Annotated in this window: 54 protein-coding genes, 1 tRNA gene and 1 pseudogene (2 of these 56 cut by a window edge); 28 read left to right on the top strand and 28 right to left on the bottom strand. The window is 65.5% G+C overall.

What is annotated here, in order from left to right:
* Positions 1–404, top strand: the final stretch of a protein-coding gene (locus AC5RWA_RS19650; protein ID WP_494058738.1) for an aldo/keto reductase. 532 nt of this gene lie to the left of the window's left edge; 404 of the gene's 936 nt are visible here — the last part of the coding sequence; its start codon lies off the left edge, out of view; it ends in the stop codon at positions 402–404.
* A gap of 10 nt (positions 405–414) precedes the next feature.
* Here AC5RWA_RS19650 and AC5RWA_RS19655 read toward each other — a convergent pair whose 3' ends face one another.
* Positions 415–681, bottom strand: a complete 267-nt coding sequence (locus tag AC5RWA_RS19655) for a hypothetical protein (RefSeq protein WP_079596122.1) — start codon at positions 679–681, stop codon at positions 415–417.
* A 39-nt stretch (positions 682–720) separates the two neighbouring features.
* Here AC5RWA_RS19655 and AC5RWA_RS19660 point away from each other — a divergent pair, with 39 nt between their 5' ends.
* Positions 721–954 carry a DUF5703 family protein gene (locus AC5RWA_RS19660; protein ID WP_013600973.1) on the top strand — a complete coding sequence of 78 codons (234 nt, stop codon included), beginning with the start codon at positions 721–723 and terminating at the stop codon, positions 952–954.
* 77 nt (positions 955–1,031) lie between these two features.
* On the opposite strand, the gene AC5RWA_RS19665 is transcribed toward AC5RWA_RS19660, so the two are convergent.
* Complete coding sequence (locus tag AC5RWA_RS19665; RefSeq protein ID WP_494058739.1) at positions 1,032–2,192, bottom strand: acyl-CoA dehydrogenase family protein; 1,161 nt, start codon at positions 2,190–2,192, stop codon at positions 1,032–1,034.
* Between the two features lie 11 nt (positions 2,193–2,203).
* The gene (locus AC5RWA_RS19670) at positions 2,204–3,508 is read right to left on the bottom strand and encodes a M20/M25/M40 family metallo-hydrolase (protein WP_079596120.1); all 1,305 of its coding nucleotides are present in this window, start codon (positions 3,506–3,508) and stop codon (positions 2,204–2,206) included.
* Positions 3,509–3,678: 170 nt separating this feature from the next.
* On the opposite strand from AC5RWA_RS19670, the gene AC5RWA_RS19675 reads away from it, so the two are divergent.
* Positions 3,679–3,761: transfer RNA gene (locus AC5RWA_RS19675), tRNA-Leu, on the top strand.
* 112 nt (positions 3,762–3,873) lie between these two features.
* Here the strand turns inward: AC5RWA_RS19675 and AC5RWA_RS19680 are convergent.
* The 5 genes from AC5RWA_RS19680 to AC5RWA_RS19700 form a co-directional block, all read right to left on the bottom strand.
* Positions 3,874–4,725: a phosphotransferase family protein gene (locus AC5RWA_RS19680; RefSeq protein WP_494058740.1), complete on the bottom strand. Its 852-nt coding sequence runs from the start codon at positions 4,723–4,725 to the stop codon at positions 3,874–3,876.
* Between the two features lie 128 nt (positions 4,726–4,853).
* A complete protein-coding gene (locus AC5RWA_RS19685; protein ID WP_494058741.1) occupies positions 4,854–5,639 on the bottom strand; it encodes a DNA/RNA non-specific endonuclease in 786 nt (261 codons plus the stop codon).
* 611 nt (positions 5,640–6,250) lie between these two features.
* Positions 6,251–6,481 carry a helix-turn-helix domain-containing protein gene (locus tag AC5RWA_RS19690; protein WP_494058742.1) on the bottom strand — a complete coding sequence of 77 codons (231 nt, stop codon included), beginning with the start codon at positions 6,479–6,481 and terminating at the stop codon, positions 6,251–6,253.
* On the bottom strand, positions 6,481–7,074 hold the full coding sequence (locus tag AC5RWA_RS19695) for a hypothetical protein (RefSeq protein ID WP_494058777.1): 594 nt from the start codon (positions 7,072–7,074) through the stop codon (positions 6,481–6,483). Before AC5RWA_RS19695 ends, AC5RWA_RS19690 begins: the two co-directional genes overlap by 1 nt.
* 182 nt (positions 7,075–7,256) lie before the next feature.
* Positions 7,257–7,754, bottom strand: a complete 498-nt coding sequence (locus tag AC5RWA_RS19700; RefSeq protein WP_181884706.1) for a DUF805 domain-containing protein — start codon at positions 7,752–7,754, stop codon at positions 7,257–7,259.
* A 161-nt stretch (positions 7,755–7,915) separates the two neighbouring features.
* On the opposite strand from AC5RWA_RS19700, the gene AC5RWA_RS19705 reads away from it, so the two are divergent.
* Positions 7,916–8,572: a GDSL-type esterase/lipase family protein gene (locus AC5RWA_RS19705; protein ID WP_494058743.1), complete on the top strand. Its 657-nt coding sequence runs from the start codon at positions 7,916–7,918 to the stop codon at positions 8,570–8,572.
* A gap of 283 nt (positions 8,573–8,855) precedes the next feature.
* Here the strand turns inward: AC5RWA_RS19705 and AC5RWA_RS19710 are convergent, their stop codons facing one another.
* Both AC5RWA_RS19710 and AC5RWA_RS19715 read right to left on the bottom strand, forming a co-directional pair.
* Positions 8,856–9,827, bottom strand: a complete 972-nt coding sequence (locus tag AC5RWA_RS19710) for a glycosyltransferase family 9 protein (protein WP_275728197.1) — start codon at positions 9,825–9,827, stop codon at positions 8,856–8,858.
* Entirely contained in the window at positions 9,824–10,969 is a 1,146-nt protein-coding gene (locus AC5RWA_RS19715) for a glycosyltransferase family 9 protein (RefSeq protein WP_494058744.1), read from the bottom strand. The genes AC5RWA_RS19710 and AC5RWA_RS19715 overlap by 4 nt, the downstream gene beginning before the upstream one ends.
* A gap of 209 nt (positions 10,970–11,178) precedes the next feature.
* On the opposite strand from AC5RWA_RS19715, the gene AC5RWA_RS19720 reads away from it, so the two are divergent.
* The 5 genes from AC5RWA_RS19720 to AC5RWA_RS19740 all read left to right on the top strand — a co-directional run bounded on the left by AC5RWA_RS19720 (position 11,179) and on the right by AC5RWA_RS19740 (position 15,839).
* Positions 11,179–11,481 (top strand): DUF4193 domain-containing protein, encoded by a 303-nt coding sequence (locus tag AC5RWA_RS19720; RefSeq protein WP_066275770.1) that lies wholly within the window; start codon positions 11,179–11,181, stop codon positions 11,479–11,481.
* Positions 11,482–11,644: 163 nt separating this feature from the next.
* A complete protein-coding gene (locus AC5RWA_RS19725) occupies positions 11,645–12,385 on the top strand; it encodes a M50 family metallopeptidase (protein ID WP_494058745.1) in 741 nt (246 codons plus the stop codon).
* A gap of 9 nt (positions 12,386–12,394) precedes the next feature.
* Positions 12,395–13,486 (top strand): glutathione S-transferase family protein, encoded by a 1,092-nt coding sequence (locus AC5RWA_RS19730; protein WP_494058746.1) that lies wholly within the window; start codon positions 12,395–12,397, stop codon positions 13,484–13,486.
* A gap of 30 nt (positions 13,487–13,516) precedes the next feature.
* Entirely contained in the window at positions 13,517–14,641 is a 1,125-nt protein-coding gene (locus AC5RWA_RS19735) for a serine hydrolase domain-containing protein (protein ID WP_494058747.1), read from the top strand.
* Between the two features lie 145 nt (positions 14,642–14,786).
* Positions 14,787–15,839: an FUSC family protein gene (locus AC5RWA_RS19740; protein ID WP_476245396.1), complete on the top strand. Its 1,053-nt coding sequence runs from the start codon at positions 14,787–14,789 to the stop codon at positions 15,837–15,839.
* Here AC5RWA_RS19740 and AC5RWA_RS19745 read toward each other — a convergent pair.
* The 3 genes from AC5RWA_RS19745 to AC5RWA_RS19755 are packed head-to-tail and all read right to left on the bottom strand — an operon-like array spanning position 15,836 to position 19,456.
* Complete coding sequence (locus AC5RWA_RS19745) at positions 15,836–16,747, bottom strand: MaoC family dehydratase (protein WP_494058748.1); 912 nt, start codon at positions 16,745–16,747, stop codon at positions 15,836–15,838. The two genes, AC5RWA_RS19740 and AC5RWA_RS19745, sit on opposite strands and share 4 nt — an antisense overlap.
* Entirely contained in the window at positions 16,744–18,084 is a 1,341-nt protein-coding gene (locus tag AC5RWA_RS19750; RefSeq protein ID WP_494058749.1) for a 3-oxoacyl-ACP reductase, read from the bottom strand. Before AC5RWA_RS19750 ends, AC5RWA_RS19745 begins: the two co-directional genes overlap by 4 nt.
* A gap of 10 nt (positions 18,085–18,094) precedes the next feature.
* Complete coding sequence (locus AC5RWA_RS19755) at positions 18,095–19,456, bottom strand: acetyl-CoA C-acetyltransferase (RefSeq protein WP_079596108.1); 1,362 nt, start codon at positions 19,454–19,456, stop codon at positions 18,095–18,097.
* Positions 19,457–19,517: 61 nt separating this feature from the next.
* Here AC5RWA_RS19755 and AC5RWA_RS19760 point away from each other — a divergent pair, with 61 nt between their 5' ends.
* Complete coding sequence (locus AC5RWA_RS19760) at positions 19,518–20,198, top strand: TetR/AcrR family transcriptional regulator (protein WP_395927802.1); 681 nt, start codon at positions 19,518–19,520, stop codon at positions 20,196–20,198.
* Between the two features lie 48 nt (positions 20,199–20,246).
* Positions 20,247–22,355 carry an acyl-CoA dehydrogenase family protein gene (locus AC5RWA_RS19765; protein ID WP_494058750.1) on the top strand — a complete coding sequence of 703 codons (2,109 nt, stop codon included), beginning with the start codon at positions 20,247–20,249 and terminating at the stop codon, positions 22,353–22,355.
* A 110-nt stretch (positions 22,356–22,465) separates the two neighbouring features.
* On the opposite strand, the gene glgA is transcribed toward AC5RWA_RS19765, so the two are convergent.
* On the bottom strand, positions 22,466–23,671 hold the full coding sequence (gene glgA, locus AC5RWA_RS19770; protein WP_079596106.1) for a glycogen synthase: 1,206 nt from the start codon (positions 23,669–23,671) through the stop codon (positions 22,466–22,468).
* 102 nt (positions 23,672–23,773) lie between these two features.
* Between glgA and glgC the strand changes: the two genes are divergently transcribed.
* The 3 genes from glgC to AC5RWA_RS19785 all read left to right on the top strand — a co-directional run bounded on the left by glgC (position 23,774) and on the right by AC5RWA_RS19785 (position 27,243).
* A complete protein-coding gene (gene glgC / locus AC5RWA_RS19775; RefSeq protein WP_115523457.1) occupies positions 23,774–25,195 on the top strand; it encodes a glucose-1-phosphate adenylyltransferase in 1,422 nt (473 codons plus the stop codon).
* Positions 25,196–25,289: 94 nt separating this feature from the next.
* Positions 25,290–26,741 carry an SDR family NAD(P)-dependent oxidoreductase gene (locus tag AC5RWA_RS19780; protein WP_079596104.1) on the top strand — a complete coding sequence of 484 codons (1,452 nt, stop codon included), beginning with the start codon at positions 25,290–25,292 and terminating at the stop codon, positions 26,739–26,741.
* Positions 26,742–26,757: 16 nt separating this feature from the next.
* Positions 26,758–27,243 (top strand): pyridoxamine 5'-phosphate oxidase family protein, encoded by a 486-nt coding sequence (locus tag AC5RWA_RS19785; protein ID WP_494058751.1) that lies wholly within the window; start codon positions 26,758–26,760, stop codon positions 27,241–27,243.
* Between the two features lie 19 nt (positions 27,244–27,262).
* Here the strand turns inward: AC5RWA_RS19785 and AC5RWA_RS19790 are convergent, their stop codons facing one another.
* From AC5RWA_RS19790 to AC5RWA_RS19800, 3 genes are read right to left on the bottom strand one after another with little or no spacing between them, the layout of a single operon-like run.
* Positions 27,263–28,114, bottom strand: coding sequence for a transglutaminase family protein (locus AC5RWA_RS19790; protein ID WP_079596102.1), 852 nt, complete (start codon positions 28,112–28,114; stop codon positions 27,263–27,265).
* The gene (locus AC5RWA_RS19795) at positions 28,111–29,037 is read right to left on the bottom strand and encodes an alpha-E domain-containing protein (protein WP_079596101.1); all 927 of its coding nucleotides are present in this window, start codon (positions 29,035–29,037) and stop codon (positions 28,111–28,113) included. Before AC5RWA_RS19795 ends, AC5RWA_RS19790 begins: the two co-directional genes overlap by 4 nt.
* Before the next feature lie 60 nt (positions 29,038–29,097).
* Positions 29,098–30,654, bottom strand: coding sequence for a circularly permuted type 2 ATP-grasp protein (locus tag AC5RWA_RS19800; protein WP_079596100.1), 1,557 nt, complete (start codon positions 30,652–30,654; stop codon positions 29,098–29,100).
* Between the two features lie 113 nt (positions 30,655–30,767).
* Between AC5RWA_RS19800 and AC5RWA_RS19805 the strand changes: the two genes are divergently transcribed.
* Together AC5RWA_RS19805 and pepN are read left to right on the top strand one after the other, a co-directional pair.
* Complete coding sequence (locus tag AC5RWA_RS19805; protein WP_494058752.1) at positions 30,768–31,823, top strand: YeiH family protein; 1,056 nt, start codon at positions 30,768–30,770, stop codon at positions 31,821–31,823.
* Between the two features lie 34 nt (positions 31,824–31,857).
* Complete coding sequence (gene pepN / locus AC5RWA_RS19810) at positions 31,858–34,494, top strand: aminopeptidase N (protein WP_494058753.1); 2,637 nt, start codon at positions 31,858–31,860, stop codon at positions 34,492–34,494.
* Positions 34,495–34,503: 9 nt separating this feature from the next.
* On the opposite strand, the gene lplAB is transcribed toward pepN, so the two are convergent.
* The 3 genes from lplAB to AC5RWA_RS19825 all read right to left on the bottom strand — a co-directional run bounded on the left by lplAB (position 34,504) and on the right by AC5RWA_RS19825 (position 36,836).
* Complete coding sequence (gene lplAB, locus AC5RWA_RS19815; protein WP_494058754.1) at positions 34,504–35,601, bottom strand: lipoate-protein ligase LplAB; 1,098 nt, start codon at positions 35,599–35,601, stop codon at positions 34,504–34,506.
* 97 nt (positions 35,602–35,698) lie between these two features.
* The gene (locus AC5RWA_RS19820; protein ID WP_003802336.1) at positions 35,699–35,956 is read right to left on the bottom strand and encodes a type B 50S ribosomal protein L31; all 258 of its coding nucleotides are present in this window, start codon (positions 35,954–35,956) and stop codon (positions 35,699–35,701) included.
* Between the two features lie 145 nt (positions 35,957–36,101).
* The gene (locus AC5RWA_RS19825) at positions 36,102–36,836 is read right to left on the bottom strand and encodes a TetR/AcrR family transcriptional regulator (protein WP_494058755.1); all 735 of its coding nucleotides are present in this window, start codon (positions 36,834–36,836) and stop codon (positions 36,102–36,104) included.
* 113 nt (positions 36,837–36,949) lie between these two features.
* Between AC5RWA_RS19825 and AC5RWA_RS19830 the strand changes: the two genes are divergently transcribed.
* Entirely contained in the window at positions 36,950–37,666 is a 717-nt protein-coding gene (locus AC5RWA_RS19830) for a DUF2306 domain-containing protein (protein WP_079596095.1), read from the top strand.
* On the opposite strand, the gene AC5RWA_RS19835 is transcribed toward AC5RWA_RS19830, so the two are convergent.
* From AC5RWA_RS19835 to AC5RWA_RS19845, 3 genes are read right to left on the bottom strand one after another with little or no spacing between them, the layout of a single operon-like run.
* Positions 37,569–38,420 carry a TrmH family RNA methyltransferase gene (locus AC5RWA_RS19835; RefSeq protein WP_494058756.1) on the bottom strand — a complete coding sequence of 284 codons (852 nt, stop codon included), beginning with the start codon at positions 38,418–38,420 and terminating at the stop codon, positions 37,569–37,571. The two genes, AC5RWA_RS19830 and AC5RWA_RS19835, sit on opposite strands and share 98 nt — an antisense overlap.
* 7 nt (positions 38,421–38,427) lie before the next feature.
* Entirely contained in the window at positions 38,428–39,213 is a 786-nt protein-coding gene (locus tag AC5RWA_RS19840; protein WP_494058757.1) for a sulfite exporter TauE/SafE family protein, read from the bottom strand.
* A 20-nt stretch (positions 39,214–39,233) separates the two neighbouring features.
* On the bottom strand, positions 39,234–40,019 hold the full coding sequence (locus tag AC5RWA_RS19845; RefSeq protein ID WP_494058758.1) for an ABC transporter ATP-binding protein: 786 nt from the start codon (positions 40,017–40,019) through the stop codon (positions 39,234–39,236).
* 363 nt (positions 40,020–40,382) lie between these two features.
* On the opposite strand from AC5RWA_RS19845, the gene serB reads away from it, so the two are divergent.
* Positions 40,383–41,276, top strand: coding sequence for a phosphoserine phosphatase SerB (serB, locus tag AC5RWA_RS19850; RefSeq protein ID WP_494058759.1), 894 nt, complete (start codon positions 40,383–40,385; stop codon positions 41,274–41,276).
* 95 nt (positions 41,277–41,371) lie between these two features.
* Here the strand turns inward: serB and AC5RWA_RS19855 are convergent, their stop codons facing one another.
* Positions 41,372–42,133: an SDR family oxidoreductase gene (locus tag AC5RWA_RS19855; protein ID WP_115523447.1), complete on the bottom strand. Its 762-nt coding sequence runs from the start codon at positions 42,131–42,133 to the stop codon at positions 41,372–41,374.
* A 155-nt stretch (positions 42,134–42,288) separates the two neighbouring features.
* Between AC5RWA_RS19855 and AC5RWA_RS19860 the strand changes: the two genes are divergently transcribed.
* Positions 42,289–42,672, top strand: a complete 384-nt coding sequence (locus tag AC5RWA_RS19860; RefSeq protein ID WP_494058760.1) for a DUF5655 domain-containing protein — start codon at positions 42,289–42,291, stop codon at positions 42,670–42,672.
* 41 nt (positions 42,673–42,713) lie between these two features.
* Here AC5RWA_RS19860 and AC5RWA_RS19865 read toward each other — a convergent pair whose 3' ends face one another.
* Positions 42,714–43,439: a beta-ketoacyl-ACP reductase gene (locus tag AC5RWA_RS19865; RefSeq protein WP_115523445.1), complete on the bottom strand. Its 726-nt coding sequence runs from the start codon at positions 43,437–43,439 to the stop codon at positions 42,714–42,716.
* 153 nt (positions 43,440–43,592) lie between these two features.
* On the opposite strand from AC5RWA_RS19865, the gene AC5RWA_RS19870 reads away from it, so the two are divergent.
* The 4 genes and pseudogenes from AC5RWA_RS19870 to AC5RWA_RS19885 form a co-directional block, all read left to right on the top strand.
* Positions 43,593–44,027, top strand: coding sequence for a DUF3099 domain-containing protein (locus tag AC5RWA_RS19870; RefSeq protein ID WP_494058761.1), 435 nt, complete (start codon positions 43,593–43,595; stop codon positions 44,025–44,027).
* The gene (locus AC5RWA_RS19875; RefSeq protein ID WP_115523443.1) at positions 44,024–44,293 is read left to right on the top strand and encodes a hypothetical protein; all 270 of its coding nucleotides are present in this window, start codon (positions 44,024–44,026) and stop codon (positions 44,291–44,293) included. Before AC5RWA_RS19870 ends, AC5RWA_RS19875 begins: the two co-directional genes overlap by 4 nt.
* The gene (locus AC5RWA_RS19880) at positions 44,294–45,187 is read left to right on the top strand and encodes an SURF1 family cytochrome oxidase biogenesis protein (RefSeq protein ID WP_115523442.1); all 894 of its coding nucleotides are present in this window, start codon (positions 44,294–44,296) and stop codon (positions 45,185–45,187) included.
* A gap of 229 nt (positions 45,188–45,416) precedes the next feature.
* Positions 45,417–45,632, top strand: a pseudogene (locus tag AC5RWA_RS19885) (YbaK/EbsC family protein); the annotation flags it as partial.
* 153 nt (positions 45,633–45,785) lie between these two features.
* Here the strand turns inward: AC5RWA_RS19885 and AC5RWA_RS19890 are convergent.
* Positions 45,786–47,384, bottom strand: coding sequence for an ABC-F family ATP-binding cassette domain-containing protein (locus AC5RWA_RS19890; RefSeq protein ID WP_079596083.1), 1,599 nt, complete (start codon positions 47,382–47,384; stop codon positions 45,786–45,788).
* Between the two features lie 232 nt (positions 47,385–47,616).
* Between AC5RWA_RS19890 and AC5RWA_RS19895 the strand changes: the two genes are divergently transcribed.
* The 4 genes from AC5RWA_RS19895 (at position 47,617) to AC5RWA_RS19910 (ending at position 53,472) form a co-directional block, all read left to right on the top strand.
* Entirely contained in the window at positions 47,617–49,512 is a 1,896-nt protein-coding gene (locus tag AC5RWA_RS19895; RefSeq protein WP_494058762.1) for a bifunctional copper resistance protein CopD/cytochrome c oxidase assembly protein, read from the top strand.
* A gap of 121 nt (positions 49,513–49,633) precedes the next feature.
* On the top strand, positions 49,634–50,368 hold the full coding sequence (locus AC5RWA_RS19900; RefSeq protein ID WP_494058763.1) for a YcnI family copper-binding membrane protein: 735 nt from the start codon (positions 49,634–49,636) through the stop codon (positions 50,366–50,368).
* Positions 50,369–50,446: 78 nt separating this feature from the next.
* Positions 50,447–51,130, top strand: coding sequence for a hypothetical protein (locus AC5RWA_RS19905; RefSeq protein ID WP_494058764.1), 684 nt, complete (start codon positions 50,447–50,449; stop codon positions 51,128–51,130).
* The gene (locus tag AC5RWA_RS19910) at positions 51,127–53,472 is read left to right on the top strand and encodes a multicopper oxidase domain-containing protein (RefSeq protein WP_494058765.1); all 2,346 of its coding nucleotides are present in this window, start codon (positions 51,127–51,129) and stop codon (positions 53,470–53,472) included. Before AC5RWA_RS19905 ends, AC5RWA_RS19910 begins: the two co-directional genes overlap by 4 nt.
* Positions 53,473–53,526: 54 nt before the next feature.
* Here AC5RWA_RS19910 and AC5RWA_RS19915 read toward each other — a convergent pair whose 3' ends face one another.
* Positions 53,527–54,363, bottom strand: coding sequence for a hypothetical protein (locus tag AC5RWA_RS19915; RefSeq protein WP_494058766.1), 837 nt, complete (start codon positions 54,361–54,363; stop codon positions 53,527–53,529).
* 115 nt (positions 54,364–54,478) lie between these two features.
* Here AC5RWA_RS19915 and AC5RWA_RS19920 point away from each other — a divergent pair, with 115 nt between their 5' ends.
* On the top strand, positions 54,479–55,543 hold the full coding sequence (locus tag AC5RWA_RS19920) for a spore photoproduct lyase family protein (protein WP_494058767.1): 1,065 nt from the start codon (positions 54,479–54,481) through the stop codon (positions 55,541–55,543).
* 107 nt (positions 55,544–55,650) lie between these two features.
* Here the strand turns inward: AC5RWA_RS19920 and AC5RWA_RS19925 are convergent, their stop codons facing one another.
* Positions 55,651–55,899: the end of a hypothetical protein gene (locus AC5RWA_RS19925; protein ID WP_115523434.1), read on the bottom strand. The gene runs 288 nt beyond the window's last position; 249 of the gene's 537 nt are visible here — the last part of the coding sequence; its start codon lies off the right edge, out of view; it ends in the stop codon at positions 55,651–55,653.

The following is a 55,899-nucleotide window of genomic DNA, read 5'->3' on the forward strand; positions in this document are numbered from 1 at the left end:
TTCTGCAGCGCAAGCCGGAAGCCGAGCTGATCCCGGCGGTGGAGGATGCCGGCCTGGGCCTGATGGCGTGGGGGCCGTTGGGCCGCGGGGTGCTCACCGGAAAGTACCGCGGCAGCATCCCGGCGGGGTCCCGTGGGGCATCCGCGTCCGGGTCAGCCTACGTGTCGCCCTACCTTGACGAGAAGCCTTCGCGGACGGTCGAAGCAGTCTGCATGGCAGCGAAAGGGCTCGGCCGGACCCCGCAGGACGTCTCGCTCAGCTGGCTGCTGTCCCAGCACGGGGTAGCCACCGTGATTGTGGGTCCGCGGACGCCGGTGCAGCTGAAGGAGATACTCGAAGCCCAGCTGACGCCGTTGCCGCCCGAGATTGCCCGGGCGCTGGAGGATGTGTCAGCACCGCAATAGATTCGCGGTCCTATTCCTGGACGATTTCCAGGTCCTCGTCGTCGTCCACTCCGCTTTCTTCGTCCTCTTCATCCTCGTCATCAAAGACCTGAAGCGGCGTCACCTCGTTGTAGGCCTCATAGAGCGCGTCCTCGTACACTTCGAACGCGTCTGCGACGGCAAAAAACGCTGCCTCCACGGAGGGGTCACCATCTCCGCGGCGGTTGGATGCTGCTATAAGGTGTTCTTCCAAAGCGGTGGTCAGGGACTGAAGCGCGACACGCGGATCGATGCTCATGACTTCACGTTAGCCGGAAAAGGACGAAAATGGAGAGCAATGAAGGAACAATTTCTCACCAGCTCGGTCCAGCGGGAACGGGATTATTTGAGGCAGTACGAGTACCTCGTACTGACGGTAAGCCCTGACGATTCACTGCACGAGGCGCGGCGCCGGCTGGTGGAACACTCCGAGTACGGCAAGTGGGAGCTGGAGCGCAGCAAGCTGTATGTGGGCGGCGGACGGCGTTTCTGGCTCCGCCGACGCGTGATGCAGGTCCAGCGGACCGTCTAGTGGTTGCCTGTCCAGCGGACCGTCTAGTGGTTGCCTGTCCAGCGGACCGTCTAAGGGATCGCGGTCCAGCAGACCGACTAAGGCTCGAGTGGACCCAGCCAGGCGTTCGCCACGGTGTTGTGGGCCGATTCGTCGTCGGACGGGTGGAACATGCCTGCGAGGACGTCCCGGTAGAGCCGTTCCAGTTCGGATCCCCGGAAGTAGCTCGATCCGCCGCTGACCCGGATGGCCAGGTCCACCACCCGCCGCGCCGTTTCGGTGGCGTTGACTTTCAGTCCTACGAGTTTGGGGAACCACTGCGGGCCGTGGTCCGCCAGTGCGTCGACGTCGGACGCGACGGTTTTGAGCTGCGGGTAAAGGTTGTCCATGGCCATGGCAGCCTCGGCAACCTTCCAGCGGATGTCCGGGTCCTGCGCGTAGCTGCGTCCGCCGTTCTTGAACGAGGTGCGGCGCTTGACGGTTTCGACGCCTACGGCGAGGGCGCGCTCCCCCAGGCCGGTATAGACGGCGGCGAGGAGTGTTTCGAAGCAGGCGAAGATGGCGAAAATCAGGGGATCAGGGTTTGGTCCGACGGGGAGCTTGCGGAAGATCCGCTCCGCCGGGACCCGAACGCCTTCGAGGACCGTTGTGGAGGACTGGCTGGCGCGCATGCCCAGGGTGTCCCAGTCATCGAGGATGCGGTAACCGGCCGTGTCCCGGGTGATGAACCCGTGAACCAGTTCCCCGTCACCGTCCCTGGCCTCGGAATCCTTCCCGAAGATCCCGAGACGGGTCCAGGCCGGAGACAGGCTTGTGAAGATTTTGGTGCCGGTGAAGGAGTACCCGCCGTCGGGTGAGGGCGTTGCGGTGGTACGGGAGTCGAAGAGCACAGAGTCGTTGCCCGCTTCGGAGTTGCCGAAGGCGAAGATCTCCCCGTTGGCCGCTTCCTTCAGGACGAAGTCCAGGGACTGGTCCCCGCGGGCGCCGAGAACCTGCGCGACGCCGGTCCACACCAGGTGCACGTTGACGGCGAGGGCGGTGGCCGGGGCAGCCGTTGCCAGCCTCCGCTGGCACTGCGCCGCCGCTTCGAGCCCAAAGCCCATGCCGCCGTCGGACGTGGAAACAAATAACTTCAGGTAGCCGGCGGCAGCCAACTCCCGAAGGTCCTCATGGAAGAAGGTGTTGTCCCTGTCGTAGCCGGCAGCTCGGCCGCGGATCCGCTCCAGGAGGGAATCCGGGAGCAGCTCTTCGGGGGTCATGCCCGCCCCTGTCAGTAGTTGGTAAGCAGGGTGTTCAGCACCCTGGCGCCGAATTTGAGCGAGTCGGCAGGGACGCGCTCATCGACGCCGTGGAACATTCCGGTGAAGTCCAGTTCGTCCGGCAGCATCAGCGGCGCGAATCCGTAGCCGGTGATTCCGAGCCGGCTGAGTGACTTGTTGTCCGTCCCGCCGGAGAGGGTGTAGGGCAGGACTTTGGCGCCCGGGTCCTCGGAATGGAGTGCGTCGATCATGGAGTCCACCAGATTGCCGGCGAACGGCACCTCGAGGGAGACGTCCTGGTGGACGTAGCTGACGTCCACGCCGGTGCCGGCGAGTTCCCTCACGATCTCGAGGACATGTTCCTGCTGCCCGGGAAGAGTGCGGCAGTCGATGAGGGCCTCGGCCGATTCGGGGATGACATTGTGCTTGTAGCCGCCCTTGAGCAGCGTGGGGTTGGTGGTGTTCTGCAGGGTGGCGCCGACGAAACGCGACACCGTGCCCAGCTGGTCCAGCAGGCGGTCCGGATTGTCGGCGTCGAACTCAACGCCCGTGAGTTCCGTCACGCCGTCCAGGAACTGCCGGGTGGTGGGCGTCAGTTCGATGGGCCACTTGTATTCGCCGATGCGGGTCACCGCGGCCGCGAGGCGGGTGACGGCGTTGTCCGTGCTGATCTGGGAACCGTGGCCCGCCCGGCCGTGGGCCACGAGGCGGAGCCAGGAGATCCCCTTTTCGGCGGTTTGCAGCAGATACGTGCGCTGGCCGCCGATGGTGGCCGAGAAGCCTCCCACCTCCGAGATGGCTTCGGTGGCGCCTTCGAACAGTTCGGGGCGCTTGTCGACGGCGTAGCGGGCTCCGTAGGCGCCGCCGGCTTCCTCGTCAGCGAAGAAAGCGAAGATGATGTCCCGCTTGGGCTTCCTGCCCGAGCGGGCGAAGCTCCGCAGGACGGAGAGGATCATGGCGTCCATGTCCTTCATGTCGACGGCGCCGCGGCCCCAGATGAGGCCGTCCTTGAGTTCAGCGCCGAAGGGGTCCACCGACCACTGGTCCCGGAGGGCGGGCACGACGTCCAGGTGGCCGTGCACCACCAGGGCACTGGCGGAAGGATCCTCGCCGGCCATCCGGGTCACAACATTCGCCCGGCCGGGGGCGGATTCGAAGATTTCCGCCTCCATGCCGACTTCCTCAATCAGTCCGGCAGCGTATTCCGCAGCAGCCCGCTCCCCCGGCCCGGAGCCGTCGCCGTAGTTCGAGGTATCGATCCGGATGAGTTCCTGGCAGATCCGGACAACTTCATCCTCGGGCAGGACGTCAGGCATTGGGAGCTCCTCGTTAGGGAATGACTGGTTGGTATGCGCGAATTCGCTGCCCTCAGCCTACCCACTTGGCCCGATTCGTTGTTCCCGGAAAGTCGTGTTAGAGTTTTTCTCGCTGCTTCGGAGAGGCGCGAAACACTGAAAGGTGTGAACGGTTCCCCGAATTACCACCTGCGCGGGTGGCGGAATGGCAGACGCGCTAGCTTGAGGTGCTAGTCCTCGAAAGGGGGTGGGGGTTCAAGTCCCCCTCCGCGCACAAACGGAAGCCCCGGAAAATCAGTGATTTTCCGGGGCTTTTCTGTGTTTTGCCGGCAACTTCCATTGAGACGTTGCTCACAGTGCGCGTCCCCGGCTGCGGGCTACCCGAACTAAAATCGCTGCAGTGCCTGGCCGAGCATTTCGTGACCTTGTGCCTCGAATGCCTCATCCCCTACAAGGTGTGCCCACACGGATGTACCAATCGCTTCCCGCAGCAGGTCGATTCGCCATACGTGGGCGGAACGGGGATCGTCACCATACCCGTTCAGGAACTCCTCCTCGAGCGCCGGCATTTTCTGCCACTGCTGCACCGCCAACCGGCAAAAGTCCGTAGCTGCGGGTCGAAAATCGAAGCGGCCGAAGTCTATTGCCCGAAGCCTGCCCTTGTTGCTGATCCAGTTCCGCGGCTGCCAGTCTCCGTGGGTGGGAACAACGCGAATGGGCATCGGCTGATACTTCCGCAGATGTTCACGGGCCTGCTGTTCCACTGCTGGAGCGATCCGATGCTTGTGCTCCAGCCAGCCCGCCGCCTTCGCTGTTGCCCGCGCCTCATAGTGCTCGTCAACCCGGGTCTCCTGGCTGTGAATCAGCCTCAGCAATTCACCTGCTTGGGCATGGATGCCTGGGGACAGTTCATCCTCCGTACCCTCGACAAGTTCCCCTTCGAGGTACTGGAGCACCAAGAGGTTGGAGCTTCGGCTTGCGTGCAGCATTTCACCCACCCGGCCCCGGGTGAGGAGCGGACGCGTGTAGGAGCCGTGAGCCGTGATCTCCCTGCCGATGTGATGGTTTCCCGGCCCGGCAGGTTTGATAATCACGGTGGTGCCGGACGCCTTGACGTGAAGCACAGTTGTTAAGAGTTGCCTCCAGGACATGTCGGCAATAAGCGCCGGGGCGCCGAGCCATCCTTCTGCGAGCCTGGCCTGTTGCTCCGACAACCGCCCGCCATCCCACCGCGCCATCCCCGGAGTTTATCGCGGACCTCACCAACCGGGACCGGCATCGCGACGGGATCGGGCAGGCCGACGAGCGGCGCCGGAAGAACAACCAGGCTTAGGGCACACCTGCGCCCAGCAGGTCGAAATCCAGGTCAAGGTCCTCCGGCGATGTCAGCAGGCGCCAGGTGGAACCGACGCGGACCTCGCCGAGGCTGGCGGCGATCGGCATACGGTCCGCTTCCACGAGTTGCTCCAGCTCCAGGCCGCGGCACGTCCGGCAGGCCCGCAAGCTCGGGAGACTGGTCCACAACGTACCCGGTGGCTGCGGGATTCCCCTGGTGGACGAATACGGCGACCTTGAAGAAGCGCAGGGGAATCTCAACGCCCCGGTAGACCGGATCGATGTCGCTGAAGATCGGTCCCGTAAACACCACCAGTCGCCGGCGGTGGTCAGCCGCGTGGTCCAAAAGATAGGATTCCATGCCCAGCCACAGCTCCAGCCCCTGGTTGAATTTGGCTGCCTGGGGTGCCGCATTGGTGTAGTGGAATGTGTCCTGGTTCGCCCGGGCAGCCTCAGCCAGGGTATCCCCCCACACCGCGGACGCGCGACGAACCAGGTGCCCGCGGTCAATATCGTTCCGGGCATACACTCTCTCCCCCGTTTGCTGGTCCTCACTCAACCTGGGATCCATGCGCCAAGTGATTCCGGACCTGCCGAGGTCCCTGAGCTTGCTTCCATCGATCCCGAGTCCTGTAACGGCGGCAAGGCGTTTGTCCGGGCGCATCAGCACGGAGAAGTGTGTGTATGGCAGCAGGACCGACTCCACATTTTTCAACCCCGGCATTGGCACCGTCACGCCTAAGAAGTCCGCATCAAAGCCCCGTCGGTCCGAGTAGTCGTTGGCGGTCGCAGACTGGGCTGCCAGAAGTTCATCCATGGCCCGGACCATACCAGCACCATGTGACAGCCAACCGAACAGAGGGCTGCGGTCGATGGAGACCATGTGCTGGCACTCCAGTTGCCCATGCAGCCCTAGACTCAGGTTATGAGGAAGGGGTGGGGGATCCTGGGAATCATCGCGCTGGCCTTGTGCTCCGCGACAACGGGCTGCAGCACGGCATGTCCGGCGATCGGCTACATCAGCACGGTTGAAGTTCACCTGGAAGGGAACGCCGGGGCAGTCAATGAGGTCCAGCTGTGCAACGAACAAGGTTGCTCGCAACCGGAACCGACGGCAGGCCAACCCGTTCCCAGGAGGACAATCACAACGGAGTCGCTGGATCCAAGGGCGTCCCCGGCACCGGCAGTGGGCAGCCCTCCTCCGAATTTAATGTATGGGCGTAGGGCGGAGACAGCCAGGTGGGTTTTCACATTCCCATTTGGCGCGCCCCAGCACGTCACGGTCCGTGCGCTCACGACTGACGGTGGGGTGTTCGCTCAGCAGGACAACGCGTTGATCTGGACAAGGGTCGGCGGCACTCCGCCTTGCCCGGGGCCGATCACCACCCCTCCCATCAAGCTCCTGATGGATGGCAGCTGAGCAGGCAATCACGGGCGCGGATGCGCGGTGGTCAACAGATCACCTACGTTACAGTCGAGCACCTCACAGATGGCCGTGAGGGTTGAGAACCGGATGGCTTTAGCCCGGTCATTCTTCAGGACGGACAAATTCACCAGGTTGACGCCAACCCGCTTACTCAGCTCAGTCAGGGTCATTCCGCGGTCCGCCAGCAGTTCATCGAGCCGGCAGTGGATGTTCGAGAATTCCTCTGCCGGCATCAGACCAGGCCCTCGGTGTCCTTCTGCAGCCGGCCGCCGAACTGGAACACGCCGCCCACAAGCAGCATGGCGGTGCCCAGCAAAAACGGGACCGCGCTGAACTCCATCGAGAAATGGGCAGACTCCCCCGGAATCCGCCCATTGGCTCCGGCCAGGTCCGCAAGCAAGCTCCTGCCCAACCCATCGAGGAACTGGGCAATGGCCCCGACGACGACGAGGACAAAACCGCCGGAACCAATGATCCAGCCCGAACGCGGGGTAAACAGGACCTGGCTGCGCAGCCGGTACGCCAGCAGGAACACGATGGCCAGAATTACCAAGACAACCACCTGGTTTAACGCCCCCGCCCACGCCAGCAGCCCTGCCGGGCCGGAGGGAAGCACGGGGAAGGTTACCTCGAGGGCAGTAGCATGCCCGGTTGCCCCCAGGGACAAGCCATCCGCTACCCGGTTATCGGTCGTAACGGGAAGAGTGACAGTGGCCGCTACGGTAAAGGATCCCAGAATGCTCACTACCGTCCATGTTGTGGTGATGACCGCGGCAACGGCCACAGAAATCATGACCAGCAGCGCGTCAGTCCCGGACACAATCATCTTCCACCTGGCATCTGTCGCCGCAGGCCTGACCAGTTTCATTTTTCCCCCAGAATTATCGACTACCGTTATTACCGGTAATCGATAACCTAGTGCCCGGCATGGGCGGAATCAAGCTTCCCGCAACGCCGGCAAACGAGAGGGAGCCCGCCTCAGGCGAGCTCCCTCTTGCAAGGCCGGCGTCAGTAGCCGGTGGGCTGATCGAACCGTTGTCCCGCCGGGTTCGACGGCAGGATGGCCATCACCAGAAGAGCCAGGGCGCCAAGGATCGGCACCAGGATCACCAGAACGAGCCAGCCGCTCAGGTTGGCGTCGTGCAGCCGGCGGACCAGCAGCGCGATGGACGGAACAATGACCGCCAGGCCCCACACGATCATCAGGATGCTGCCCACGATTGCACCGGGCCCGGGCAGCGCCGTGCCGTTTGCGGCCACCGTAGCGCCGGGGGCTCCGGCCACCGAGGTGATGATGTTGAGGACCACGCCGACAAGGAAAGCGACAAGCGCCCACCACCAGTATTCGCTCCGGCTGGCGCGGCCCGAGAACGTGGCGTACTTCTTGAAGAAGCGGCGCACCGCTACGGGCAGGCTGGCGCCGTAGTGCGGCGCCCATAACGGCGGCTCGCCGGCTGCAGGCTGGTAGGACTGTTGCTGCGGACTGGGGTATTGCGGATAGCTCAAGGATTCCCCCCGGAATGTCAAAGTGATGAGACCAGCCCATCCTAGAGCCAGCAGCCTTAAAAAGTCCTTTCGATGGATAAACTTCATCTGAAATTCTTCCCCACGCGCCACCAGTGGCACCGGATCGAGTGTCCGGGCAGTATGGGTACATGGAGGCACCTTTGGCAGTCGAGCCCGGTCCCGGCCACGTCGTGCTGCTCGGCGATTCCATCTTTGACAACGCCGCCTACGTCGGCGGCGATCCCGACGTCGTCACGCAGCTACGCCAGGAACTCCCAGGGTGGCGGTGCAGCCTGGTGGCGGTCGACGGCGACGTCATGGCGGGCGTGGAGCGGCAGCTGGCTGCCGTGCCCCGGGATGCAACGCATCTGGTAGTCAGCGTTGGCGGAAACGACGCACTCGGGTACGCGCCATTGCTGCAGGAGCCGGCACCATCGGTGGCAGTGGCCCTCGCCATCCTGGCCAACGCCCAAAAGAGGTTCGGGTCAGAATACGACGCCGTAACTGACGCGCTGATGAATACGGGGCTGCCGGTTGCCGTCTGTACGATCTACGACACTCCCCCGTCAGGGCCGGACCAGGCCATCATCAAGGCGGCCCTGTGCCTCTTCAACGATTCCATCACCAGGGCGGCCTTTTCGCGGGGAGCGGGCCTGATCGATCTCCGGCTCGTCTGCACCGAGGATGGTGACTACGCCAACGCGATAGAGCCGTCGTCCCGGGGAGGGCTGAAGATTGCGCGGGCCATCGCTGCATTCGCAGCAGCGGATCACGGCACCCGTCCACCCATCGTGGTGACAGGCGGCCTGCCGCATTAGCGGCGGAATCGGCATCAGTGCGGCCGCAGCCTCCGTCGGGGACGCCTGCCATGTCCCTCGGGGTGTGAGCCGGCCGCGACAGGCCGGTACTCGACCCTTCGCATCCCGGTGCGGTCCTCCCGCTTCTGCTGCCGACGGGCCTTCCTCTCGGAGCGATCAATGGCAGACAGAATGCTCAGCGTTACCGCTACCCACAGCACCGCAGCCAACAACACCAAGGCAATCTCCATATCAGTGCCCATGCCTCTATTTTAGGCTTTGGGCGCCGCGATGCACCGTGCTGCTAGAACAATCCCAGCTCCCGGACTGCTGCCAGGACGTCCGGCACTTGCACCGCCAGCAACGCAGGATCCGGTTGTCCGGAGAACGTATCCCCCAGCCGCAGTTCGGCCTTCGTCAGGACAACATGGGGTCCCGGCGGTGGTCCCCAAATCTCGGGCGGCGCGGGTCCGAACAGCACCACCGACGGCGTACCGTACGCCGAAGCCAGGTGCGCCGCGCCGGTATCAGCCGAGATCACCAGGCGGGCGGCGGCGATGGTGGCCGCGAACTCCCCCAGTGAAAGGTGACCGGCCAGTACCGCTTCCGGCGGCAGCCCGGCACGGCTGCAGACTTCCACCGCGCGCTCCTTTTCCGAATTGCCCCCCGTGAAGACAATGTTGTGGCCGGCGTCAGCCAGCGCGGCGGCAACGGCAGCAAACCGCTCCGCCGGCCAAAGCCGGCTGCCGTACGCCGCCCCCACATGGAGGACCGTGGCGCCCGGAACAGGGCTGGGAACGTGCGGCAGGTTCAGCTGCACATCCAGCGGGTCCGCTTCAATGCCGTGCCACTCCAGGAGCCGGACCCACCGTTCCCGTTCATGGAGTTCACCACGCCAGGGCGGTCCGTCCCGGAACTGGCTCCGATGCCCTATGGTGTGCCGCGCCTGGAGGGCTTCAATCCGCCCCTGGCTCTCGGGACCGCTGCCGTGGAGGTTGACGGCAACGTCCACCACGCCTGGTTCCATGGCGAGCGGCTCGTCGAGGCCGTGGGTGGGCAGCAGTTCATAGCCGCCCACCAGTCCCAGGGCCTCCGATAGCCAACCCTGGGCCGCATACCGGAGCCGGTGCTCCGGGAATGCCCGGCGGAGTGCCTTCAGCGCGGGCACCGCAACCAGCAGATCACCCAGCTTCAGGGCGCGCAGAACCAGGAGCTCGGGCTTCCCGTCGATCATGCTGTTGGTGCCGGCATGCTCCAACCCTTCCCCGCCGCTCATGCATCCTGCTTTGCTGCTCCGGTGGCCACGAGGCTTCGGACGTCCTCGTAAACATCACGCACCTCGATCCCTGCCACGACGGAGTCATCGTGGGGGCAGCGGGGCGCCGTCCAGCCAACCTGGGTGACGTCTATCCCGCAGGTAGGGCAGGCAGTCACCCAGGACGCATGGATCCTGTGCAGGCTACGGCCCAGTGCCCCGGCGTTGATAACATTTCCTGCCCAAAAAATTCCTACGGTGGGCACCCCGAGTGCCTGCGCAAGATGGCGGGGGCCGCTGTCATTGCCCACCACCACGGCCGCATTAGCCAAAAGCGCCACGAGGCCGGACATCTCCAATTTCCCGGCCACGGATTTGACGGCCCCTGATGCCGCAAGGCCGGCAATCCGTTCCGCCAACTCCTGCTCGCTCGTGTCCCCGACAACCATCACCCGGTAGCCGTCCGCGGCGCAGGCGGCGGCAAGTTCAGCAAACCGCTCAGCCGGCCAACGACGGCGGGGATCAGTTGCGCCCGGATGGATCACCACGAGGGGCTGGCTGGCGTCGTTGTCCTTCCCTGCAGGACCGGGCGACAGTCCCTCAACAGGCTCAAGCCGCGCTTCAAGGTCAACGGGGAAAGCCCCCGCAAATCCCGCCACCTCCACCGCCCGCAGGGGCTCGTGCTGGTAGTAGAGGTAGGGAACGGTCCGTTCCAGGCTGGAGGCGTCCGCTGTTCTGGTACCCACAGTGTGGCGCGCGCCCAACCGCAGCAGGAACGGGTTTGAATACCGGCCGCCGCCATGAACCTGGACGGCGAGGTCAAACCTGCGTGCGCGCATGTCCTCGAAGAACGTGTCCAGTTCCACAGGGTCTTCGCTTCCGGGCCGGACACCCTCGGAAAAAGGAAGGACGCACACTTCGTCCACCGGGCTCTTAACGGCCGCGAGCAGTGCCCTATGTATAGGAGTACCCAGGAGTGTGATGTCCGCTCCGGGATAGGCAGCCTTGAGGGCGGCCATCGCCGGGATGGCGAAAATCAGGTCACCGAGCCCGCCGCCGCGCAGCACAACGATCCTGGACACGTCATCGAACTTTTCCAGCACCGGCCCCACACCTGTGCCAACCTGCCCGGCACCGCCGAACTCCGCAGTGAGCTGCTCCACAAACGCCCCTTCGATTCGGGCGGAGACCGCGTCGCTATGCCGCGCCCTCCGCTGCTCGTGCGGCTACAACAGGTTATTCCCCTGAAGGCCGCCTCCTTTGAACCTTTACCCAGACGGCGGCAAATATACTCCGTCTATTGGGGAATACCCGCTTGATGCTGTACGTTTCATACGCGACAGGCGAACCAAAGAAAAGAGAAGCACCCAAAGTGGCAACCGATTACGATGAACTGCGCTCCGACGTCAAGGAATCGCAGGACAACTCACTCGAGCAGCTCCAGTCAGCAAATGCTCCCGACGCGCGCAGCGTTGTCCTTGAGCTGGATGAGGCTGACGGGCTCGACGGCGCGGGCGTTCCCGGAGGCGAATTTGTCGCCGAGGAGCTCGTGGTGCAGGTCATTCCGCAGGCCGAGGACGAGTTTACCTGCTACTCCTGCTTCCTGGTCCGTCACCGGTCCCAGATTGCCCGCCAGAAAGATGGCCACAGCTACTGCACCGAGTGCGAGGGCTAGTAAACACAGCCGCCAATGTGCTGCGGACACGTCCGCGGCACTGCCGGATCGAAAGGCACGCTGCACGCCGGCGTGCCTTTCGGCTTTAAGCCTGCACACAGCCTGCTCCAGTAACGTGGACGTTTATGGCTAAGAGTGGCAACGCGTCTTTCCGGAGGCCCGGATGAACATCCCCGGCGATCTTTGGCAGGCGTTGGCTGAATCATTCCGCCGCACGGACCTTCCTGCCATTTCCTTCACTGAGCTTTTGCTGGCGGTCGTGCTGGCAACCGCTTTGTCCATTCCCAGCCGCTCCTGGAAGTACTTTGGCCTGTTGGCCACGGCTGTCCATGAGCTGGGCCATGCTGTTGCCGCCCTCACGAGCGGGCAGCGGTTGTCCGGAATACGGTTGCGGCTGGACCACTCGGGAACCACCACCTCCTACAGCCGGAGCCGGCTTGCCGCCGCCTGGTCATGTTTCTGGGGGTATCCGGTTCCGGCGATCGTCGGTGCGGCGTTTGTGATGTGCGGCTTCAGCGGCTGGGGGCCAGCGTCCATCGCGGGCAGCGCCGTCGCCCTGGCTGCCTCGCTTCTTTTCATCCGCAACCTGGCAGGCTTCCTCATCACTGCCGTCGCGATTGTTGGCGGGCTGACGATGATCCTCGTGGTGCCGGATGCCTTTGTGGGGCATGTGGCGGTCATCCTGGGCCTGGCACTGCTGGTGGGCGCCGTACGGGACCTGACCAAACTGGCAAACGTCCACGTCCGCAGAAGGGAGCGGCTTTCCACGTCTGATGCATACCTGCTCTACCGGGCTACTGCCGTGCCTTCCGCCATCTGGATCACCCTTTTTGCTGCCCTGGTCGGCGGCTCCTGGTTCGTGGCGTGGCAGCCGATCTCCACGGTCCTGCTCCGGGGCGCATAGGCTTATGCCATGAGCCAGGAAACGGACAGCATCCAGCAGGCCGCCGATGGTAAGACGGCCGAACACAGCACCCGCGGCGCGTATGTGACCGGCGGCGCAGAATTCACCCGGGACACAAACTACATAGAGGACCGCATCACCCGGGACGGCAGGCCGGGCGACAATGGCGAACCGGGCTGGCCGGTTGAAGCGGGGCGTTACCGCCTCATCGCAGCGCGGGCATGCCCGTGGGCCAACAGGGCTGTGATCGTCAGACGGCTGCTGGGCCTGGAGAACGCCATTTCCCTCGGCCAGCCAGGCCCCACCCATGATTCACGTTCGTGGACCTTCGACCTTGATCCCGGCGGCGTGGACCCGGTCCTGGGCATCGAACGCCTGCAGGAGGCCTACTTTAAACGCTTCCCCGGCTATCCCCGGGGGATTACCGTCCCGGCGATAGTGGACGTCCCAACGGGCGCCGTAGTAACCAACAACTTCCCTCAGATCACCCTCGACTTCTCCACCGAGTGGACCGAATTCCACCGGCCCGGCGCGCCGCAGCTGTACCCCGTGCACCTGCGGGAAGAGATCGACCAGGTGAACAAGCGGGTTTTCACCGAGGTAAATAACGGGGTGTACCGCTGCGGTTTCGCAGGTTCACAGGAGGCTTACGACTCCGCGTACGAACGCCTCTGGGCAGCCCTTGACTGGCTGGAAGAACGACTCACCCGCCAGCGCTACCTGGTGAGTGACACCATTACGGAAGCCGATGTGCGGCTTTTCACCACGCTGGCCAGGTTCGATGCGGTCTACCACGGGCACTTCAAATGCAACCGGCAGAAACTGAGCGAGATGCCCGCGTTATGGGCTTACGCGAGGGACCTCTTCCAGACACCCGGCTTTGGTGACACCACGGATTTCGTCCAGATCAAGCAGCACTATTACATCGTCCACGAGGACATTAACCCCACGGGCATTGTTCCAGCCGGACCAGACCTGCGCGGATGGCTGGAGGATCACGGCAGGGAATCCCTGGGCGGCCGGCCGTTTGGGGACGGGACGCCTCCGGGCCCCGTCAGGCAAGGAGAAGAAGTAGCAGCGGGACACGGTCCGCAGACGTAGCGGAAAGCGCTTTCTAGCTAAACTGTCCGGGTGCAGACTTTTCAAGGCTTCGTAGCGCCCGGATTCGACAACGTGCTTGAACTGTTCGAGTCCCTCCTTCTAGACGATCCGAATTACAGCGCACAGCTTGCCGCCTACCATCGTGGAGCGCCCGTGGTTAACCTCACCGGCGGTCCGGATATGACACCGGAGACGGTGACCGGCGCCTATTCCTGCTCCAAGGGTGTCGCGGCGATGGTGATCGCACTGCTGGTCCAGGACGGCCTGCTGGACCTCGACACCACGGTGGCCCACTACTGGCCCGAGTTTGCCGTGCATGGCAAGGACCGGCTCCTGGTGCGCGAGGCACTCTCCCACCAGGCCGGCCTTATGGGACTGGAGGGCGGCTTTGACCTGGACGAATTCACAACTCCTGCCGCAGCGGCGCGGCTGGCGGCGGCCCGCCCCTCATGGCAGCCGGGCCGGCAGTTTGGCTATCACGCCCTGACAATCGGCATCATCATGGAAGAGCTCTGCCGCCGCACAGCAGGGGAATCGCTCCAAAGTGTCTACGAGCGGAGGATCCGCACACCGGAGGGCGTTGATTTTTTCCTGGGCCTTCCCGCGGACCTGGAACCGCGCTACCGGGACGTGATCTACCAGGACGCCGTGGACCAAGACACCGCGGAGGAGCCATGGCTGGATCCGCTCAGCCTCGAGGGCCTGAACAGCAATGCGCCCATCAGCGGCATCATGGAGCTTCCCAACTTCCGGTCCGTCCGTGCTGCGGGAATGTCCGCGGCCGGAGGTGTGGGATCGGCCGAAGGGTTGGCCAGGCTGTATGCCGCCGCAACCACCGGCATCGGAAACCGGCATCCGTTCCTCTCCCCCGAAACCGTCGACGTCATGTCCCGCGAACAGGTCTGGGGCCTGGACCGGTCCTCAGGGCTGGACAATGCCTTCGCCGTCGTCTTCATGAAGCCGCACCCCTCGCGGAACTTCGGCAGCCACCGCGCGTTCGGCCACGAGGGAGCCAACGCCGCCTTGGGCTTCGCTGATCCCGCCTACGCGCTGGCCTTTGGCTACATTCCGCGGCGGCAGGAGGACGGGCGAACGCCCGGGAAGGCCCACCGGCTGGCTGCTGAGCTCCGCCGCTCGGCAGCAAAACTTCCCTAGGTCCCCCGTTCCCCAGGGTTTCTTGACGCCCTGACCAGCCGTGTTGTTATGCAGGAAGCGGCGCCCTAGGGTTGGGCGGATGGTCAAGTCTCAAGCACGCCCCAATATGAGGTGGGCCAGGGGAACCCAAATTCTGAAACAGGCGGTGGCCGGGCTGTCGGCGGCTTTCGCCGCCCAGCGCCTGCAGCTGGCGGCGAAAGCGGCCCTGGCGGCCGGGCTGGCATTCATGATCGCCCCGCTGATGCCGGGGGCTGCCGCCAACTATCCCTACTACGCGCCCCTGGGCGCACTGGTGGTGATGTACCACAACGTGGCTGGCTCCGTGCGGCAGGGGCTTCAGGCACTTACCGGGCTGGCCCTGGGTATCGGGCTCGCCTTTGTGCTCGTCAACTTCACCGATCCATCCCCGCTCACGGTTGCCGTCTTTATGGGCGTAGGCGTCCTGCTGGGCGGGCTCCCGCGCATTGGCTCGGGAAGTGATTGGATCCCGACGGCGGCCCTGCTGGTTCTGCTGGTAGGCGGCAGCAACCCGGACGACTTTTCGTTCGGGTACCTGGTGCAGATGGGCGTGGGCGTAGCGGTGGGAATTGCCGTGAACTTCCTGGTCTTTCCCCCGCTGCACCTGAACGCAGCCGCAGAAAGCCTGGATGAACTTCGGCGTGCGCTCGGGACCCAGCTGACGGACATGGGGGCGGCCCTCAAGGAGGAGTGGCCCCCTGAGCACGAAGAATGGTCGCGCCGTTCAGATGAACTGGCCTCAGCTGCCCGGTCGGTACGGCACCTGGTCAAGGAGGCCGACGCGAGCCGACGGGCAAACCCGCGCCGAAAGCTCCACCCCCGCGACGTCGATCTCGACTACCGCAACCTGCGCGAGCTCGAACGGGTGACGTTCCACATCCAGGACATGACGGACGTCCTGTCGGACGTGATCTGGGAAAGCGACGTTCCCTACCAGGTGCCCGTGCAGGACAGCGGGCCTCTGGCGGACGCCATGACGGCCACCGGGGAACTGCTGCATTCCTACCGCGACACGGATGGGCCTGCACAGCGGGAGCGCTTCGAAACGGCGCGGGCAGCGGTGGAAGCCTGCATGGCCGCCACCGCCGGCAGGGAAGCCGAGCAGGGAACTGTTCCGGCGTCCGAATCGATCCTGCTCAGCCTCCACCGCATCCTGCGCGCCCTTCGGCCCGCCACCTAAAGCGCGGCGACGGAACCACTGAAATGACGGCGGCCTGATCTGGGGTTCCAGGCCACAAAGTCCGAACGCTTCCATGTCCCGGACCCACCCTGGTCGCTGCTGATTCCCAGGGCCACACGGCAGGGAAGAAACACCGGGGCGTCGAAGTCAACGTCCCATGTGAAGGAATCCCCACGGACCGAGCCAACGTCCGCCAGCGCCCGCGACGCCAGATACATGCCGTGGGCGATGGACCGGCGCATGCCCAAGGCCTTGGCTGAGAGCACGCTGAGGTGGATCGGATTGAAGTCGCCGGACACAGCTGCGTAAGCCCGTCCCGCGTCGACGCCCAGCTGCCACACACCGGTGGGGTCCGGTGCCTTGAAGTCTCTTCGGACCGGTGCCGAGGAGGGCTTATCCACCCCGGGCAGGAAGACGCCCTTGGCAAGGTAGGTGGAAATTCCCCGCCAATAGACGTCCTGCGTGCCGGCCACCCGCACCTCGGCCACCACGTCCACCTGAGTACCCGCGCGGTGCCCACGGAGATTCTCCACCCTCGCAGTGATGTCCAGCGCGTCGGTGAAGAGCAATGGGGCGCGTTGCTCAACGCTGTTATGCAGGTGCAGCATGCCCAGCAAGGGGAGCGGGAAGTCGTCCCTGTTCATCACGCTGATGGCAAGCGGAAAAGCCAGGGCATGGATGAAACCGGCAGGCAGCACATCACTGGCCGTCTCGCCCAGCAGGTGCTGATACGCGGTCAGGTTGGCAACGTCCACCGTGACACCCCTGACCTCGTGGCTCTCGACCGGCAGAACCGACCAATCATGCGTTCCCAGCAGCCTGCGCCTGGCCGCCTGCGCAGCGGCATTGACGTACAGCTTGGACAGCGACGGCATATCCCCGAGGATGACCGGCTGCAGGGGCGTCATGCCCCCACCATGTTCTGCCCGCATACCCGCAGCACCTCGCCATTGATTCCGCCGGCGGCACCGCTGGCCAAGAAGGAAATGGCTTCTGCGACGTCGGACGGTTTACCGCCCTGCTGGAGGGAATTCGCACGGCGGGCAATCTCCCGCAGCGCGAACGGAATCCGTTCGGTCATCTCAGTTTCGATGAAGCCCGGCGCCACGGCGTTGATGGTGCCGCCGGATGCGGCCAGCAGCGGGGCTGTTGCCCGGACCATTCCCATCACTCCCCCCTTTGACGCCGCGTAGTTGGTCTGCCCCCTGTTGCCGGCGATGCCGCTGGTGGAAGCAACAGAAACAATACGGGGTGCGGGCCCAAAGTGTTCGGACGCCAGCAGTGCCTCGTTGATCCGCAGCTGTGCGGCGATATTGATATTGATCACGGAACTCCACCGTGCGGGGTCCATGTTGGCGAGCAGCTTGTCCCGGGTAATTCCCGCGTTATGGATCATGATGTCAAGCCGCCGGTGCCGCTGAACGGCGTGCTCGATGATCCTTTGGCCGGCATCGTCCCGGCTGATGTCCAACTGGAGTGCGGTGCCTTTTACCTCATTGGCCACTGCCGCCAGATGGTCCCCCGCCGCAGGCAGGTCCACCAGGACCAGGGTGGCGCCGTCACGGTGCAGGGTGCGGGCGATCTCCGCGCCAATCCCCCGGGCGGCGCCGGTCACGACGGCAACCTTGCCCGCCAGCGGCCTGTCGAAATCGTCCGGAAGTCGGCCGTCCGTGCTGGACACAGTCAGGAACTGGCCGTCCACGAAGGCCGAGCGGCCGGACAGGAAGAAACGGACAGCCGCGAGGGCTGACGCGCTGGTCGGCTCCACGTCCCCGGAGAGGAGGATTCCGTTCCCGGTGGCGCCGGCCCGGAGTTCCTTGGCCAACGAGCGCAGGAACCCGTCCACACCCTGCCGGGCGGCAGCGGCGGCGGGAGAATCCGCCTCGGAAGCTGGCCGTGAGACTGTCAGGACCCGGGCGCCGGGCGCAAGGTCGCGCAGCGAGGCCCCTGCGGCAAGGACCGGCTTTTCGAGGTCCTCCGGCCGTGCAACGTCGTCCAGGACCAGGATGATGGCACCAAGCTTTTCCCGGGGAACCGCGTGCCGCCGGACATCCAGGTCCCACGCCAGCAGCTCTGCAGCGAGTTTGTCGGCGGCCGCCGAGTCTCCCTGGACCACAATGGGTCCGGTGATCAGCGGCTGGCCGGGCTTGTACCTGCGCAGCACCGCCGGCTGGGGCAACCCCAGTTTCCTGGCCACGTTCCTGCCCAGGCCCTGGTTCACCAGCTGTGCATATTTGTCCGTCATCGGTGACCCCTTACAGAGATTCGAGAATCGCGACGACGCCCTGGCCGCCGGCCGCACAGACCGAGACCAGTCCCCGTGCCGGCCGGCCGTCGCTGGTGCCCTTGGCATGGAGGAGCTTGGCCAGGGTGGCCACAATCCTGCCCCCGGTGGCGGCGAAGGGGTGGCCGGCCGCCAGTGACGATCCGTTGACATTGAGGCGTGCGCGGTCAACCTTGCCGAAGGCACCGTCCAGGCCAAGGCGCGTACGGCCGAACTCCTCGTCCTCCCACGCCGCCAGCGTGCTGAGTACGGTCGCTGCGAATGCTTCGTGGATCTCGAAGAAGTCGATGTCCGCCAAGGTGAGGTTGTGCCGTGCCAGCAGCCTGGGCACTGCGAAGACGGGTGCCATCAGCAGCCCGTCCTTGCCGTGTACGAAGTCCACCGCTGCAGCCTCGGCGTCCACTACCGCTGCCAGTTTGGGAAGGTCCCGGGCGTCGGCCCACTCGTCGGACGCCAGCAGAACGGTTGAGGCGCCGTCCGTCAAAGGGGTGGAATTGCCGGCAGTCATGGTCGCGTCCGCACCGAGGTTCCTGCCGAAGACAGGCTTCAGGGCGGCCAGCTTTTCGATGGACGTATCGGCCCGAAGATTTCCGTCGCGTGCCAGGCCGCGGTAGGGGGTGACGAGATCGTCGAAGAACCCGGACTCGTAGGCGGCGGCGAGATTGCGGTGGCTGTTGAGTGCCACTTCGTCCTGGGCCTCACGGGAAACTTTCCACTGCGCAGTTGTCAGCGCCTGGTGCTCCCCCATGGAAAGACCGGTCCGGGGCTCGGCGGTGCCGGGCGCCAGCGGAGCCAGGTCTTTGGGCCGCAGGCGGCTGAGGATCTGCAGCCGCTGGGGAATGGTCTTGGCGCGGTTCAGGTCGAGAATGACTTCCCTGAGTCCTTCGCTCACCACCACCGGGGCGTCCGAAGCGGAATCCACTCCGCCGGCAATTGCGGAGTCAATCTGGCCCAGCTTGATCTTGTTCGCCAGCCCCACCACGGTCTCAAGTCCCGTGGCGCATGCCTGCTGGAGATCGTAGGCAGGAGTCTCGGCGGACAGGGCCGAGCCAAGCACCGCCTCACGGGTGAGGTTGAAATCCCTTGAATGCTTGAGGACTGCACCCGCGGCTACCTCCCCCACCCGCTCGTCCTGCAGGCCGAAGCGTGCAATAAGGCCGTCCAGGGCAGCTGTCAGCATGTCCTGGTTCGAGGACTTGGCGTAGGAACCGCCGGCGCGGGCGAAGGGAATCCTGTTGCCTCCGACGACCACGGCCCTCCGAAGGGCAGGGCCGGAAGCGCTGGTTACGCCTGATTCTCCGGGGCCGGTAATGGACTGTCCGTCAATGGACATGGCTGTCTCCTCTGGTCACATGCGGTTACCGATACCCAGCGTACCTGATACGCTGGGTATCGTGAACATTTCGGAAACGGGAATTGCTGCGCCCTCCATCGGTTCGGAGCCTGACGGCCGCTCCTCCCGCTGGCAGAGCCACCGGGAGGAGCGGCGCCGGGAACTGATCAAGCAGGCGCGGCGTGCCGTGCACGTGCTGGGCAGCGACGCGTCCATGGAGGAAATCGCCGCAGCAGCGGGAACGTCCAAGTCAGTCTTCTACCGCTACTTCGGCGACAAGGCCGGCCTCCAGCAGGCTGTGGGTGAAGTGGTCCTCAGCCAGATGCAGCGGCGCATCCAGGAAGCGGCACAGAACGCCCTGACCCCACGCGAAGGGCTGCTGGCCATGGTGTCGGCGTACCTGCAGATGGCTGACACCAGCCCCAACGTGTACACCTTCGTCACCCGCTCCACCTCCGGGGAATCCGGAGATTCCCCCAACTCGGGCGCGTTGGGCCACTTCTTTGATGCGATTGCGGACATGATTGCCACCCCCATGCGTTCCCACCTGGGCGACGGCAAGGAAGCCGTCATCGGCTATTGGCCCAAGGCCGCCATCGGACTGGTCAGGAACGCGGGCGAACAATGGCTCAGCACTCCGGACTCCCCCGCCAAACCCGGCCAGGAAGCCATGGCACTGCAGATCACCGCATGGCTGTGCGTCGGGATCGCCCCCGAACTGTCGCCTGCCCCCCGAACCTGAACACTCCCGCACCACAAGCCCCTGTCAGCACCAACGAAGGACATTGACATGACTGAAGTAGTGGACCGCTCCGCCGCAAAGGGGCATGCCCCCGTGCCCGCACCGAGCCTGGTTCCCGGCTCCGCCCAGCCTGCCGTCGACGTCCATGCCCTCGGCGAACAGCTGCTGGGCAAATGGGCCGCCGTCCGGCTCCAGGCACGCGACCTGGCCGCACGTCCTGAACTTCACAAGACCGAGGGACTGACCCACACGGACCACCGGGCAAGGGTATCCGGGCAGCTGCAGTACCTGGTGGACAACGGCGCCGTACACCGCGCTTTCCCCTCCGCCCTCGGCGGCAGTGACGACCACGGCGGCAACATCGCCGGCTTCGAAGAGCTCGTGGTCGCCGATCCGTCGCTGCAGATCAAGGCCGGCGTCCAGTGGGGCCTCTTCGGCTCGGCGGTAATGCACCTCGGAACGGGGGAACACCATGCCAAGTGGCTTCCGGGCATCATGAGCCTGGAAATTCCCGGCTGCTTTGCCATGACCGAAACCGGGCACGGCTCCGACGTTGCCAGCATCGCCACCACGGCCACCTACGATCCCGCCACCGGGGAATTCGTGGTCCACACCCCCTTCCGCGCAGCCTGGAAGGACTACATCGGAAACGCCGCCATCGACGGCCTGGGCGCCGTGGTGTTCGCGCAGCTCATCACGCGGGGCGTCAACCACGGGGTCCACGCCTTCTACGTGGACCTCCGCGACCCCGAAACCAGGGAATTCCTCCCCGGCATCGGCGGTGAAGATGACGGCATCAAGGGCGGCCTCAACGGCATCGACAACGGCAGGCTCCACTTCACCCACGTCCGGATCCCCCGGACCAACCTCCTGAACCGCTACGGGGACGTGGCCGCGGACGGTACCTACTCCTCACCCATCGCCAGCCCCGGCCGCCGTTTTTTCACCATGCTGGGGACCCTGGTCCAGGGGCGTGTCTCACTGGATGGCGCCGCCGTCGCCGCGTCCAAGGTTGCCCTGAAGGCGGCCATCCAGTACGCCACCGAGCGACGGCAATTCAATGCCTCCTCACACACCGACGAGGAAGTCCTACTCGACTACCAGCGCCACCAGCGCCGGCTCTTCACACGCCTCGCCACCACCTACGCGGCCGGCTTCGCCCACGAGCAGCTCCTGCAGAAATTCGATGATGTCTTCTCCGGCGCCCATGACACGGACGAGGACCGCCAGGACCTGGAAACCCTGGCCGCGGCCCTGAAACCGCTGAGCACCTGGCACGCCCTGGATACCCTGCAGGAGTGCCGGGAGGCCTGCGGCGGGGCCGGCTTCCTGATCGAGAACCGCTTCGCCTCGCTCCGCGCGGACCTGGACGTCTACGCCACCTTCGAAGGCGACAACACCGTCCTGCTGCAGCTCGTGGCCAAACGCCTCCTGGCCGACTACGCCAGGGAATTCCGGAGCGTCGACTTCGGCGTGCTGGCCCGCTATGTGGTGGGCCAGGCAACCGGCGCTGCCATCCACCGGACCGGCCTGCGCCAGGTGGCGCAGTTTGTTGCTGACAACGGCTCGGTCCAGAAAGCCGCCATTGCCCTGCGTGACGAGGAAAGCCAGCGCGCCCTGCTGACCGACAGGGTGCAGACCATGGTGGCCGAGGCCGGCGCCGCATTGAAGGGCAGCAACCGGCTTTCCCACGAAAAGGGAGCCGCCCTGTTCAACCGGCACCAGAATGAACTGATTGACGCCGCGCAGGCGCACGCCGAACTGTTGCAGTGGGAGGCCTTCACGGACGCGCTCCGCGACGTGACCGACCCCGGAACCAGGACTGTCCTGACCTGGCTGCGCGACCTCTTCGGCCTTTCCCTCATTGAGAAAAACCTTTCCTGGTACCTGATGAACGGCCGCCTTTCCATGCAGCGGGGCCGCACCGTGGGCGAATACATCAACAGGCTGCTGGTGAAGATCCGCCCGCACGCCCTGGACCTGGTGGACGCCTTCGGGTACGGCGAGGACCACGTCCGGGCCGCCATCGCCACCGGCGCCGAGAAGACACGCCAGGACGAGGCAAGGGCCCACTTCCGGAGCCAGCGGGCAAGTGGACAGTCCCCGGTTGACGAAAAGGTGCTGATCGCCAGGACAGCGGCCGGCCGGACCACGTGATCGGGCCTGGCCGGCAGGTGCAGGACTTCGTCTGCTGACTGCTGAACGTACGACGGCGCCGCTCCCCACGCAGGGGAACGGCGCCGTCGTCGTTCTTGGCTAAGCGGCGGTCAGCCCTGTGCCGGCAGCACCGAGCGGTACACCTCGAGCGTTGTTTCCGTGATGGATTCCCAGGAGAAGTGCTCCTCGGCGCGCCGCCGGCCCGCCTGCCCCATGGCACGGGCACGCTCGGGGTCCGACACCACCTCGGTGAGTGCCGCGGCGAATTCGCTGACGAACTTTTCCGGGTCCAGCGGGGTGCCGGTGCCGTCCGTCACCTGCTCCAGGTCCACGAGCAGGCCCGTCTTTCCGTGGTCCACCACCTCGGGAATACCGCCCGTGGCACTGGCAACGACCGCAGCCCCGCAGGCCATGGCCTCAAGGTTGACGATGCCGAGCGGCTCGTAGATGGAGGGGCAGGCGAAGGCGGTGGCGTGGCTCAGCACCTGGATCAGCTCATTGCGGGGCAGCATGCGTTCAATGAGCACGACGCCGGTCCGCTGGCTTTGCAGTTCCTCGATCAGGCGGGCGGTCTCCGCAGCAAGTTCCGGCGTGTCCGCCGCGCCGAGGCACAGGACCAGCTGGACGTCGTCGGGCAGCTTGGCAGCGGCGCGAAGGAGGTAGGGAACGCCCTTCTGGCGCGTGTTCCTGCCCACAAAGACGACGCTCGGCTTGGCTGGATCAATGCCCAGGGCGCGGATGGCGTCGTCATTCTCGTCACGGTTCCATAGTTCGACGTCAATGCCGTTGTGGACCACGCGGACCTTGGCCGGGTCAACGTTCGGGTAACTGCGCAGGATGTCCTGCCTCATGCCCTCGGAGACCGCGATGATGGCCGCGGCGGCCTCATAGGCAGTTTTCTCAACCCAGGATGAGAGCGCGTATCCGCCGCCGAGCTGCTCTGCCTTCCACGGGCGCAGCGGTTCCAGGCTGTGGGCGCTCAGCACGTGCGGGATGCCGTGCAGGAGCGAGGCGAGGTGCCCGGCCATATTGGCGTACCAAGTGTGCGAATGGACCAGGTCCGCGCCTTCGACGTCCGGTACGATCCGCAGGTCCACCCCAAGCGTCTGCACGGCAGCGTTGGCTGAGCCAAGATCCTCCGGCACGGAGTAGGACGTCACCGCCGCGCCATGATAGTCGGCGTCGCGGGGAGCCCCAAATGCACGAACCTGCAGGTCAACGTGCTTACTAAGCACCCTGCTCAATTCGGCCACGTGGACCCCGGCGCCACCATAGATCTCCGGCGGAAACTCTTTAGTCACAATGTCTATTCGCACAAGACCCAAGGTAGTCCTTCACGCATAACTGTTCTAGTGTGAAGGAGTCCGGGCATGCCGGACTGTCTTGGGGAGTTACGAAGGCGTACAGGAGCGACCATTATGCCGTTGAACAAAAGAGTCCTGGCCATTGTCCTCGCAGGCGGCGAGGGAAACAGACTGATGCCACTGACGGCAGACCGCGCGAAACCGGCGGTGCCCTTCGCGGGAAGCTACCGCCTGATCGACTTCGCCCTGTCCAACCTGGTGAATTCCCGCTACCTGCAGATCGTGGTCCTGACCCAGTACAAGTCCCACAGCCTGGACCGGCACATCTCCGAAACCTGGCGTATGTCTACCCAGCTCGGCAACTACGTTGCCTCGGTTCCCGCGCAGCAGCGCGTGGGCAAGAGCTGGTTCCTCGGCAGCGCCAACGCCATCTACCAGTCCCTGAACCTGATCCATGACGCCAACCCGGACATTGTGGTGGTGGTCGGCGCCGACCATGTCTACCGCATGGACTTCGCCCAGATGGTGGCCCAGCACGTGCACAGCGGCGCCAAGGCAACGGTAGCCGCCGTGCGCCAGCCCCTGAACATGGCCAACCAGTTCGGCGTCATCGAGGTGGACCAGAACGATCCGCAGAAAATCGCGGCGTTCGTGGAAAAGCCGGCCAGCACCCCCGGCCTGGCAGCGGACCCCACCCAGTTCCTGGCCTCCATGGGCAACTACGTGTTCGACGCCGACGCGCTGGTTGCAGCACTGCATGTGGACGCCGAACGGCTGGACACCAAGCACGACATGGGCGGGGACATCATCCCCTACTTCGTCAACCAGGGCGAGGCCGGCGTCTACGACTTCACGCTTAACGAGATCCCCGGCTCCACCGAACGCGACCGGACCTACTGGCGCGATGTGGGCACCATCGACTCCTTCTACGACGCCCACATGGACCTCATCTCCCCGCTGCCGGTCTTCAACCTGTACAACTCCGAATGGCCCATCTACACCCGGCAGAGCATTTCCCCGCCGGCCAAGTTCGTCCGCGGACAGAACAACACCGTGGGCACCGCCCTGGATTCCATCGTCTCCAGCGGCGTGGTCATCTCCGGCGGCGTGGTGGAAGGCTCCGTCCTTTCCAACGACGTGTTCGTTGCAACCAGCAGCCGTGTCATCGACTCTGTCCTGATGGACAAGGTTCAGATCGGCGAAGGGGCCGTGGTCAACCGCGCCATCATCGACAAGAACGTCAAGGTCCCCGCGGGCGCAGCCATCGGCCTGGATCCGGAACTGGACCGGGCCCGCGGCTTCAAAGTCACCGAGTCCGGCATCACCGTGCTCGCCAAGGGCCAGGAAGTCCCGGAACCGGGCGAGGAAGAGCGGCAGCTGGCCGCGAAGAACCTCCACCTGGTTCCCAACGCCGTCAAGGCTGCGGCGGCCCAGTACCCGGACGTCCGCGAATCCGTTGACAAGGTGGCCCAGACGCATGCCGCGGCCGCCGCGGATGCCGTTCCCGGCGCGCGTCCCGGGGCGCGGATCTCCTAAACCCTCCAGGACTCTTTGCGACGGCGGGCTGCACCTTTTCGGTGCAGCCCGCTTGTCGCTTAAAGCGGGAGCTCCAGGCTGTAAAATTGGCCTAATGAGCTCCCCCGATCTGACGCCTGAGGAAATCCAGGCCTGCCTCAAGGTCCTGAATACGATCCACGCCTATGACGAGGAGCACCCGGACTACGTCTCGGTCCGGCGCGCCACCGGAAAAATGTTCAAGGCCGTCAAACGGCACCGGAGGGTCACCAAGCGCGACCTCATCGCCGAAGCCGACCGCTCCGTCCTGGCCCAGACCGCCACAGCCGCCCCGGACCGCATCGATGACGAAACGCGCGGCAACAAGCTGGCCCCCTCCGCTACGGGCAAGGTGGCCGGCCACCTCATCCGGTCCCGCCCCTGCTACATCTGCAAGCAGCACTACACCCAGGTGGACGCCTTCTACCACCAGCTCTGCCCGGAGTGCGCCGCCTTCAGCCACAGCAAACGCGACGCACGCACCGACCTCACCGGCCGCCGCGCCCTGCTTACGGGCGGCCGCGCCAAGATCGGCATGTACATTGCACTACGGCTGCTCCGGGACGGCGCCCACACCACCATCACCACCCGGTTCCCGAAGGACGCTGCCCGCCGGTTCGCGGCCATGGAGGACAGCGGGGAATGGCTGCACCGGCTCCGCATTGTGGGCATCGACCTGCGCGATCCCGCCCAGGTCATGGCGCTGACAGATTCGCTCAACGAGGCCGGCCCGCTGGACATCATCATCAACAACGCAGCTCAGACGGTCCGCCGCTCCGGCAACGCCTACAAGCCCCTGGTTGATGCCGAGGACGAACCGCTTCCCGCCGCCCTTGAGCATGCCAATGGCGGTCCGGAGCTCCTGACGTTCGGCCACGCGCACGACAAGCACCCCCTGGCACTTGCGGGCAGCGTCACCGAACATCCGGTGCTCGCCGGTGACGCCATCACGTCGCTGGCCCTGTCCACCGGCTCCGCATCACTTGAGCGGATCGCGTCCGGGACGGCAATCGACGCCGGTGGCCTGGTCCCGGACCTGGCCACCATCAACAGCTGGACCCAGGTGGTGGACGAGGTGGATCCGCTGGAAATGCTTGAAGTCCAGCTCTGCAACGTCACGGCCCCGTTCCTGCTGGTAAGCCGCCTCCGGGAGGCCATGAAGCGTTCCACGGCACGCCGGAAGTACATCGTGAACGTCTCGGCCATGGAGGGCCAGTTCTCCCGTGCCTACAAGGGGCCGGGCCACCCGCACACCAACATGGCCAAAGCGGCGCTGAACATGATGACGCGGACCAGCGCCCAGGAGATGCTGGAGACCGACGGCATCCTGATGACCGCGGTGGACACGGGCTGGATCACCGACGAACGCCCGCACTTCACCAAGGTCCGGCTTATGGAGGAGGGCTTCCACGCGCCCCTCGACCTGGTGGACGGCGCCGCCCGCGTCTACGATCCCATCGTGATGGGTGAGAACGGCGAGGACCAGTACGGAGTGTTCCTCAAGGACTACAAGCCGAGCCCCTGGTAGGCGTAAGCTCGGCGCCATGAACGCCGAGCGAGCCTCCACTGACGAATCCTCATCCCCTGTCCAGAACCTCGAACACCACGAATGCTGGGCGATGCTCCGGACCGTGTCCGTGGGACGGCTCGCCGTCCTGGTGGACGGGCGCCCGGACATCTTCCCCATCAACTACGCCGTGGACGGCGGCACCCTGGTGTTCCGCACCGGCGAAGGCGCCAAGCTCTCCAGTGCATCCGGTGATGCGGCTGTGGCACTTGAAGCTGACGGCGTCGATTCCGCCACCGGCCTGGCCTGGAGCGTGGTGGTCAAGGGCACGGGCAGGGTGGTCACCGGGACGGATGAAGTCCTGGACACCTCGCAGCTGTACTTGTTTCCCTGGCAGGCCGGCCGGAAGGACGCCTTCGTGCGGATCACCCCGGACTCCGTGACCGGGCGCCGCTTCAAGGTAACCGAGCCGCTGACCTGGTGGACCCAGCTCAGCGGCTCGGTGAAGACCGCGCCGGAATAGGCGGGCCGGAACCAGGGGTTCAGGCGAGCTGGGTGATCTCCACGCTGACGCTCAGGGCGGACCCGCCGCCACCGGACAGGATGCCCTTCAGCGGCGGCACGTCGCGGTAGTCACGGCCCCTGGCCACGGTGACGTGGAAGTCGCCCGCGGGCTTGTGGTTGGTGGGGTCCCAGCTCCGCCAGTCACCGTCCCACCACTCGAGCCAGGCGTGGGACTGCCCCGCCACAGTCTCGCCGATCCCGGCGCTGGAGCGCGGGTGCAGGTAACCGGAGACATAACGGGCAGGAATGCCGCAGCTGCGCAACGCTCCGATGGCCAGGTGGGCCAGGTCCTGGCACACGCCCTGGCGCTGGCCCCACGCCTCTTCGGCATTGGTGGTGACGGCAGTGGAACCGGACATGTAGGTCATCTCGCCGCGCATCCACGAGAACACGGCCAACGCGGCCTCGTGCGGGTTCTTGCCGGCCACCACCTTGGGAATGATGCCCAGGACTTCGTCCCCGGGGCCGCTGAGCCGGGACTGTGGCAACCAGTCGCTGAACGTGTTGAGGGTCTCCGGCGAGGCGAGGACGTCCCAGCCCACAATGTCGGACTCGGACGGAATCTTCTCGGCCCGGTGCACCTCCACCGTGATGTTGGACACCACCTCGAGGTGCTCGTGCGGCATCTGCATGTCGAACGCCGTGACCCTGGTGCCCCAGTAGTCACGGTAGGTGCTTACCGCCGCCTGCGACGGCGAGACCTTCACGACGGACTCGAGGACCACCTGCTGGGAATCGGTCAGCGGGGTCATCCGGGCCTCGTTGTAGGACAGGGTGACACGCTTGTTGTACTTGTACGCCGTCTTGTGCACGATGCTCAGCCGGGTCATGAAACTTCTCCCACCCAGGCCAGTTCGTCCGCCTGATTGAAGTACTTACGGGAAATGGCGTCCGAGGCCTGGGATACGGCCTTCTGGACCCGTTCCATGTGTTCGGGCAGCTCGGACATGAGGTCGTCCGTGCGGTGGAACTCAAGGAAGGTCCTGGCCTGGCCCACGATCCGGCGCGCATCATTGATGAAGCCCACCCGCTGGGCGGAGGGGTCCAGCTTGGCGAGGCATTCGTCGGCATCGCGCAGGGCGTAGACGATGGACCGCGGAAAGAGGCGGTCCAGCAGCAGGAACTCCGCGGCGTGCTGGTCGCCGAAGGCGGCCCGTCGGGTGCGCAGGAAGGACTCGTAGGCGCCGGCGCAGCGGAGCATGTTGACCCAGGACATGCCTGCGGACAGGACGTCCCGGGTGGAGAGCATGCGTGCAGTCATGTCCGCCCGTTCCAGGGAGCGGCCCAGCACCAGGAAGAGCCAGCTCTCGTCGTGGCTGACCGTGGTGTCCGCAAGCCCGCTCACCATGGCGGTCCGTTCGAGCGTCCAGTTGCAGAAGCGGTAGGTTCCCACCACATCCTTGCGGTGCTGGCTCAGCCCGTAGTAGGTGGTGTTGAGGCTCTCCCACAGGCCGGAGGAAACCGTCTCGCGGGCACGCCGGGCGTTCTCGCGGGCCGCCCCGAGGGAGCCGGCGATGGACGTGGCACTGGTCTTGTCATAAGCCAGGGCGTGCAGCAGTTCCGGCAGGCCGAAGTCCTCGCTCTGCGGCCGGGCGCCCATGACGGCGAGGAGCTCCTTGGCCACGCTCTTGCGTTCGTCCATGGGCAGGTGGTTCAGCCGCTCCAGGTGCACATCAAGGATGCGGGCGGTGCCATCGGCCCGCTCCACATAACGGCCGATCCAGAAAAGGGATTCGGCTATACGGCTAAGCATTCTCGGCTACCTCCTGCGGGCCCGAAACGGGAAAAGACATCTGCCGGATCACGGTCCGGGTCACTGCTGCTGCTCCGACTGGCGGTCCCGCCAGTTGCTTTCCACAGGCCAGACAGACACGCGCTCACGCACGGAAATTGAGGGCCGGGGAACGGTTTCCACCGGCACCTGCGGCGAGTCGGCGAGCACCCAGGTGTCCTTGGACCCGCCGCCCTGGCTGGAGTTCACAATCAAGGAGCCTTCCTTCAGCGCCACCCGCGTCAGTCCGCCGGGCAGCACCCAGACGTTGTCGCCGTCGTTCACTGCGAAGGGACGCAGGTCAACGTGGCGGGGGCCGAACTTGTCACCGCTCAGGGTGGGAACCGTGGAAAGCTGCAGGACGGGCTGGGCGATCCAGCCGCGCGGGTCACCGATGATCCGCTGCCGGAGCGCGTCCAGTTCGTCGTTGGAGGCGTCGGGGCCGATGACCAGTCCCTTGCCGCCGGAACCGTCCACCGGCTTGACCACGAGTTCGGCGAGGTTGTCCAGGGTGTACTCCCGGGCTTCCTTCTCTTCGAGGCGGAACGTGTCAACGTTCGCGATGATGGGCTCCTCGCTGAGGTAGTAGCGGATCAGGTCAGGAACGTAACTGTAAACCAGTTTGTCATCCGCTACGCCGTTGCCCACGGCGTTAGCGATGGTGACGCCGCCGGCGCGTGCGGCGTTGACCAGCCCGGGGCAGCCCAGCATGGAGTCGGCCCGGAACTGCAGCGGATCGAGGAAGTCGTCGTCGATCCGCTTGTAGATGACGTCCACGCGCTGCTCACCGGCCGTGGTGCGCATGTACACCCGGTTTCCGCGGCAGATGAGGTCCCTGCCCTCCACCAGTTCAACGCCCATCAGGCCTGCCAGCAGCGTGTGCTCGAAGTAGGCGCTGTTGAAGACGCCGGGGGTCAGGACGACGACGGTGGGATCGTCCACACCGGCAGGCGCGGTCTTCCGCAGGGCCGAGAGCAGCCGGCGGGGGTACTCCTCCACGGGCCGGATGAGCTGCTGTCCGAAGGCTTCGGGAAGGCCCTTGGCCATGGCCCGCCGGTTCTCCAGCACGTAGCTGACGCCCGAGGGAACGCGGACGTTGTCCTCCAGGACACGGAACGTTCCCGCAGCATCCCGCACCACGTCGATGCCGGAGATGTGCACGCGGACGCCGCCGGCGGGTTCAAAACCGTGGACCTGCCGGTGAAAGTGTGCGCTGGTGGTTACCAGCTGCCGGGGAATCACGCCGTCGGACACCACGGTCATCTTGTCGTACACGTCGTTCAGGAACGCTTCCAGCGCCCGCACCCGCTGGGCGACGCCCCGTTCCAGGACATCCCATTCCGCGGCAGGAATAACACGGGGGACGATATCCAGCGGGAAGGGCCGCTCCTCGCCGGCAAAGTCGAAGGTCACACCGCGGTCCAGGAACGTGCGCGCCATCGAATCGGCCCGAGCACTGACATCGGCCAGGGAAAGCTTGCGAAGGGCGTCCGCCACCTGCCCGTAGGAGTCCCTGGCTTGCTGCCCGGGGGCGAACATCTCATCGTAGGCTCCGGTCCGGCCGGCGGCCTCGGAGTATTCCTGAAAAAGGTCTGACATGCCCAATAGCCAACCATCTTTTTGTTTCGAATTCATTACTGCCGTCCCTTCTGGCGTGTTGGCGCAGCGGCGCGGGTTCGTGCATTCCGGGCCTTTTCCGGCACAGTAGGTGAGTGCCAGTCAGCAGAAGCCTCCCAGTGCCGGGTCCGGGCAACCCCCGCCGCGCTGACAGGCTGCTTCCCGGACTGGCCACGGCAGCCGCCGCATTGGTGGCCGCCTTCCTTGTGCATTGGCTGGTGCCGGTCCTGCCCGCCATGACGTTGGCCGTGGTGCTGGGAGTCCTGGCGGCCAACCTGCCGGCAGCCGGCGTGTGGACCGCGGGCCGGGCACGGCCCGGCCTGGATTTTGCCGGTAAGCACCTGATGCGCGGCGGGATTGTCCTGCTCGGCCTGAAGGTCAGCATCATGGACGTCCTGGGGCTGGGCTGGCTGGCCCTGGCACTGATTGTAGGGGTTGTGGCTGCCAGCTTTGGCGGGACCTACCTGATTTCCAGGCTCTTCCGGCTTCCCCCGGTCACGTCGCTCCTGGTGGCCACCGGATTCTCGATCTGCGGCGCATCCGCCATCGGCGCCATGGCGGCCGTGCGGCGGATCCGGCACGTGGACACGGTCCTGCCGGTTGCGCTGGTGACGCTTTGCGGAACCCTTGCCATCGGCGTCCTGCCGCTGTTCGTCCACCCCCTGCAGCTCACAGCCCCGGTCTTCGGCGCCTGGATCGGCGCCTCCGTGCACGACGTTGGCCAGGTGGTGGCCACCGCGCAAACCGCGGGAACGGCCGCACTGGGCATCGCCGTCGTGGTCAAGCTCACCCGGGTGCTCCTGCTGGCACCCGTGGCAGCCCTGGCCGGAACGCACCAGCGCCTCACCGTCCGGACTGACGCGGACACGGACGGCGGGCATACGAAACTTCCGCCGGTGGTGCCCCTGTTCGTCCTGGGATTCGTGGCCATGGTGGGGCTCCGGTCCACAGGCTGGCTGGCCGAGGACTGGCTCGAGGCAGGGGCCGCGTTGCAGGACGTCCTGCTCGGCGCCGCGCTGTTCGGGCTGGGTTCCGCGGTGCGCATCCGGACCCTCCTGCTGACCGGCGGGCGTGCACTGCTGGCCGCGCTGGCGTCCTGGCTGCTGATCGCCGTGCTGGGCCTGGCGGCGGCCCTGCTGATCGCTGCCTGACATCCGGACACCCGGCCCGTGATTAGATAGCCCGGTGTCAAATGAGAATCTGCGCCGCGATGAAGCCGCTGAACGTTCTGCCCTGATCAGCACCGACAGCTACGACGTGTCGCTGGACGTGCGGCAGGCGGCTGACCCGGACGTTGCCGGCTACACCAGCCGCAGCGTCATCACCTTCACCGCGTCGGAGCCCGGTTCTTCTACCTTCCTGGACTTTATTGGCAGCAGCGTCCACAGCGTGGTCCTCAACGGCAGGGCGCTGCCCGTGGAGGACGTGGTGGACGGCGCCCGCATCCGGCTGGACAACCTGCAGTCCCGGAACCAGGTCACCGTCACCGGGACCGCCCTGTACAGCCGGTCCGGAGAGGGCATGCACCGGTTCGTGGACCCGGCAGACGGGCAGTGCTACCTGTACACCCAGTACGAGCCGGCCGACGCCCGCCGCGTTTTTGCCAACTTTGAGCAGCCGGACCTCAAGGCAACCTTCACCTTCCACGTCATGGCGCCGGCCGGGTGGCAGGTCGCCTCCAACGGGGTGGAAACCGCCCGGACGCTCCTCACCAGCGATCCGGCCACCGCACGCTGGGACTTTGCCGCGACTGAGCCGATGTCCACGTACATCACCACAGTGCTGGCCGGCCCGTACTTCAAGGCCGAGGACCGCTGGCAGGCAACGCTCGACGACGGGACCTCCCTCGACATCCCGCTGGCCCTCTACTGCCGGGCGTCCATGGCAGAATCCTTCGACGCGGAACAGCTGTTCACGCTGACCAAGAACGGCCTGGACTTCTTTAACCGCCTGTTCGCCTACCCCTACCCCTGGGGCAAGTACGACCAGGCCTTCGTCCCCGAATACAACCTCGGCGCCATGGAGAACCCCGGCCTGGTGACGTTCACGGACAGCTACGTCTTCACGTCCCGTGCCACCGACGCCCAGTACCAGGGCCGCGCCAACACGCTCATGCACGAGATGGCACACATGTGGTTCGGGGACCTGGTGACCATGCAGTGGTGGGATGACCTCTGGCTCAAGGAGTCCTTCGCCGACTATATGGGCACGCTGGGCGTGGACAAGGCCACTGACTGGGATTCCGCCTGGGTCAGCTTCGCCAACAAGCGCAAGGCCTGGGCCTACCTCCAGGATCAACTGCCCACCACGCATCCCATCGTCGCGGACATCCCGGACCTCGAGGCCGCCAAGCAGAACTTCGACGGCATTACCTACGCCAAGGGCGCCTCGGTACTGAAGCAACTGGTGGCCTACGTCGGCTTTGACGCGTTCATCGCCGGATCCCGCGAGTACTTCCGCAAGCACGCCTACTCCAACACCACCCTGGCGGACCTCCTGGTATCCCTCAGTGCCTCCTCCGGGCGGGACCTCACCGGCTGGGCGCAGCAATGGCTGCAGACCTCAGGGATTTCCACCCTTTCGCTGGACATCGCCCCAGGCCAGGGAAACGACGACGGCGTCCTGGGCGACGTGCGCATCGTTCAGGACGCTACGGATCCGGTCACGGGACGTAACGAGCCGCGGCCGCACCGGCTCCGGGTGGGGCTGTACGACGTCGACGGCGAAGGAGCGCTGGTCCGCACGGGCAGCGTGGAAACCGATGTCAGCGGTGCCTTCACCGCTGTGCCGGAGCTGTCAGGAAAGCCACGGCCCGCACTGCTGCTCCTCAATGACGACGACCTGACGTACGCGAAGGTCCGGCTGGACCCGGTGTCCCTGGCAACCGTCCTGGCATCGCTGGACAGGATCTCCGACCCGATGGCCCGCGCCCTCTGCTGGACTGCGCTCTGGAACTCCGCAAGGGACGGCGAAAGCCCTGCGGCGCGGTATGTGGACGCGGTGGCTGCGTTTGGGCCGGCGGAAACCGGCATCGGCGTCCTGCTGAACATCCTCGAAAACGCCTGTACCGCCGTCGAACGCTACACACCGGCCCCCGGACGGGAAGCCGTCCGGACATCCTTCCTGGCAACCGTGGCGGCGGAACTGGACCGGGCCGTCCCGGGTTCCGACCACCAGCTCGCCTGGGCCCGGACCCTCGGCACACTCAGCAGGCACGACGGAACCCTGGTGCCCCGGCTTAAAGGCCTCCTGGACGGCTCAGCCCCGGTGAAGGGGTTGGCGGTGGACGCCGAACTGCGCTGGCACTTCTGGCATGCACTCGCGGCCAACGGCCAGGCGACCGTAGCGGAACTCGACGCCGAGCTGGCACGGGACACCACGGCGTCAGGTAGGGCGGGGCATGCCACAGCGCTCGCTGCCCGCCCGGAGCCCGGGGTCAAGGCCGCGGCGTGGAAGGAGGCTGTCCACGGTGACACGCTCTCCAATCAGCTGCTCAGCGCCACGATCAGCGGTTTCACCACGGCACCGGCTGCGCTGCTGGAGCCGTATGTGGAACCGTACTTCGAGCGCCTGCTGGATGTGTGGGAGGGCCGCAGTATCGAAATCGCCAGCCGGATTGTCCGCGGCCTGTTTCCTCTGGACCAGGACCTGGCGGAAGGGATGGAGCCTGCGGAGCATCCGGTGCTGCGCAGGACCGACGAGTGGCTGGCGGCCCATACCGATGCTCCGCGGGCACTGCGCCGCATCATCGTGGAGCAGCGCAGCCACCTGCTGCGGGCACTCACGGCGCAGGCCGCCGTCGTTGGTTCACCTGCTCCCTGACGTCGGCACTCAGGGGACCCGGTGCAGCCACTCCTCCGTGCCGAACTTGGCGGCCACCCTGTCGCTGGCTGCGGCCAGCTCCGCCTCGGACAGCTCTGACGGGGTGGCGCCGTACCGTTCGGCAAACACGTCCATCATTGCCGCGATGATGGCAGTCCGCGCCAGGCCGGTCTGCCGGCGCAGCGGATCCACCCGTTTCTTGGCACTGCGGGTCCCCTTGTCGGACAGCTTCTCCTTGCCGATGCGCAGGACTTCCACCATCTTGTCCGCGTCGATGTCATAGCTCATGGTGACATGGTGCAGCATCCCGCCGTTGGCAAGGCGCTTCTGGGCGGCGCCCCCAATCTTTCCCTGGTCCGTGGCGATGTCATTCAGCGGTACATAGAAGGCCGTAATGCCGAGCTTCTCCAGGGCGGCCATGACCCAGGCGTCCAGGAACGGGTAGGAATCTGCAAAGCTGATGCCGTCCACCAGGGTCTGGGGCAGGTACAGCGAGTAGGTGATGCAGTTGCCGGCCTCCATGAACATCGCTCCCCCGCCGCTGATGCGGCGGACAACCTTGATGCCGTGCTTCGCCACGCCGTCGGGATCCACCTCGTTGCGGAAGGACTGGAAGCTGCCGATCACCACGGACGGCTCCTCCCAGTCCCAGAACCTCAGGGTGGGATTGCGCCGGCCGGCACCCACTTCCTCGGTGAGGACCTCATCCAGGGCGACATTGATTTCGGTGGGCAGGACGGTGGGTCCCATGATGTTCCAGTCATGGTCCGCCCACGATGTGGCCTTGGCCAGGGCACGGCGGACAGCGATCGCGACGGCGTCTGCCGAAAAGCCGAACAGGGCAGCATCAGCCGGAAGCGCGGCAGTCACGGCCTCGGCAAGCTCGGCGGTGGCCGTTGCTTCCGGCAGGCCGGTGAGGGCCCGGTTGATGTCCAGGAGGGCCTCGTCGGGTTCCAGGAAGAAGTCACCGCTGATGGAGACGTCCGCCAGTGATCCATCGGCGACGGTGAGGTCTGCCACCACCAGTTTCCCGCCCGGCACCTTGTATTCGCCGTGCAGGCGTTCGGTTGCGGCAGGGTGGGTTTCAGGAAGCGGAGGGTGCGTCATGCCATCCATCCTGCCGCAGAAGCGGCCTGGCCGTTAACGCGAAAAGCCCGCACCGTTGCCGGTGCGGGCTTTCGTCATGAAGCTTGGGGGAAGTGGATTACTTCTTGCCGCCGAAGCCCTTGAAGCGAGCGTTGAAGCGCTCGACGCGGCCTGCGGAGTCCATGATGCGCTGCTTGCCCGTGTAGAACGGGTGGGACTCGGAGGAGATTTCGACGTCGATGACCGGGTAGGTGTTGCCGTCTTCCCACTCGATGGTCTTCGAGGAAGACACGGTGGAGCGGGTCAGGAACTTCGTGCCGGAGGCCAGGTCGTTGAAAACAACAGCTTCGTACTTCGGGTGGATATCAGACTTCATAATGGGACCTTTGTTCAACGCAACTGGATTTTGCCAGTTGCCAGGTATGAATGGGATGGCTGCGGCTGCTGCAGCCGAGGCTGAAAAAGCAGGACAACCAGCTATCAATCATAGCGGATGCCGGCGGGCCTGACGAACCGCGCCGCTACTCCCCGGGCGGGGCGGAGCGCGGGGACGTCCAGCCTTGGGCGTGAAGCTGCTCAATGCCGTCCAGCAGCAGGTCAAGGGCGAATTCGAACTCAAACTGATCGTCGCAGCCGTAAGCAACCACGGTGCCTCCATCATGGGCTGCGGGCGCCGCGACGGCGGCAATATTCGGGTACAGCCTGGCCATCTGCCGGATCATGGCCAGCTGCATGTCGGGCGGGACGTCGGCGGCTTGTTCCGCTGCCGCGGGTTCGTCAAACAATTCCTGCGTGAAGCCCCACATGCGCCCGCCCAGTGCGTGCAATGCGTGGTGGGTCAGGTCCGCAGACAGCCCGCCGGCCAGGAATATCCCGGTGAACGAGTCCATGTAATCGAGAACTGCGGGGGTCTTCGATGTCCTGGTTTCGATGACGCGGCGGGCCCACGGGTGCTGGCGGAGCGTCGTCCTGGCTGAGAGCACGCGCACCCGGACGGCCTCCTTCCATGGAAGGCCCGGCGGAGGAGGTGCGATCTCTTGAATGATGGCGTCCACCATGCCGTCCAGCAGTTCTTCCTTGTTCGCCACGTGCTTGTAAAGGGCCATCGGCACCACACCCAGCTCCCCGGCGAGCCTGCGCATGCTCAATGAATCCACCCCGGCCTTGTCCGCCAGCAGGAGCGCAGCGTGAAGCACCCGTTGCCTGCTAAGCGGACCCCTGGGTGCCCGTGCAGGCCGTTCGTTGAGGTCTGTCATATCTTCCCGCCCGTGATAGCCGTTGACAGGTGTACAGCGTACACCTAGATTTGGTCGCAGAACGGGTGTACGCCGTACACCTCGACGCGGCAGCTGCGGAAAGAAGACGAGCCATGGCGACTCAATCGATAGCGACTCAGGCGCCGGCCCGGCGCAGGCAGGCAGGTTGGCTGGTACCGGCAGGCCTCATCTTTGTCAGCCTCATCCCCGTCATTTTCGGTTCCCTGCGCATGGCCGAGTTGACCGGGGGCGCTCCCGTTACGCCGGCCAATGCACGGTTCTTTGCCTCGCCCATACCCGTGATGGTGCACATACCCGCTGCCATTCTCTACAGCCTGCTGGGGGCGTTCCAGTTTGTCCCCGGTCTCCGCAGGGGACGCTCCGGCCGTACCGCCTGGCACAGGGCAGCCGGCGTTGTCCTGATACCCGCCGGCCTCCTGGTGGCCCTGTCCGGCCTGTGGATGGCCGCCTTCTACGATCTTCCACAGGGGGACGGCCCCGCACTTTTCATCCTGCGCCTGATCTTCGGAACCGCCATGCTTGCCAGCATCATCCTGGGGGTGAGGGCCCTCGCCAGGCGCAGGTATCAGCACCACGGGGCATGGATGACCCGCGCCTACGCCATCGGGATCGCAGCCGGGACCCAGGCTCTCGTATCGATCCCGTGGATGGTGCTCGCAGGCCAGCCCGGTGAGGCAGGGCGGGCACTGCTCATGGGTGCCGGGTGGGTCATCAACGTGGCTGTGGCAGAGTATGCAATTCGGCGGCGGAGGCTTGGGGCCGCGCCCGCAGCTCCCAGAAGGCCACAGCAGATGCGGCAGCAACGTTGAGCGAATCCACGCCATTGCGCATGGGGATCTTGACGGCGAGGTCGACGGCGGCAAGTGTTTCGCCGCTCATGCCGGCGCCTTCCGTGCCGAGCACCAGCGCCAGCTTGTCCGGGTTCCGGGCGGCCACCACATCCACGTCCTGGGCGTCCGCCGTCAACTCCAGGGCGGCAACGGTGAAGCCGTGGTCCTTGAGTACCTGGAGGTCCTGCGGCCAGCTCTCCAGTCGTGCCCAGGGAACCTGGAAGACGGTGCCCATGCTGACCCGGACGCTGCGGCGGTACAAGGGGTCCCCGCAGCGGGGCGAGACCAGGACGGCGTCGATGTCCAGGGCGGCGGCGGACCGGAAGATGGCGCCCACGTTGGTGTGGTCCACGATGTCCTCCAGGACTGCCACCCGGCGGGCCCCCGCCAGGAGTTCGGGCAGCGGCACGGGGGCGGGGCGGTGCATGGCGGCCATGGCCCCGCGGTGCAGGTGGAAGCCGGTGATTTCCTCGAGCAGGGCTGCCTTCCCGATGAAAACCGGAACGTCGGGGTATGCCTGGAAGACGTCGTCGAGGTCTTCGAGCCACTTCTCGGCCAGGAAGAACGACCGCGGCTGGTGCCCGGCCGCCAGGGCACGGCGCAGGACCCGGGAGGATTCGGCGATGTACATGCCTTCGCGTGGTTCCCGGAGCTTCCGCAGGTGCACATCGGTCAGTGTGGTGTAGTCGCCCACCCGGGGATCATCGGCGGACTCTAGATAGTGGAACGTCACCGGGTGATTATTTCAGCAGGTTGGCGACCATCACGCCCAGGGCCACGATGCCAAGGGTGAAGATGACGGCCCGCAGGACCTTCGGGGAGAGCTTGCGCCCCACCTTGGAACCAACCAGGCCACCGATCGTGGAACTGACGGCGATCAGCAGGACCACCAGCCAGTTGATCCGGTCGAAGGCGAAGATCAGGTACGACACGGCCGCCACCATGTTGACGCCGAGCACCAGGATGTTCTTCATGGCGTTGGCATTCTGCATGGTCCCGGTCAGGAACACGCCCAGGATGCCCACCAGCAGGATGCCCTGGGCTGCCACGAAGTAGCCCCCGTACACGCCGGCGAGGTACACCAGGACCACAAGGAGCACGCCGTGGCTGCGGTCCCGGATGGCATGTTCCGGGTTCTCCTCGCGGCTGCGCACCCATGCCTGAAGCCTGGGCTGGAAGACCACCATCAGCAGGGCAAGCACCAGCAGGACGGGTGCCACATAGTGGAAGACCTGCTCGGGCAGGTGCAGCAGCAGGTAGGCGCCGGTGATTCCGCCGAGCAGTGAGGCCGGCAGCAGCTTCATCAGCTGGCGGCCCCGGCCTGCCAGCTCGCGCCGGTAACCCCACGCCCCGGCCGCCGTGCCGGCCACCAGCCCCATGGCGTTGCTCATGGAGGCCACAACCGGCGCGACGCCGAGGGCGATGAGTACGGGAAAGGTCACCAGCGTGCCGGAGCCGACCACTGCGTTGATGGTGCCGGCCCACAGGCCCGCGAAAAAGACCAGGACGCTGCTAAGGATCTCCACTGCTGGCGGTGAACCCTGCCTTAGCGGCGGGCGGTGGCGGAGTAACGGCCGGAGTTTTCCGTCACATCCAGGGCGAGGCCGAAAGTGGCGCTGAGGTGCTCATCGGTGAGGACTTCGGTGATAAGTCCGGCGGCCACCACGCCGCCGTCGCGCAACAACATGGCGTGGGTGAAGCCCGGCGGAACTTCCTCAAGGTGGTGGGTCACCAGGACCATGGCCGGCGCTGCCTCGTCGCTGGCCAGTTCGCCCAGCTTGTGGACCAGTTCTTCGCGGCCGCCCAGGTCAAGGCCGGCAGCGGGCTCATCCAGCAGCAGCAGTTCGGGGTCCGTCATGAGGGCACGGGCGATCTGGACACGCTTCCGCTCCCCCTCGGACAGGGTGGCAAAGGTCCTGTTCAGCAGGGGACCCATCCCCCAGTCGTTCAGCAGGCGGAAGGCGCGGCGCTCGTCGTCGCGCTCGTAACCTTCCCGCCAGCGGCCGGTGACGCCGTAGGCCGCGGTGACAACGACGTTGAGGACATTCTCATGCTCAGGGATCTGGGTGGCGAGGGCTGCCGATGACAGGCCGATGCGGGGGCGGAGTTCAAAGACGTCCACGCGGCCCAAGGTTTCGTCGAGGATGCCGGCCGTGCCGCTGCTCGGGTGGAGGCGTGCTGCTGCGATCTGGAGGAGGGTGGTTTTGCCGGCTCCGTTGGGGCCGAGGATGACCCAGCGTTCGCCTTCATTGACCTGCCAGTCAACCTTGTCCAACAGGGTCTTTTTGCCGCGGACAACGCTGACGGCATCCAATTCCAGAACATCACTCATAGGAATAGACACTAGGACAAAAAACATGGCGACTGATAACTGATGTGACCAGCCCGACTACGCACATTCAAGCCCACAAAACTATAGGTGGTCCCAGAGGCCGCACCTAGAGTGTTCGCTATGGCTATCGCACGCTTTCCTGTCGTTGTCCTTGTCTGCCCGGACCCCAAAATCCTGGCCGAGTTCTACGGCACACTGCTCGACTGGAAGACACGAATACCAGTCGGGCACCACGTTCCGTGTGTTCCTTGATCCGGCCGGCCACCCGTTCTGCCTCTGCCTGAGCTGATGTAGCGGACATCGGTTCCCTGCCGGCGGGACGCAATTCAAGGGGCCCGGGCCCCACTGGATAAGATTGAAGGCATGACTTCGAACGTGACTGCGGTCAGCTATGGCCAAAATATGACTCCAAACGGGCTGGAGCAGCTGCGTTTCGTCCTCGCCGCCCACGGCGCGGTTGTGCGGTCAGAGGACTCCCTGGGCGATGACCGCTACGGGGTGCACGTCGCCGGACTGGATCTTCCGGATGCCACCGCCGCCGGCCTCGCCGCACTGCGGCGGGCCATTGCGGACACGGCCATCGATGGCCTGGACACCGCGCTGGTTCCGGCCGGGCTCCGTGCGGCGGACCGCAAACTGCTCATCATGGACGTCGACTCCACCCTCATCCAGCAGGAAGTCATCGAGCTCCTGGCGGCATACGCCGGCAAGCGCGAGGAGGTGGCAGCCGTCACGGAAGCCGCCATGCGCGGGGAACTGGATTTCACCCAGAGCCTGCACGCCCGGGTGGCGGTGCTCGCGGGGCTGCCCGCCGACGTCGTCAATAACGTCCGCGCGGAAGTGAAACTGAGCCTGGGGGCCGCGGAACTGGTGGCGGCGTTCAAGAAGGCCGGCCATGTGGTGGCCGTCGTGTCCGGCGGATTCAACCAGATCCTCGAGCCCATCGCCGCTGACCTTGGCCTGGACTACTGGCAGGCCAATGAGCTGGAAATCGTTGACGGCGCGCTGACTGGCAAGGTGCTGGGCGCCGTGGTGGACCGTGCAGCCAAAGAGAAGTTCCTGCGGGAATGGGCCGCCGCGGAAGGCATTGCCCTGGAGCACACCATTGCAGTTGGCGACGGCGCCAACGACCTGGACATGCTCGGCGCCGCAGGCATCGGCATCGCCTTCAATGCCAAGCCTGCCGTGCGGGCCGTGGCGGATGCCGCCGTCAACATGCCCTACCTCGACGCCGTCCGTTACGTCGCCGGCGTCTGATCCCTTAGTGCCCTCAACCGCGAAATGACAGTTCGCGGCAGTGTCCCGAAGGAACATTGCCGCGAACTGTCATTTCGGTGTGGGAGGAAGCCTAGCTAGCTGGCGGACTGGCCGCCCTTGCCGAAGTAGTCGGCTCCACCGGCGTACTCGGTGTGGCCGGATTCGACGTCGGCGGTCACCATGCCGGCCACCACCTGGGCGAATTCCTCCACTGAGTACAGTTTCCCGGCCTCGGCACGGCGGGCCTCGATGGCTCCGGGGGTGGAGCGGTCCAGCAGGGTGGCGGTGACGGTGCCCTCGATCATGTCGCCGGACACAACCACCAGGGAGATGCCCTTCTCGGCCAGTGCGGGAATGAGATCACGGAGTGCGTCCTCACCGGCACGCTTGCTGCGAGCTACCGGCTCATAGGCAGGCATGGTGGGGACGGTGTTGATGAAGTGCGCCTGGTGGCTGGTGACGAAGACCACCCGTGAGCCCTCCTTCATCAGGGGCACCGCGGCGTTGAGCATGTTGACCTGGGCATCGCGGTTCAGCTTGAGTGCGTAGTCCTCGCCCATGCCGGTTTCCATGCCGCCGGAGGCGTTCAGGACCAGGATGTCCAGGGAACCGAAGTTTTCCATCGCGGCGGAGGCCAGGGCCTGCACGCCTTCCTGGGTGGTGAGGTCTGCGCCCACGGCGACGGCGCGGCCGCCGTCGGCCTCGATGCCCTGCACTACCTTGTTGGCGCGCGGTGCCTTCTGGCGGTAGTTGACCACCACGGCGGCACCCTGGCCGGCGAGGATTTTGGCAACGTCAGCGCCGATGCCGCGCGATGATCCAGTGACGATGGCGGTCTTGTTGTCCAGCAGTCCCATAGGGGCTCCTTTTGTTCGAAACGTTCAAGTCGGAGTTGGTCTGCAGTCCATCATGCCAGCGGCCGGTGCTGATTCCGTTGTCTGACCCCCACAAAGAAGGCGTTGCCAGCTAGTTTGACGGTGCTGCACACCTTGACCCGGCGTAGGCTCCCCGTATGGCACAGCAGCGGCCGGCCGGTTCGGAGTCCACACCGGAACAGGTCTTCAGCAATTCACCTGAGGGACTGCGCATCTATGAGGCGGTAGGGCGGGCTCTAAGCGGCGCTGTCCCGGCCTCGGTGCATACCACCATCAGCCAGGTGGCTTTCCGGAACCGGCGCGTATTCGCCTATGTCTGGAATCCGCGCCGACATCTTAAAACCGATGTTCCGGCCGTGCTGTCCATTGCCCTCCCCCGCAGCCTGGAGTCTTCCCGGTTTAAGGAAATAGTCCATCCATCCCCAGGCGTCTGGATGCATCACCTGGAACTGCGCACCGTCGAGGACATTGACGACGAAGTGGCAGGCTGGCTGGAAGAGGCGTTCGCGGCGGCGGGGTGACCATGTGCCGTCCGCGTGCGTCCACCGGTGCAGGTTGTGCCTTAGTGCCCCATGCCCAGGCCGCCGTCCACCGGGATGACGGCGCCGGAAATGTAGGCGGCTTCGTCGCTGGAGATCCAGCGGACCACGTTGGCAACTTCCGAGGCCTCGGCAAAGCGGCCGGCCGGGATGCTGGTGAGGTAGTCCTTCTGCGTGGCTTCGGGGAGTTCTGCGGTCATGTCCGTGTTGATGAAGCCCGGTGCCACCACGTTGGCGGTGATGCCGCGGGAACCGAGTTCGCGTGTCAGGGATCGGGCGATGCCCACCAGGCCCGCCTTCGAGGCGGAGTAGTTGATTTGTCCGGGCGCACCGTAGAGGCCGGAGACCGAGGAAATGAGGACAACACGGCCCTTGCGGAGCCGGATCATGCCCTTGGAGGCCCGCTTGATGACCCTGAACGCGCCGGTCAGGTTGGTGTCGATGACGGAGGTGAAGTCGTCTTCGCTCATGCGCAGCAGCAGTGTGTCCTTGGTGATGCCGGCGTTCGCCACCAGGACCTCGACGGGACCGTGGGCAGCCTCAACCTCTTTGAAGGCCGCGTCCACGGAGGCCTCGTCGGTGACGTCGGCCTTGACTCCCAGGATTCCTTCGGGCAGTTTCGCCTCGCTGCGGTAAGTCACCGCCACCTTGTCCCCATTGGCCAGGAAAGCCTCAGCGATGGCCAGGCCGATGCCGCGGTTGCCGCCCGTGATCAGGACGCTGCGGGGGGCGGAAACTGCTTCAGTCATTTAGAGGCTCCGGAATTCTGCGGCATGCTGCGCCGCGGTAGCAAGGGTGTGATTTGGCTGCCTCCGATCTTAGCGCCCGCCTTGGCCCGGGTTTGGGTGCCACTGCCGATGGTGAGAGAATTGATGCAAGCCTTTGGAGCGTGATAAACCACCGTGACCCTTGAAAACCATGCGGGACAATCCGCGCCTGAAGAACCCGGGCGGTTCTCCGGCGATTCGGAGGTTCACAGCATTACGGATGCCGCGGGAGCCCATTCCGAGGACATGCGTAAGCGCATGATCAAGTACGCGCTGGCGATGGGCATCCGCATGGTCTGCCTGATCCTCATCTTCGTGGTGGACGGCTGGTTCAAGATCCTCATGGTTGCGGGAGCGGTCTTCCTCCCATGGATTGCGGTGGTCATCGCCAACGGCAACGATAAGGCGGAGGCACACAGCGACCTGTTGCTGGATTCCGCGCCGCTGGCCGAGATAGAGAGCCCGCCACAACCCTCGGCTGCCGAGAGGCCCGGCGACGAGGTCCTGCAGGGCGAGTTGATTAACGACGACGACGAGACCGGCCCCGGGGAGGAGCGGAAGGCATCATGAGCATCTTTGATTTCGCTGCAGGGTCTGAGCCGTCCTTTACGGAGGCCGCCGCCGTCTGTTCACGCAAGGCCTGCCGGTCCGGCGCCTCCTGGCAGCTCCTCTGGAACAACCCCAAGATCCACACCCCCGAGCGCCGCAAGATCTGGCTTGCCTGCGCAGAGCACCGGGACTGGCTGGAAGATTACCTGCAGACCCGCGGGCTTTGGAAGGAAACCCTCCCGCTGGATGCCGGCTCCCCGGCTGGCCTTTTGGAGCAGGACCGCTGAATGTACCGTTTCCTCTTCTCCAGCAAGTGGCTGGGTTACCTCCTGCTGGCTGCCATCTTTGCCACCGCCTGCGTCTTCCTGGGCCGCTGGCAGATGGACCGCCGCGCTGAGACGCTTGCCGAAATCAACCGCGTGGTGACCAACTACTCCGCAGCCCCCGTTCCCTTCGCTGAAGTCCGGGACCAGTTCATGGAGCTGGACCCTGCGAAGGAGTGGACCCAGGTGGAACTGAGGGGCACCTACGACGTAGCGGGCCAGCGGATTGTCCGCAACCGTCCGCTGAACGGCCAGCCCGGCTATGAGGTGGTTGTCCCCTTCCGCCTGGCGTCCGGTGAAACGGTAGTGATTGACCGCGGGTGGCTGCCCATCGGCAACAAGAACCCGGGAAGCCCGGATTCGGTGCCGGAACCGCCGGCAGGTGAGGTGACCGCCGTCGTGCGCCTGAAGCACCCGGAACCTGAACTGCAGCGCGGCGCGCCCGAAGGCCAGCTGGCGTCCATCGACCTCACTGCGTACTCGGCACAGCTCGGGTATCCCCTGCTCACCGGCGCATACGGCCAGCTCGCGTCGGAGACACCGCCGGCAGCCCAGATGCCGGCGGCCTTCCCGAAGCCGTCCACCGAGGAGGGCACGCACCTGTCCTACTCCCTGCAGTGGTTCGCCTTCGGTGTCCTGATGTTCGTCGGCTTCGGCTACGCGGCCCGCCAGCAGGCCCGCAACGCGGCGATCGACGCCGAAGACGAGGCCGAAAGCACGGACGGATCCCTCGACTCGGGCAGCCCCGTTCACTCCGCTGCCGCGGCAGCCCGCCGTCGTCCGTCGCCTCCCCGCAAGCGGAAGAAGGCGACCTCTGAAGAGGAGGAAGACGCCCTCCTCGACGCCCAGGGCTACTGACGGTCTCCTGCTCCGCCGTTAGGTCCGTCCGCGTAGGTCGTTCCGTACGCTCCGCAACGCGAGTGATTTCCCGCGTGCTGGCTCGTACCTCGCCTTTGACGCACGCTACATAAATCACCCACGCTGCTGCGCTTGTGCCTAAGTGCGCAATATGCCAGGGCCGATGGGAGGGGCGCTGACAGGCAGCAGGTTGTCCGGTCGCGCAGGATTGAGAACAAGAGAAATCTGACGGGCCTCCCCCGACTTCGTCCTGAAGCACACCGGCCAGCATGTAGGCGGAGTGGCCCCGGTTGGCCACCCCGAAAAGATCAGGACGCTCCTGGACGAGTCGCTCCAGAAGCACAACCTCCTCTGGGCAGGAGCAGGCGACCACAACTCAATGTTCAGCATCACCTACAAGGAGCTGCAAAGAATCACCGACGCAGAGGAACTGCCCGTCCGCTGACAACTGAACCACGCTGACCGGTGACGAACCCACAAGCGAGGTAGTGCGGGTGATTTATGTAGCTTGCGTCAAAGGCGAGGTACGAGCCAGCAAGCGGGAAATCACGCGCGCTGCTGAGCGTAGGCGACCACAGCGCGCACCAACCGGGAAGGCTCAAGCCAGGGTTATTAGGTCCAGGTAGTCTTCGTTCCAGTGGTCTTCGACGCCGTCGGGCAGCAGGACAACGCGCTCGGGGTTGAGTGCTTCGACCGCCCCTTCGTCGTGGCTGACCAGGACGACGGCGCCGCTGTAGTTCTTGAGAGCGCCAAGGATTTCGGCGCGGCTGGCGGGATCGAGGTTGTTGGTGGGCTCGTCGAGGAGGAGCACATTCGCGCTGGACGCGACGATGGTGGCCAGGGCAAGGCGGGTTTTTTCGCCGCCGGAGAGGACGCCGGCGGGCTTGTCCACGTCGTCGCCGGAAAACAGGAATGAACCGAGGATGCCGCGGACTTCGGCGTCCTTCATGTCGGGGGCAGCGGAACGCATGTTTTCCAACACGGTGCGGTCGACGTCGAGCGTTTCGTGTTCCTGGGCGTAGTAGCCCACCTTGAGGCCGTGGCCGGCAATAACGTCACCGGTGTCCGGCTGGTCCACGCCCGCGAGCATCCGCAGGAGGGTGGTTTTGCCGGCGCCGTTGAGGCCGAGGATGACCACCTTGGAGCCGCGGTCGATGGCCAGGTCCACATCGGTGAAGATCTCGAGCGAACCGTAGGACTTGCTGAGGCCTTCCGCGGTGAGCGGGGTTTTGCCGCAGGGTGACGGGTCCGGGAACCTCAGGGCGGCCACGCGGTCCTGCTCGCGCACGGCTTCAAGTCCGCTGAGCAGGCGTTCTGCACGCTTGGCCATGTTCTGCGCTGCGACGGCCTTGGTGGCTTTGGCACGCATCTTGTTGGCCTGGTCAAACAGGACCTGGGCCTTCTTTTCGGCGTTCGCGCGTTCCCGCTTGCGGGCACGTTCGTCGGTTTCGCGCTGGGTGAGGTAGCGCTTCCAGTCCATGTTGTAGAAGTCGATCTGCGCGCGGTTGGCGTCCAGCAGGAAGACCTTGTTCACGGTGGCTTCGAGGAGCTCAGTATCGTGGCTGATCACGATCAGGCCGCCCTGGTGGTTCTTCAGGAAGTCCCGCAGCCAGGCGATGGAATCGGCGTCGAGGTGGTTGGTTGGCTCGTCGAGGAGCATGGTTTCTGCATCCGAATACAGGATGCGCGCCAGCTCCACACGGCGGCGCTGGCCACCGGAGAGGGTCTTGAGCGGCTGGTTCAGCAACCGGTCCGGCAGTGCGAGGTTGGAGCAGATGGCTGCAGCCTCGGCCTCTGCAGCGTATCCGCCCGCTGCCAGGAACTCGGACTCGAGCCGGTCATAGCGGTTCATCGCCTTGCGCTGGACGGCGGGATCGTCGCTCGCCATTTCGTCGTGTGCGGTCCGGAGTTTGCCGACGGCGATGTCCAGGCCCCGGACGGACAGGATGCGGTCCCGTGCGAGCTGCTCCATGTCAGGGGTGCGGGGATCCTGCGGCAGGTAGCCGATTTCGCCGGTGCGGGTCACTTTGCCGGCGGCCGGCAGGCCTTCCCCGGCAAGGACGCGCGTAAGGGTAGTCTTGCCCGCGCCGTTACGGCCGACGAGCCCGATCTTGTCTCCCTTGTCGATGCGGAAGCTCACCTGGTCCATCAGGAGCCGGGCGCCGGCACGCAGTTCAAGATCCTGAACAGTAATCACAGCAGGTAAAGCCTTTCACAGCAGGGATAAGCCGCGGCCCGGATCGTCTGCGGTGGGCGTGGGCGGCAATGGCCGGAGAACGGCCCATCCAAGTCTACCGTCCAGGCCAAGCATGGAGAACCGCGGGTGGGATGCCAAGGAATTCCCAAGTGGCGCACGCGAAGCTGGCACAACATCAGGCGGCGTTGCTGCGCCACCAGGATAAGGGCCGGAGGGCCGCGGAAGGGGCGCGATGTCGCTGAAGATGCAGGCAGTGGCCGGGACAGCGCTGCTGGTGGCAGGGATGCTGTCGCTGGCGTGGGCCTACAATTACGGCGGCGGCGCGGACCCGGGGCCCTTGGACAGGGCAGGATGGGCCGTGACCTGGGGACTGCCCGCCGCGAAGCTTCTGTGCAACCTCGCCAGTGCCGGCACTATCGGTGCCCTCGTGCTCGCGGCGTGTGCCCTCCCCCGCGGCGGAGCCGCCTACTTAAAGGCTCTTCGATGGGCAGGATGGTCGGCGGCTGTCTGGGCCGCGGGAGCCTGCATCCATACCTCGGCGAGTTTCCTGTTCATGGCCAACAGGAGCCCTGCAGCCGGGTTTGATGAGGCATTCCTGACGTTCCTGACCGGGATCGATGCCGGCCGGTCCGGCACTCTGACCATCCTCATAGCAACAGCTGTGGCTATCTCTTGCTCCCGGCTGCGGGGCCCCCGCATGCTTGCACTCACCACCGTTACAGCCTTCGCTGGCCTGTTGCCCCTGGTCATGACATCCCACGCCGCCGGCAGCACCGACCATGCGGACAGTACCACCGCGCTGTTCGTGCATTCGGCCACAGCGGCCGTCTGGCTCGGCGGCCTGCTGGCCCTGATGGTGCTGCGGCCTGTGCTGCCGCCCGGCCAGCTGGGCGCGACGGTACGCCGGTACTCGACGTTGGCGTTGGTGTGCTTCATAGCCCTTGCGGTCTCGGGATATATGGGTGCCCTGGCAACAATCAGCACGATCGAAGCCGTGTTCAGCCCCTATGGCGCAATCGTCCTTGCCAAGGCCGCTGTGCTCATCATCCTCGGGGTATTCGGGGCGTTCCACCGCCGTTGGTCGATCAACCGGCTGGAGATTGCACCGGAACGGGGCGGCCGCCTCTTCGCCGCCCTCGCCGTTGCCGAGCTCGCCGTAATGGGGATCGCTTCCGGGATGGCCGCGGCGCTTGCCCGGACGGAACCGCCGCCAGCCGCCACATCCGGGGAGCCGGGCCCCGTGCTTCCCGAGCCCGGGCTGTGGGAATATCTGTCCGGCTGGGCCCCCGATCCGTTGTGGAGCCTGGTCTGCGGGTTCGCCGTCGTGATCTATCTGGCGGGCATACGGCGGCTCCACACAACCGGCCGGTCCTGGCCCGTACATCGCACCCTGCTGTGGTTGGCGGGAGTGGCGGTCCTGTTCATCGTCACCAACGGCGGCGTGCATGCCTATCAGGGCTACCTGTTCAACGCCCACGTGCTGACACAGATGTTGCTCACTGCCATCGTGCCGCTGCTGGTCGTCCCGGCCGCCCCGCTGACCCTGGCCACCCTGACCGTCCTCGCCAGAACTGACGGTAGCGCCGGGGCTAAGGAGTTCCTGGAACGGACCGTGCAGCCGGTCCTCGCAGCACTGACGAGGGATCCATTTCTCGCAGTTCCCCTTCTCGCGGCGTCCCTCTTCGCCATCTACTACACCCCCTTACTCGACTGGGCGGCCACCGGACAAATCGGCTACAGCGCCATGAGCCTGCTTGCCCTGGTGACCGGCTGCCTGGCCACCGCCGCACTCACAGGGAACCAGGATCCGGGCACCGGCGGCGCCCCGGGCAGGCGGCTGCCTGTCCTGGCGGGAATAGTCGGACTCTACGCATTCTGCGGATGGAGGTTGATGGAGCAGGCTCCGTCCATGGAATTGCCTTGGTCCACCTCTGCAGGCCGCCCGTGGGGGCAGTCGCCCGCGGCTGCCGCAGAATTGGCGGGCCCCGCAATGTGGTCCATCGCAGCCCTGATGCTGGGCATTCTCACCGTGATGATCATCTTCCGCCGTGAACCGGGCCCCGGGGATCCGCGCGCCGGAACTGCGAACAGTCATGCCCGTAGCCTGCGTGAGGATGTGGCAGCGTAGCGCTCCCGATGGCGGAGCGGACAGCGGTTCAACCGGGCGTCCGCACTTGCTATTCACAAGGTATTTCCGGGGTCATCCCCGCATGCTGTGGTTTGTAGCCCACCTGTAAGAAGGACTCTCCATGACAACCAGACCCCCTCGTTCGTTGCGAGCAGCCACCATCGGGGCAGCCACGGCAGCCTTTCTGACGGTTGGCCTCGATGCCGCGTCCGCCCACGTGTCGGTGACCCCGGAAGGTACCGACGAAGGCGGGTACACCCAGTTGACCTTCAAGGTTCCCAGCGAATCCAAGACCGCCACAACCACCACCGTCAAAGTGGATCTGCCCACGGCAACACCGTTCACGTCGGTCCGCGTGAAGCCCGTCCCGGGTTGGACCGCCCGGATTGCCAAAGGCACGTTGCCGCAGCCGGTAACCGTGGACGGGGCCACCGTCACCGAAGCGCCCCTGTCCGTAACCTGGACGGCCAACGACGTGCAGAGCCAGCTGACCGAGGACCAGTACCAGACCTTCTCGTTGTCTGTGGGCCGGCTTCCGAAGGCCGGTACTGCTGTGTTGCTGCCCGCGGCGCAGACCTACTCTGACGGCAGCGTCCGGAACTGGGACGATCCGGTGGTCGAAGGCCAAGGCGAGCCCCAGGACCCCGCCCCGGTCTTCACCACCACCGCTGCCTCGACCACCCAGCATGGCCACGCCTCAGCACCCGCGGCGGAAACCGCCGTCGTGCCCGCTGCCTCGGTAACCGCCGGCGCATCTGTCCCGGCCCTGACCTGGGTGGCCTTCACGGCAGGACTGTTCGGGCTGACCGCGGGCGTAGCTGCCCTCCTCCGCGCCGGCAGGATCAGGAAGGGCTAAGCGGCGGCAGGACCTCCAAGGTTTCCGCAGGTGGCTGCCAGCACGATGAGCCTAGACCGCAACAACATGGGAGGCGAGATGAATTCTCATGCAAGCCAATTTTCCAATCGAGGCCTCAACCGCCGCCAGTTCGGACTGGTGCTCGGTGGCGGCGCTTTCCTGCTGCTGGCCGGGGGCAGCTACGGCGTTGTGGGACGAAGCCCGCAGACCACAACCACGAGTGTGGCCACGGTTTTTGGTTCCCTCACCATCGTTCGGGCCGGACGCCTCGCCCGCCTGGATGCCCAGGGCCAGCCGGCTTTTCGGACCCTGGCGGCGGCTGCTTCACACATGAACGCCGGCAGGGACACCGGAGGCAGCACGCAGGTCCGGCGGGCCAGCACTAGAGAAGAGCTCCGCCTCGATAGACACGGCCACGATGACTGGACGCCGGGCGCCCCGGCGGGGCCCGAACCAGTAAACCTCACCTGGTCCGACGTCGTCCTGGTCGAAGTGCAGCTCCGGAATGCCGGGCCGGTACCAGTGCTATTCAGCCCGGGGCAGCTGCGGCTGAAGCTGCGTCGCTCAGGTACAACAGTCACTCCACGCGACTCTGACCGCAACCCCGGCCCCGTAGCACCGCACGCATCGGAGCACATTCTGATCAGCTACCTGGCCCCACGCGATGCCTTCGAGCTGGAGCTGGACTACTCGGACGAGCAACGGGACGTAACCTACCAGCTGGCCCTGCCGCCGATGGCCGCGGAAGAGGTGCGGTCATGAACATCCTGGACGTCCACATCAATGAAGGCTACGTCCCGATGGTGGACGGCTCCCTGGTCTACCACCGGGGCTTCGGCGAGCGCCGCACCACGGTGACCGACACCAGCCCGTCGCTGTGGATGAGCCCACGGGTCTTCTCCGCGGACGGACAACTGGTGGCCAGCAGGACGTATCCCCTGGACGCCCCGGTACCACCGCACGGCAGGCCCGCGCCCCTGCAGACCGACCCGGACAATCCCGGAGAGTACTTGGCCAGGAAGGAATACTGGGCCAGCTATTTTCCGGACCGCACCCTCATCGCCGAGACAGGCAGCACCGTCCGGATAAGGGTGCATAACCACCTTCCGCAACCGCACGAACTCCGGTTCCATACCGCTGGACCCGCCGAACAGGATGAAACGACGGGCCCTGTTGCTCCGGGGACATCGGCTCTCCTTGAGTTCGAAGCACCGCCGCCCGGGACCTATCTGTTCACGGACCCGGGCAACGCGTCCGTGGAACGGACCCTCGGCCTCTACGGTGCGCTTGTGGTGATAGACCCGTCCAGCGCCTGGCAGCTTTTCCCGGGTGGGACCGAGTTCGAACGGCAGTGGCTGTGGTTGTGCCACGACGTGGATCCGAACTGGGCCCGCATCGCTTCCCGCGGCGAAACGGTCAATCCCGCTTCAACACCCGCCGTACCCCGCTACTTCACCCTCAACGGTTACGCGGGCTTTCAGTCGCTGGCGGTCACCACGGATGAGGAATTCAATGAGCGCCGGGAGCAGGACACGCTCCCCTCCGGCCACCCGCGTGAAACGGATGTGCGGAACTTCAGCGCCTCGCCAAGCCCGGGTGGCGTCCGGACCGGCCAGCTGATGAGGATGGTCAATGCCGGCATCGTGGACCACCAGCTGCACTACCACGGCAACCATGTCTGGACGGTGCGCGCCAACGGCGAAGACTTCCCCCGCAGTAGCGGGCGGGTCAGTCCGGACGGGGACGTGCTCCTGCAACACTGGGAGGACACAGTACAGCTCGAACCGATGGACCGAAAGGAGTCGCTGCTTCCCGTCCGGCGTCCACCCGAGGTGGTGGACCAGGTGTGGAACGCCCGCAGTGGCGACTGGAAGTATCCGATGCACTGCCACGCGGAGCCCTCGCAGACGGCGGCCGGCGGGCTGTACCCCGGCGGCCTCGTGGCGGACTGGGTCCTGGCAGCGGGCACGATTCCTGAGCCAGGGCTTCCGGGCACCGTGGCAGGCGGTCATCACCTGTACCGGAGCCAGGTGGAGTTCGCCTCGGACCAGCCTCATGAAGGAAGCCCGGAAACTCAGTTCCGCCAGCGCCCGGACGTCAGCATGGTGTTCGATTTCTTCAACAGGAAACTGAAGGTGCCCAACGGCCCTGAAATCGAGTTTTGGAGTTTCGAGGACGAGAGGTCCGGCCGCGGGCTTCCCGGGCCGCTCTTGCGGCTGACGGAGGGGCAACTGTTCCACGGCACGGTGGAACCCAGCAAGAGGGTCCACACCATCCACTGGCACGGCATCGAACCCGACCCCCGGAACGACGGCGTAGGCCACACCTCATTCGAAGTCACCGGGGAGTACACCTACCAGTGGAGGCCTGAGGTCGGCGTCCCCGGCAACCCCAACCGCGGTTCTGCTGGAACCTACTTCTACCACTGCCACGTCAACACCCCCATGCACGTACAAATGGGTATGTTCGGGCCCATCATCGTCGATCCGCAGGTCAGTTCGACGGCCCCGCCCCCCAAGGGAACCCGCCGCCACTCAACTGACGGCCCGCTGTACGACATCGCCACGGAGACATTGATCGCCCCCTATTCGATTGACCCGCGCTGGCACGAACTGAACCACGCGGCCGGTCTGTCCGGGGACGACGCAGGCCTCAACCGCTTCGAGCCAAAACACTTCGTTATCCTGGGCGGCACAGTACCCACCCGGCCCAGGGGGGACAGGATATGGGCCATCAGCGCGATGCGCGCCAATGTGGTCAGGGACGGCATCGCTCCCACGCTGGTCCGCATGGTGAATGTCGACTACTTCCCCACCCGTACCCGGTTCCTCGATGTGGCCGGCCAACCGGCCGAGATTGCCGAACTGATCTCGCACGATGGCCGTCCCTTCTGGAATACCCCCGACCCGGACGGACCGGCCGTTCAGCCCTCCCAGGTCGGCCAGCCGCTGGTCACCAGCATCCTCAAATCCGGCGCAGCCGAAAAGTTCGATTTCCTGCTGCGCCCACCGGCGGCGGGAAGGTACACCATCGCGGTCGACTTCCTGCACTGGATCACCGGTCAGGTCCTGGCGACACGCACCGTGGCCGTCACCGCGTATTAGGGGTCCGCCAGGAACGGCGGGCAACCGAGCGGCGCAACGGTTGCGGCGGCGTGCTCAGGCAGCGGCGCGCGGCAGGACGAGCATGTAGCCGGTGGGCAGGTCGCTGCTCCAGCGCCGCGGTTCGCGGACCACGAACTGCATGGCCAACTGCTCGGGCGTGAGCAGGCTGTTGGGCTCGGGCGACGGACCCCACCGCTCGCTGCCGTGCGGGTAAAGCGGATCCAGGACGCGGATGCCGGTGACCGGGAACTCCGGGAACCGGGCGGGATCGCCAAGGGACTCGAACCCGCTCATCACCCATGCGTGGCGGCCGCTCCACATGACCAGCCCCACCGGCCGTCCGGTCTCCGCGATGGCGCGCGCCGCCGCCTGCAGCGCGTCCTCATAGTCAGGAACGCTGACGACGGCGTACGGCCCCATTCCAGCCTCGGTCAGCACCTGCGCCCAGCCGAGCGGGTTGGCGCCGTTGAACGAGTTGTTCGACCGTGCCCGCGCCATCTCCCACAGGTCTCCCTGCTGGGTGGAATCGGTCCAGGTGCCGCCCCCGGTGTTATCGATGAGGTTGTGCGCCATCTGGATGCTCGCCGCTACACACCAGTCGAAGGTGTACTGCGGCACGAAGTCCCCCTCCTGGTACAGGTTGAGGGCGAATGGCTGGGGTACGGGGGCGGGCGCCGGGACCTCGGGCGGGGCAGAAGCCGGGGCGGGGGTGGGAGTAGACGAGGGGGCCGGCTGAGGGGCGACGACGTCTCCCGCGGCCTGCGGGGCCGAAGAGGCCGGGACGGGTTGTTCAGTGACGGCGTCGAGATGGCCGACGGCGGGTGTGCAGCCCGCGAGGAAGGCCGCCAGGGCCATAACCCAGGCAAGAAGACGGAGACGGGCGCCGTTCATGATCGCTCCAGTCTAGCGCGGCGGGAATGACCCGGGCAGGGGATGATGGCCGCCACAGCACATGCCGTGGGCTTAACTGCCCGCGCCATCCTTGCCGCCTTGGGAGAATGGAACCGTGGAATTCAACCGGCTGCTGCAAATCCGCCGCATCTACGCGCAGCCCGCTGCCCTGGAGCTGCCCCGCGGCAAGGAGGTCGTGGAACGCTGGCCGGACGCCGACGTCGTGCTTGTCGACAACCACTGGAACATCCCCGAGCTGCACGGGGATGAAACGAACGTGCCGCGCTGGTCCCGCATCAAGACCGAGGCCCTGGTCCTCGGCGTCAAGAAGGCGCTGACCGTCAAGCCGAACGGCCGGTCCGCGGACTTCATTGCCCCCTCCACCGCAAACGGCTGCGCCATGGCCTGCGCCTACTGCTACGTGCCCCGGCACAAGGGGTACAGCAACCCGGTAACCGTGTTTGCCAACATCGACCAGATTGCCGGCGCCCTTGAACGGCACGCGACCCGCCAGGGCATGAAGCTGGAGCCCAACCAGTGCGACCCGGAACTCTGGATCTACGACATCGGCGAAAACAGCGACTGCTCCGTCGACGCGCTGATCAGCGACAACGTGGAGGACCTCGTTACGCTTTTCCGCGACCTGCCCACCGCCAAGCTGTCCTTTGCCACCAAGTACGTGAACCCGGCGATGCTCGGCTGGGACCACGGTGGCCACACCAGGATCCGCTTTTCGCTCATGCCCGCGGCTTTGGCCAAGTCGATTGACGTCCGGACCTCGCCGGTGGCTGAACGCATGGCTGCGATCAACGACTTTGTGGATGCCGGGTACGAGGTGCACGTCAACTTCTCCCCCGTCATCATCACCGACACCTGGCTGCGCGACTGGGAGGAGTTGCTGCGCCAGCTTGATGCCACCCTGACAGCTGCAGCCAAGGCCCAGCTCGCGGCAGAAGTCATCTTCCTGACGCACAATGAGCGGCTCCATGAGGTCAACCTGGGGTGGCATCCGCAGGCCGAGAACGTGCTGTGGCGCCCGGACCTGCAGGAATCGAAGGTCTCGTCCAACGGGTTCAGCAACGTCCGCTACCGTTCCGGGACCAAGGGCCGCTATGTGCGGCAGCTGACCGCGCTGATTGAGGACATCGCGCCCTACTGCCGCATCCGTTACGCGTTCTGAGGCAGGCGGTGACGCTCCTGCACGCGACGTGCAGGAGCGTCCGTCCGGTAATTTATAGGGTGCGGGTTGGCGATGGGCCGTGCACAGGCCCGATCACCATCAGGGGATTACTTCGGGCAGCGCAAGTCCGGATTGTAGGCTGCGAACATGCCGCTCGGGTTGTCCCTCCATATCCATGCGTGGAGCGCGTGGGACCCAGGGAACGGCCCGGCTTCGAATTTGACGCCGGCAATCGAAGGTTGATGGGCTGCCGTGGATATGAACTCAACGGCTACCAGCTTGTACCGCCCGTACTTATTGGGCATGTACACGAGAACCTCAGGCTTTCGGGCCTGGGTCTTGTCATCGATCAGGTC

The sequence above is a fragment of the Arthrobacter sp. 210 2 genome (assembly GCF_059093025.1).

Coding starts and splice junctions, on each gene's coding strand:
- AC5RWA_RS19780 (WP_079596104.1), top strand. CDS start 25,290: ATGAGCTCCCCCGATCTGACGCCTGAGGAAATCCAGGCCTGCCTCAAG.
- AC5RWA_RS19755 (WP_079596108.1), bottom strand. CDS start 19,456: ATGTCCATTGACGGACAGTCCATTACCGGCCCCGGAGAATCAGGCGTA.
- AC5RWA_RS19900 (WP_494058763.1), top strand. CDS start 49,634: ATGACAACCAGACCCCCTCGTTCGTTGCGAGCAGCCACCATCGGGGCA.
- AC5RWA_RS19690 (WP_494058742.1), bottom strand. CDS start 6,481: ATGCCGGCAGAGGAATTCTCGAACATCCACTGCCGGCTCGATGAACTG.
- AC5RWA_RS19905 (WP_494058764.1), top strand. CDS start 50,447: ATGAATTCTCATGCAAGCCAATTTTCCAATCGAGGCCTCAACCGCCGC.
- AC5RWA_RS19860 (WP_494058760.1), top strand. CDS start 42,289: ATGGCACAGCAGCGGCCGGCCGGTTCGGAGTCCACACCGGAACAGGTC.
- AC5RWA_RS19665 (WP_494058739.1), bottom strand. CDS start 2,192: ATGACCCCCGAAGAGCTGCTCCCGGATTCCCTCCTGGAGCGGATCCGC.
- AC5RWA_RS19670 (WP_079596120.1), bottom strand. CDS start 3,508: ATGCCTGACGTCCTGCCCGAGGATGAAGTTGTCCGGATCTGCCAGGAA.
- lplAB (WP_494058754.1), bottom strand. CDS start 35,601: ATGACGCACCCTCCGCTTCCTGAAACCCACCCTGCCGCAACCGAACGC.
- AC5RWA_RS19695 (WP_494058777.1), bottom strand. CDS start 7,074: ATGATTGTGTCCGGGACTGACGCGCTGCTGGTCATGATTTCTGTGGCC.
- AC5RWA_RS19730 (WP_494058746.1), top strand. CDS start 12,395: ATGAGCCAGGAAACGGACAGCATCCAGCAGGCCGCCGATGGTAAGACG.
- AC5RWA_RS19910 (WP_494058765.1), top strand. CDS start 51,127: ATGAACATCCTGGACGTCCACATCAATGAAGGCTACGTCCCGATGGTG.
- AC5RWA_RS19685 (WP_494058741.1), bottom strand. CDS start 5,639: ATGGATGAACTTCTGGCAGCCCAGTCTGCGACCGCCAACGACTACTCG.
- AC5RWA_RS19660 (WP_013600973.1), top strand. CDS start 721: ATGAAGGAACAATTTCTCACCAGCTCGGTCCAGCGGGAACGGGATTAT.
- AC5RWA_RS19915 (WP_494058766.1), bottom strand. CDS start 54,363: ATGAACGGCGCCCGTCTCCGTCTTCTTGCCTGGGTTATGGCCCTGGCG.
- AC5RWA_RS19800 (WP_079596100.1), bottom strand. CDS start 30,654: ATGTCAGACCTTTTTCAGGAATACTCCGAGGCCGCCGGCCGGACCGGA.
- AC5RWA_RS19785 (WP_494058751.1), top strand. CDS start 26,758: ATGAACGCCGAGCGAGCCTCCACTGACGAATCCTCATCCCCTGTCCAG.
- AC5RWA_RS19875 (WP_115523443.1), top strand. CDS start 44,024: ATGAGCATCTTTGATTTCGCTGCAGGGTCTGAGCCGTCCTTTACGGAG.
- AC5RWA_RS19865 (WP_115523445.1), bottom strand. CDS start 43,439: ATGACTGAAGCAGTTTCCGCCCCCCGCAGCGTCCTGATCACGGGCGGC.
- AC5RWA_RS19855 (WP_115523447.1), bottom strand. CDS start 42,133: ATGGGACTGCTGGACAACAAGACCGCCATCGTCACTGGATCATCGCGC.
- glgC (WP_115523457.1), top strand. CDS start 23,774: ATGCCGTTGAACAAAAGAGTCCTGGCCATTGTCCTCGCAGGCGGCGAG.
- AC5RWA_RS19725 (WP_494058745.1), top strand. CDS start 11,645: ATGAACATCCCCGGCGATCTTTGGCAGGCGTTGGCTGAATCATTCCGC.
- AC5RWA_RS19655 (WP_079596122.1), bottom strand. CDS start 681: ATGAGCATCGATCCGCGTGTCGCGCTTCAGTCCCTGACCACCGCTTTG.
- AC5RWA_RS19790 (WP_079596102.1), bottom strand. CDS start 28,114: ATGACCCGGCTGAGCATCGTGCACAAGACGGCGTACAAGTACAACAAG.
- AC5RWA_RS19845 (WP_494058758.1), bottom strand. CDS start 40,019: ATGAGTGATGTTCTGGAATTGGATGCCGTCAGCGTTGTCCGCGGCAAA.
- AC5RWA_RS19680 (WP_494058740.1), bottom strand. CDS start 4,725: ATGGCGCGGTGGGATGGCGGGCGGTTGTCGGAGCAACAGGCCAGGCTC.
- AC5RWA_RS19820 (WP_003802336.1), bottom strand. CDS start 35,956: ATGAAGTCTGATATCCACCCGAAGTACGAAGCTGTTGTTTTCAACGAC.
- AC5RWA_RS19710 (WP_275728197.1), bottom strand. CDS start 9,827: ATGAGCGGCGGGGAAGGGTTGGAGCATGCCGGCACCAACAGCATGATC.
- AC5RWA_RS19745 (WP_494058748.1), bottom strand. CDS start 16,747: ATGACGCCCCTGCAGCCGGTCATCCTCGGGGATATGCCGTCGCTGTCC.
- AC5RWA_RS19880 (WP_115523442.1), top strand. CDS start 44,294: ATGTACCGTTTCCTCTTCTCCAGCAAGTGGCTGGGTTACCTCCTGCTG.
- serB (WP_494058759.1), top strand. CDS start 40,383: ATGACTTCGAACGTGACTGCGGTCAGCTATGGCCAAAATATGACTCCA.
- AC5RWA_RS19895 (WP_494058762.1), top strand. CDS start 47,617: ATGTCGCTGAAGATGCAGGCAGTGGCCGGGACAGCGCTGCTGGTGGCA.
- AC5RWA_RS19795 (WP_079596101.1), bottom strand. CDS start 29,037: ATGCTTAGCCGTATAGCCGAATCCCTTTTCTGGATCGGCCGTTATGTG.
- AC5RWA_RS19830 (WP_079596095.1), top strand. CDS start 36,950: ATGGCGACTCAATCGATAGCGACTCAGGCGCCGGCCCGGCGCAGGCAG.
- AC5RWA_RS19750 (WP_494058749.1), bottom strand. CDS start 18,084: ATGACGGACAAATATGCACAGCTGGTGAACCAGGGCCTGGGCAGGAAC.
- AC5RWA_RS19825 (WP_494058755.1), bottom strand. CDS start 36,836: ATGACAGACCTCAACGAACGGCCTGCACGGGCACCCAGGGGTCCGCTT.
- AC5RWA_RS19765 (WP_494058750.1), top strand. CDS start 20,247: ATGACTGAAGTAGTGGACCGCTCCGCCGCAAAGGGGCATGCCCCCGTG.